This is a genomic window from Nonomuraea sp. K271 (assembly GCF_009908215.1).
Lineage (GTDB): Bacteria > Actinomycetota > Actinomycetes > Streptosporangiales > Streptosporangiaceae > Nonomuraea > Nonomuraea longispora.
On the sequence record NZ_JAAAHR010000028.1, the window covers coordinates 1 to 57,671 of the forward strand.

48 protein-coding genes and 2 pseudogenes (1 of these 50 running past the window's edge) are annotated in these 57,671 nt (G+C 68.2%); 29 read left to right on the plus strand and 21 right to left on the minus strand.

Features of this window, described 5'->3' with window-relative positions; translation table 11 throughout:
* Window positions 1-696 (plus strand): hypothetical protein (locus GUY59_RS12795; RefSeq protein WP_442938978.1); only part of this gene is annotated, 696 nt, incomplete at its 5' end.
* A gap of 78 nt (window positions 697-774) precedes the next feature.
* Window positions 775-1,197 (plus strand): VOC family protein, encoded by a 423-nt coding sequence (locus tag GUY59_RS12800; RefSeq protein ID WP_138203183.1) that lies wholly within the window; start codon window positions 775-777, stop codon window positions 1,195-1,197.
* 42 nt (window positions 1,198-1,239) lie between these two features.
* On the opposite strand, the gene GUY59_RS12805 is transcribed toward GUY59_RS12800, so the two are convergent.
* From GUY59_RS12805 to GUY59_RS12820, 4 genes are read right to left on the minus strand one after another with little or no spacing between them, the layout of a single operon-like run.
* Entirely contained in the window at window positions 1,240-2,184 is a 945-nt protein-coding gene (locus GUY59_RS12805; protein ID WP_138203181.1) for a hypothetical protein, read from the minus strand.
* Complete coding sequence (locus GUY59_RS12810; RefSeq protein ID WP_138203179.1) at window positions 2,181-4,601, minus strand: AAA family ATPase; 2,421 nt, start codon at window positions 4,599-4,601, stop codon at window positions 2,181-2,183. Before GUY59_RS12810 ends, GUY59_RS12805 begins: the two co-directional genes overlap by 4 nt.
* Window positions 4,601-5,740 (minus strand): exonuclease SbcCD subunit D, encoded by a 1,140-nt coding sequence (locus GUY59_RS12815; protein ID WP_132340739.1) that lies wholly within the window; start codon window positions 5,738-5,740, stop codon window positions 4,601-4,603. Before GUY59_RS12815 ends, GUY59_RS12810 begins: the two co-directional genes overlap by 1 nt.
* Window positions 5,741-5,754: 14 nt before the next feature.
* Window positions 5,755-7,518 (minus strand): ATP-binding protein, encoded by a 1,764-nt coding sequence (locus tag GUY59_RS12820; protein ID WP_289514101.1) that lies wholly within the window; start codon window positions 7,516-7,518, stop codon window positions 5,755-5,757.
* Between the two features lie 123 nt (window positions 7,519-7,641).
* Here GUY59_RS12820 and GUY59_RS12825 point away from each other — a divergent pair, with 123 nt between their 5' ends.
* The 4 genes from GUY59_RS12825 (at window position 7,642) to GUY59_RS12835 (ending at window position 10,155) form a co-directional block, all read left to right on the plus strand.
* Entirely contained in the window at window positions 7,642-9,102 is a 1,461-nt protein-coding gene (locus GUY59_RS12825) for a sulfatase family protein (RefSeq protein WP_138203177.1), read from the plus strand.
* 28 nt (window positions 9,103-9,130) lie between these two features.
* Window positions 9,131-9,571, plus strand: a complete 441-nt coding sequence (locus GUY59_RS12830; protein ID WP_201760798.1) for an SDR family oxidoreductase — start codon at window positions 9,131-9,133, stop codon at window positions 9,569-9,571.
* Window positions 9,572-9,573: 2 nt separating this feature from the next.
* Window positions 9,574-9,714, plus strand: a complete 141-nt coding sequence (locus GUY59_RS47445) for a hypothetical protein (RefSeq protein ID WP_201760799.1) — start codon at window positions 9,574-9,576, stop codon at window positions 9,712-9,714.
* A gap of 225 nt (window positions 9,715-9,939) precedes the next feature.
* Window positions 9,940-10,155: an ATP-binding protein gene (locus tag GUY59_RS12835; protein ID WP_138203175.1), complete on the plus strand. Its 216-nt coding sequence runs from the start codon at window positions 9,940-9,942 to the stop codon at window positions 10,153-10,155.
* Between the two features lie 30 nt (window positions 10,156-10,185).
* Here GUY59_RS12835 and GUY59_RS12840 read toward each other — a convergent pair whose 3' ends face one another.
* Window positions 10,186-11,661, minus strand: coding sequence for an MFS transporter (locus GUY59_RS12840; RefSeq protein WP_138203173.1), 1,476 nt, complete (start codon window positions 11,659-11,661; stop codon window positions 10,186-10,188).
* Between the two features lie 62 nt (window positions 11,662-11,723).
* Here GUY59_RS12840 and GUY59_RS12845 point away from each other — a divergent pair, with 62 nt between their 5' ends.
* A complete protein-coding gene (locus GUY59_RS12845) occupies window positions 11,724-12,695 on the plus strand; it encodes a helix-turn-helix transcriptional regulator (protein ID WP_138203171.1) in 972 nt (323 codons plus the stop codon).
* A 33-nt stretch (window positions 12,696-12,728) separates the two neighbouring features.
* Here the strand turns inward: GUY59_RS12845 and GUY59_RS12850 are convergent, their stop codons facing one another.
* The gene (locus tag GUY59_RS12850; RefSeq protein ID WP_236667107.1) at window positions 12,729-13,049 is read right to left on the minus strand and encodes a hypothetical protein; all 321 of its coding nucleotides are present in this window, start codon (window positions 13,047-13,049) and stop codon (window positions 12,729-12,731) included.
* Between the two features lie 94 nt (window positions 13,050-13,143).
* Between GUY59_RS12850 and GUY59_RS12855 the strand changes: the two genes are divergently transcribed.
* Window positions 13,144-14,262 carry a phosphotransferase gene (locus GUY59_RS12855; RefSeq protein ID WP_201760800.1) on the plus strand — a complete coding sequence of 373 codons (1,119 nt, stop codon included), beginning with the start codon at window positions 13,144-13,146 and terminating at the stop codon, window positions 14,260-14,262.
* An 89-nt stretch (window positions 14,263-14,351) separates the two neighbouring features.
* Entirely contained in the window at window positions 14,352-14,678 is a 327-nt protein-coding gene (locus tag GUY59_RS12860; protein WP_138203167.1) for a hypothetical protein, read from the plus strand.
* Between the two features lie 42 nt (window positions 14,679-14,720).
* On the opposite strand, the gene GUY59_RS12865 is transcribed toward GUY59_RS12860, so the two are convergent.
* The 4 genes from GUY59_RS12865 to GUY59_RS12880 form a co-directional block, all read right to left on the minus strand.
* Window positions 14,721-15,896 (minus strand): serine hydrolase domain-containing protein, encoded by a 1,176-nt coding sequence (locus tag GUY59_RS12865; RefSeq protein ID WP_138203165.1) that lies wholly within the window; start codon window positions 15,894-15,896, stop codon window positions 14,721-14,723.
* A 37-nt stretch (window positions 15,897-15,933) separates the two neighbouring features.
* Window positions 15,934-16,194 (minus strand): hypothetical protein, encoded by a 261-nt coding sequence (locus GUY59_RS12870; protein ID WP_138203163.1) that lies wholly within the window; start codon window positions 16,192-16,194, stop codon window positions 15,934-15,936.
* Window positions 16,195-16,228: 34 nt separating this feature from the next.
* Entirely contained in the window at window positions 16,229-16,606 is a 378-nt protein-coding gene (locus tag GUY59_RS12875) for a hypothetical protein (RefSeq protein ID WP_132333311.1), read from the minus strand.
* Between the two features lie 150 nt (window positions 16,607-16,756).
* Window positions 16,757-20,461 carry a S8 family peptidase gene (locus tag GUY59_RS12880; RefSeq protein WP_138203161.1) on the minus strand — a complete coding sequence of 1,235 codons (3,705 nt, stop codon included), beginning with the start codon at window positions 20,459-20,461 and terminating at the stop codon, window positions 16,757-16,759.
* Window positions 20,462-20,679: 218 nt separating this feature from the next.
* Between GUY59_RS12880 and GUY59_RS12885 the strand changes: the two genes are divergently transcribed.
* The 9 genes from GUY59_RS12885 (at window position 20,680) to GUY59_RS12925 (ending at window position 31,143) form a co-directional block, all read left to right on the plus strand.
* Entirely contained in the window at window positions 20,680-21,474 is a 795-nt protein-coding gene (locus GUY59_RS12885) for a hypothetical protein (protein WP_138203159.1), read from the plus strand.
* Between the two features lie 54 nt (window positions 21,475-21,528).
* Window positions 21,529-22,347, plus strand: coding sequence for an ABC transporter ATP-binding protein (locus GUY59_RS12890; RefSeq protein WP_138203157.1), 819 nt, complete (start codon window positions 21,529-21,531; stop codon window positions 22,345-22,347).
* A gap of 11 nt (window positions 22,348-22,358) precedes the next feature.
* On the plus strand, window positions 22,359-23,345 hold the full coding sequence (locus tag GUY59_RS12895; RefSeq protein ID WP_138203155.1) for an ABC transporter substrate-binding protein: 987 nt from the start codon (window positions 22,359-22,361) through the stop codon (window positions 23,343-23,345).
* Window positions 23,342-25,444, plus strand: coding sequence for an iron ABC transporter permease (locus GUY59_RS12900; RefSeq protein ID WP_138203152.1), 2,103 nt, complete (start codon window positions 23,342-23,344; stop codon window positions 25,442-25,444). Before GUY59_RS12895 ends, GUY59_RS12900 begins: the two co-directional genes overlap by 4 nt.
* Before the next feature lie 612 nt (window positions 25,445-26,056).
* Window positions 26,057-27,898 (plus strand): DUF2264 domain-containing protein, encoded by a 1,842-nt coding sequence (locus GUY59_RS12905; RefSeq protein WP_138203150.1) that lies wholly within the window; start codon window positions 26,057-26,059, stop codon window positions 27,896-27,898.
* On the plus strand, window positions 27,882-28,931 hold the full coding sequence (locus GUY59_RS12910; RefSeq protein WP_201760801.1) for a LacI family DNA-binding transcriptional regulator: 1,050 nt from the start codon (window positions 27,882-27,884) through the stop codon (window positions 28,929-28,931). Before GUY59_RS12905 ends, GUY59_RS12910 begins: the two co-directional genes overlap by 17 nt.
* Before the next feature lie 43 nt (window positions 28,932-28,974).
* Window positions 28,975-29,439: a hypothetical protein gene (locus tag GUY59_RS12915; RefSeq protein WP_138203146.1), complete on the plus strand. Its 465-nt coding sequence runs from the start codon at window positions 28,975-28,977 to the stop codon at window positions 29,437-29,439.
* A gap of 163 nt (window positions 29,440-29,602) precedes the next feature.
* The gene (locus GUY59_RS12920) at window positions 29,603-30,127 is read left to right on the plus strand and encodes a phospholipase (protein WP_138203144.1); all 525 of its coding nucleotides are present in this window, start codon (window positions 29,603-29,605) and stop codon (window positions 30,125-30,127) included.
* A gap of 170 nt (window positions 30,128-30,297) precedes the next feature.
* Complete coding sequence (locus GUY59_RS12925; RefSeq protein WP_201760802.1) at window positions 30,298-31,143, plus strand: hypothetical protein; 846 nt, start codon at window positions 30,298-30,300, stop codon at window positions 31,141-31,143.
* A gap of 680 nt (window positions 31,144-31,823) precedes the next feature.
* On the opposite strand, the gene GUY59_RS12930 is transcribed toward GUY59_RS12925, so the two are convergent.
* The 3 genes and pseudogenes from GUY59_RS12930 to GUY59_RS12940 form a co-directional block, all read right to left on the minus strand.
* Window positions 31,824-32,393, minus strand: a complete 570-nt coding sequence (locus GUY59_RS12930) for a hypothetical protein (RefSeq protein WP_138203142.1) — start codon at window positions 32,391-32,393, stop codon at window positions 31,824-31,826.
* Window positions 32,394-32,428: 35 nt separating this feature from the next.
* A complete protein-coding gene (locus GUY59_RS12935) occupies window positions 32,429-33,316 on the minus strand; it encodes a DUF6731 family protein (RefSeq protein ID WP_138203140.1) in 888 nt (295 codons plus the stop codon).
* A 203-nt stretch (window positions 33,317-33,519) separates the two neighbouring features.
* Window positions 33,520-33,948, minus strand: a pseudogene (locus GUY59_RS12940) (RNaseH domain-containing protein); the annotation flags it as partial.
* A 167-nt stretch (window positions 33,949-34,115) separates the two neighbouring features.
* On the opposite strand from GUY59_RS12940, the gene GUY59_RS12945 reads away from it, so the two are divergent.
* Window positions 34,116-34,889 (plus strand): transposase family protein, encoded by a 774-nt coding sequence (locus GUY59_RS12945; RefSeq protein WP_161714519.1) that lies wholly within the window; start codon window positions 34,116-34,118, stop codon window positions 34,887-34,889.
* On the opposite strand, the pseudogene GUY59_RS12950 reads toward GUY59_RS12945, so the two are convergent.
* A pseudogene (locus tag GUY59_RS12950) lies at window positions 34,806-35,468 on the minus strand (hypothetical protein); the annotation flags it as partial. The gene GUY59_RS12945 and the pseudogene GUY59_RS12950 sit on opposite strands and share 84 nt — an antisense overlap.
* Before the next feature lie 149 nt (window positions 35,469-35,617).
* On the opposite strand from GUY59_RS12950, the gene GUY59_RS12955 reads away from it, so the two are divergent.
* Window positions 35,618-36,391, plus strand: coding sequence for a transposase family protein (locus tag GUY59_RS12955; RefSeq protein ID WP_161714519.1), 774 nt, complete (start codon window positions 35,618-35,620; stop codon window positions 36,389-36,391).
* Here GUY59_RS12955 and GUY59_RS12960 read toward each other — a convergent pair.
* Genes GUY59_RS12960 through GUY59_RS12970 form a run of 3 tightly spaced genes read right to left on the minus strand, consistent with a single transcriptional unit; the run spans window position 36,308 to window position 42,314 of the window.
* Window positions 36,308-37,957, minus strand: a complete 1,650-nt coding sequence (locus GUY59_RS12960) for a pPIWI_RE module domain-containing protein (RefSeq protein ID WP_161714521.1) — start codon at window positions 37,955-37,957, stop codon at window positions 36,308-36,310. The two genes, GUY59_RS12955 and GUY59_RS12960, sit on opposite strands and share 84 nt — an antisense overlap.
* Entirely contained in the window at window positions 37,957-41,229 is a 3,273-nt protein-coding gene (locus GUY59_RS12965) for a hypothetical protein (protein WP_138208549.1), read from the minus strand. The genes GUY59_RS12960 and GUY59_RS12965 overlap by 1 nt, the downstream gene beginning before the upstream one ends.
* Before the next feature lie 29 nt (window positions 41,230-41,258).
* Window positions 41,259-42,314, minus strand: a complete 1,056-nt coding sequence (locus tag GUY59_RS12970; RefSeq protein ID WP_138208548.1) for a restriction endonuclease-related protein — start codon at window positions 42,312-42,314, stop codon at window positions 41,259-41,261.
* Window positions 42,315-42,413: 99 nt separating this feature from the next.
* On the opposite strand from GUY59_RS12970, the gene GUY59_RS12975 reads away from it, so the two are divergent.
* Window positions 42,414-43,187 carry a transposase family protein gene (locus tag GUY59_RS12975; RefSeq protein ID WP_161714519.1) on the plus strand — a complete coding sequence of 258 codons (774 nt, stop codon included), beginning with the start codon at window positions 42,414-42,416 and terminating at the stop codon, window positions 43,185-43,187.
* A gap of 784 nt (window positions 43,188-43,971) precedes the next feature.
* Here the strand turns inward: GUY59_RS12975 and rmuC are convergent.
* Window positions 43,972-45,624, minus strand: a complete 1,653-nt coding sequence (gene rmuC, locus GUY59_RS12980; protein WP_138204158.1) for a DNA recombination protein RmuC — start codon at window positions 45,622-45,624, stop codon at window positions 43,972-43,974.
* A 1-nt stretch (window position 45,625) separates the two neighbouring features.
* Entirely contained in the window at window positions 45,626-45,910 is a 285-nt protein-coding gene (locus GUY59_RS12985) for a hypothetical protein (RefSeq protein WP_138204160.1), read from the minus strand.
* Between the two features lie 432 nt (window positions 45,911-46,342).
* Here GUY59_RS12985 and GUY59_RS12990 point away from each other — a divergent pair, with 432 nt between their 5' ends.
* The 7 genes from GUY59_RS12990 to GUY59_RS13010 all read left to right on the plus strand — a co-directional run bounded on the left by GUY59_RS12990 (window position 46,343) and on the right by GUY59_RS13010 (window position 55,196).
* Window positions 46,343-48,388 carry a hypothetical protein gene (locus GUY59_RS12990; protein ID WP_138204162.1) on the plus strand — a complete coding sequence of 682 codons (2,046 nt, stop codon included), beginning with the start codon at window positions 46,343-46,345 and terminating at the stop codon, window positions 48,386-48,388.
* A gap of 17 nt (window positions 48,389-48,405) precedes the next feature.
* Window positions 48,406-50,016 (plus strand): class I SAM-dependent DNA methyltransferase, encoded by a 1,611-nt coding sequence (locus GUY59_RS12995; RefSeq protein WP_138204164.1) that lies wholly within the window; start codon window positions 48,406-48,408, stop codon window positions 50,014-50,016.
* A gap of 95 nt (window positions 50,017-50,111) precedes the next feature.
* The gene (rhuM, locus tag GUY59_RS48605) at window positions 50,112-50,405 is read left to right on the plus strand and encodes a RhuM family protein (RefSeq protein ID WP_236667108.1); all 294 of its coding nucleotides are present in this window, start codon (window positions 50,112-50,114) and stop codon (window positions 50,403-50,405) included.
* A gap of 10 nt (window positions 50,406-50,415) precedes the next feature.
* Complete coding sequence (locus tag GUY59_RS48610) at window positions 50,416-50,526, plus strand: virulence RhuM family protein (protein WP_236667109.1); 111 nt, start codon at window positions 50,416-50,418, stop codon at window positions 50,524-50,526.
* Window positions 50,523-50,798, plus strand: a complete 276-nt coding sequence (locus tag GUY59_RS48615; RefSeq protein ID WP_236667110.1) for a hypothetical protein — start codon at window positions 50,523-50,525, stop codon at window positions 50,796-50,798. The genes GUY59_RS48610 and GUY59_RS48615 overlap by 4 nt, the downstream gene beginning before the upstream one ends.
* A gap of 157 nt (window positions 50,799-50,955) precedes the next feature.
* Window positions 50,956-51,978 (plus strand): restriction endonuclease subunit S, encoded by a 1,023-nt coding sequence (locus GUY59_RS50685; protein ID WP_289514150.1) that lies wholly within the window; start codon window positions 50,956-50,958, stop codon window positions 51,976-51,978.
* Entirely contained in the window at window positions 51,975-55,196 is a 3,222-nt protein-coding gene (locus GUY59_RS13010) for a type I restriction endonuclease subunit R (protein WP_138204168.1), read from the plus strand. Before GUY59_RS50685 ends, GUY59_RS13010 begins: the two co-directional genes overlap by 4 nt.
* Before the next feature lie 129 nt (window positions 55,197-55,325).
* Here GUY59_RS13010 and GUY59_RS13015 read toward each other — a convergent pair whose 3' ends face one another.
* Together GUY59_RS13015 and GUY59_RS47450 are read right to left on the minus strand one after the other, a co-directional pair.
* Complete coding sequence (locus tag GUY59_RS13015; protein WP_138204169.1) at window positions 55,326-55,805, minus strand: hypothetical protein; 480 nt, start codon at window positions 55,803-55,805, stop codon at window positions 55,326-55,328.
* Window positions 55,806-55,829: 24 nt separating this feature from the next.
* Entirely contained in the window at window positions 55,830-57,254 is a 1,425-nt protein-coding gene (locus GUY59_RS47450) for a hypothetical protein (protein WP_201760803.1), read from the minus strand.
* A 346-nt stretch (window positions 57,255-57,600) separates the two neighbouring features.
* On the opposite strand from GUY59_RS47450, the gene GUY59_RS13025 reads away from it, so the two are divergent.
* Window positions 57,601-57,671: the start of a hypothetical protein gene (locus GUY59_RS13025; protein ID WP_138204170.1), read on the plus strand. The gene runs 202 nt beyond the window's last position; the window shows 71 of its 273 coding nt (coding positions 1-71); the start codon lies at window positions 57,601-57,603; its stop codon lies beyond the right edge, outside the window.

The following is a 57,671-nucleotide window of genomic DNA, read 5'->3' on the forward strand; positions in this document are numbered from 1 at the left end:
GGGCACGGGTGGTCGTCGCCGGAGGGCCTGCATGGCCGGACCGGTCCCACCCGCCCGGTGTCCCGTAAGCGGCTCGGCGTCGCGGTGCTCGCCGGCGCGACCGCGGTGATCGTGACGGGCGGGCTGGCGGCCGCCCGTGTCTGGCTTCCCACGCCACCCGGCGACGCGGGCACCGCCACCGTCGCCGCTCCCTCCTCCCCCACCGCTTCGCGTACGGTCGCGGACAAGAAGCAGTCGCCCGCTGACCTGGACCCGTCGGCCGGCAGACGCCCCGGCAGGAAGACCTCGAAGCCCACCAGGACCAGGGCCAGGGCCACGCCGAAGCCTGTGAAGAGCACGGAGCCCACGTCGAAGCCGTCTGCCCGGCCCACCACCGCGAAACCCACCAGGACGACGAAGCCGGGCGGGGTGAAATCGGTGTCGTTCGACTACGAGGGCATCCGGATGGGGGGCTGCTGGCGCTATGACATGAACATCTGGGCGAAGGTGTCCGCCACCGGCTCCTACAGTTACCGGTGGCTGCTCGACGGACAGAGCCAGGGCGCGAAGGTGGGCAACGCGTCGTCGAAGCCGCTTCTGCCGTCGATCGTGTGGAAGAAGGAGGGCACGTACACCGTCGTCTTCGAGGTGATCGAGCCGACGCGCACCAGGCAGAGCGCCACGGTGAAGATCTGCGATTTCGACGAGGGCTGGTAGGCGGCGCTGGCGTCAGGGGGCGGCCGGCGGGCAGGGTGGGCGTGTGTTCGCTCGACTATCGAAAGGCAGGCGTTCCCGATGCCCATGATTCCCCGCTTCCACCTGGCCGTTCCCGTCGATGACCTGGACGCGGCCCGCCACTTCTACGGCGAGCTCATCGGCTGCGCCCAGGGCCGCAGCTCCGACACCTGGATCGACTGGAATCTGCACGGCCACCAGTTCGTCACGCACCTGGCGCCCGCGCGTACGGAGCGGGTGCACAACCCGGTGGACGGCCACGACGTGCCGGTCCCGCACTTCGGGCTGATCCTGACAATTCCGGAATTTCATGACCTCGCCGAGCGGTTCCGCGCCGCCGGCACCGGCTTCGTCATCGAGCCGTACCTGCGGTTCGAGGGCCTGCCCGGCGAGCAGTGGACGATGTTCCTGCTCGACCCGGCAGGCAACGCCCTGGAGTTCAAGGCGTTCGCCGACGACGCACAGGTGTTCGCAGCAGGCTGAGCGAGCGGCCGGGTTGAGCGGGCGGCCAGGCTGGGCGGCGCGCTAGTCGCGAGCCGCGTTGCGCAGCGCGCGGTAGAGCAGGCGCGAGTCCCCCAGGTGGTGGCGGAGCAGCTTCTCCAGCCCGCCGATCGGCACCAGGTTCTGGGGCGCGCGGGGGTCCTTGTAGTCGACCCCCGCCAGCGGGGGCAGGGCCAGGGTCAGCGCGTCGGCGAGCCGCACCACCTGCGCGGGGTCGAGGTCGGCGCCGGCCTCGCAGCGCGCCACACCCGCCCACGGGGCCGCGGACCTGACGGGCAGGCGTACGTACCAGGCGTGCCGCCGCCAGCTCGTGCCCATGAGGAACACCGGCGTACGCTGCCCAGGCGCGAGCGCGGCCACCACCCCCGACTGCGGCGACGGCAGGTAGGCGGTGTGGTGGGTCTTGATGTAGCCGACCGTGCGCGGCAGGTGGGTGCGTCCCCGCAGCGGCCCGTCCACCAGCAGCAGGTCGTCGCTCGCCGACCGGTGACGTACGGCGAGGTCGACCTCCAGCTGGGTGACCTGGCGCTGCAGCGCCAGCGACAGCTCCTCGAAGCTGGAGTCGGCGGCCTTGCTCGGGCGGTAGAGGGCGTGGCCGGTCTTCACCTCGGGCGTGTCCGGCGACGCGGAGATCAGCGTGCGGTTGACCTGGATCTCCGCCAGGTCGGCGCCGTCCCGGCCGCACCTGACGATGCCCGCCGCGTAGGAGGCGGCGATGCCGGGCACCGGCATCGCCGAGCCGGGGTCGTGCACCCACACGCGGGCGTCGATCCTGCGCACGCCGTCGGCGACCAGCAGGGTGCGCGGCGGGTCGGCGTCGGGCCCCGGCGTGACGGGTTTCCAGTCGGCGGCCGGGCGTTCGACGTCGAGCACCAGCTCGGCGCTGGTGGAGCCCAGCTCTGACAGGGCCTCGACGGCGAGGGCCGCGGCGTAGCCGGGATCCCACGGGTCGACGGTGAAACCGGTCACGTGGCCGCCTTCCGCACATGGGAGCCCTTGGCGTCGCGTCTGACCTCGAAGCGTACCGGCACCCGTTCGGCCAGGGCGGGTACGTGGGTGACGACGCCGATCATGCGGTCCTGGCCAGCCGCCAGGCGTTCGAGGGTGGTGGCCACGGTGTCGAGGGTGGCGGGGTCGAGCGTGCCGAAGCCCTCGTCGAGGAAGATCGAATCGAGCCCTTTCGCGACGGCCCCCGACAGCGCCAGGGCGAGCGCGAGGGCGGCCTGGAAGGTCTCGCCGCCGGACAGGGTGCGGGCGCTGCGCCGCATGCCCGCCTCGCCGTGGTCGACGACCTCGATGTCGCCGGTCCTGTCGCTGAGCGTCAGCTCGTACTGGCCGTCGGACAGCTCGCGCAGCGTCTCGGACGCGGACGCGACCAGCACCGCCAGGGCCTCGGCGCACAACCACCGCTCGAAGGCGTTGGCGCGCAGGCGCAAGGCCAGTTCGTGGGCGACCTTGGCCTCATGCTCCTTCCTGGTGACCTGCGCGTCCAGGTCGGCGGCGCGCCGGCGGTCGTCCCTGACGCGGTCGAGCGCGCTCTCCACACGGGCGGCGGCTCCGGCGACGGCCGCGCCGAGCTGGTCGGGCGAGGCGTCGCGCGGCGGGACGACGCCGTGCTCGGCCAGGCGTTCGCCCAGTCTGCGACGGTCGCGCGCCAGCGTCTCGCCCGCCTGGGCGAGCTGCTCGTCGCAGGCCGCGAGCGCGGTCCGGGCGGCCTGCCCCGCCCGGTCGCGCCAGGCGAGCAGGTCGGTCCAGGCGCGGTGCAGGTCGTCGCGGGTGAGCGGCGGCGGCGGGTCGTCGTGGCCGCCGGAGACGAGCAGCCGGTCGCGGGCGGATTCGAGGGTGCGCCAGGCGGACTCGGCCTGCCGCTCGATGCGTTCGGTCTCGGTGCGCGCCCGGTCCAGCCTGCCCCTGGCGGCGCGGAAGGCGGTGCGGGCCTGCCCCGCGATCTCCTCGGCCTTGGCGATCGCGGCCAGCCGGCCCTCCAGTCCGGCCCGGTCGCCGGGCTCGGGCAGCGCGGCGAGCTCGGCCTCCAGCCGGTCGGCCTGCCCGGCCAGCATCGACGCCGACGCCTCGGCCCGGGCATGGGCGGACCTGGCGCGCTCGGCCCTGTCGCGGGCTCCGGCGAGTGCGCGGTCGGCCGTGCGCATGTCGGCGGGCGGCTCGTGGCGGGGCAGCTCGGCCACCGACTGCCGGCAGACCGGGCAGGGTTCGCCCACGGCCAGCCGGGGGGCGAGGTGGGCGGCGGCGTGGGCGTCGCGCAGGCGCTCGCGCTGCGCCTCGGCGGCGGCCAGCGCCTGTTCGGCTGCCTCCCGCTCGGCTGCCAGGCCCGGCAGCGGCTCCGCGGCCGCCACCGCTTCCGCGCGGGCGCGGGCGGCCTGCGCGGCGTGCCGTTCGCGGGCGTCCAGGGCGGCCAGCGCCTCCCGTGGCGCGCCACGGTCGCCGAGCGCGGCCAGCGCTTCGTACGCCTCGTGCTCGTCGGCCTCCAGCGTCGCGACCTCGGCGGCCAGCGTCTCGACCGACTCGGCGGCGGCCCGGCGTGCCGAGGCGAGTGTCGGCACCGCCTCCGGCATGCGCAACGACGCCAGCACCGAGCGGCGTTCGGCCACGGCGGCGCGCTCCTGTTCGGCCCGCCGGATGCCGGCCTCGCGCGCCCGCAGCAGGTCCAGGTCGGCGCCGATGGTCTCGCCCAGTCCCCGCAGCGCCGCCAGCCGGTCGGCCAGCTCCCGCTCGGCCTCGGCCGTGGCGCCCGACAACTCGCCGAGCTGGTCGCGGGCGAAGGCGGCGTCGCGTTTGGCCTGCTCCTCCTCCTGCACGGCCCGCTGCCTGATGAGCTCGTAGACGTCGGCGTCGAGCAGCTGCACCAGCAGGTCCTGCCGCTCCCGGGGCGCGGCGTGCAGGAACTCCGCGAAACGGCCCTGGGGCAGCACCACGCACTGGGTGAAGAACCGGTACTCCAGGCCGGTCACCCGCTGCGCCTCGGGGGTGACGTTCTCGCCCTCGGCGAGCGGCCTGACCACCGCCTCGTACGCCTGTTCCAGCGGCGCGGACGGGTCGAGCTCGTCGATCCGCGCCTCCTTCGTCCGCACCGCGCCCTTGCTGTCGCGGACCATCGCCCTGACCACGCCGTAGCGCCGGCCGCCGCTGTCGAAGACCAGCGCCACCTTGCCCGAGGACACCGAGGGCGCCAGGGCGTGGGCGATGACGTTCTCCTTGCCCCAGCGCGGCACGGTGCCGTAGAGGGCGAAGCAGATGGCGTCGATGATCGTGCTCTTGCCCGCGCCGGTGGGGCCGACGAGCGCGAAGTACTCGGTGTCGGAGAAATCGACGCTCACCGGCTCGCGGAAGCTGCCGAAGTGGTCGAGCTGGAGCAGCAGCGGGCGCATCAGCCGGTCACCTCGTCGTGGAGCCGGTCGAACAGCGCGGCCACCTGGTCGTCGTGCCGTCCGGTGGCGGTGAGATATTCGCGGAACAGCTCGCGGGCGCCGCGCTCGGGCGAGCCGGCCCTGCGCGTGGCCGGCACCGGCCTGAACCGCTCGTCCAGCATGACGTCCACGGCGCCCGGCAGCAGCTCGCGCACGTCGTCGGCAAGACCCACGCGGGGTTTCTCCTCCACGATCACCTTGAGCCAGTCGTCGCCCTGCTCCAGGCCCTCCAGCTGCTCCAGCGTGCCGCGCACCGTACGCAGCCGCCGGGCCGAGCCGAACGCCAGCTCCCGCACCACGGCCGGGCGGCCGGGCGAGACCTCCACCAGCAGCGCGCCGGGGGTGTTGCCCTCCTCGCCGAAGTCGACGGCGAGGGGCGAGCCGCTGTACCAGATCGGGCACGGCCCCGGGATCTGCTGGCGGCGGTGCAGGTGGCCGAGCGCGGCGTACTGGGTGGACGGCGGGAAGGCGGTCGGCTCGAAGTAGTAGGAGAAGATCGATTGTGCCTGCCGTTCCCCGCCGCCGAACGCCCCTCCTGGCAGCGTGCCGTGCGTGGTGACCAGGTTGACGGTGTCGCCGTGGAAGCCGGCCGTCAGCGCGCCGATCAGCTCGGCGATGCGGGCGGCGTAGTCGCGGTTGTGCTCGGCGGCCGTGCCGGCCAGGACCTCGGCGGCGCGTACGACGTAGCGGTGCGACAGGAACGGCAGCACCGCCAGCCGCACCGGCTCGCCCGAGCGGGCGGTGAAGGCGAGTGTGCCGCCCGCGTCGGGGCGGCGGAAGGAGCCGATGACGTGCAGGCCGAGCTTGCCGAGCACCGGCCGGTAGACCTCCAGCAGCTGCGGGTTGTCGTGGTTGCCCGCCAGCACCACCACGTCGCGGCCGTCGCCGCGCAGGGCCATGAGCACGTTCAGCACCAGCGCCTGCGCCTCGGGCGTGGGCGCGGAGGTGTCGAAGAGGTCGCCCGCCACGATGACGGCGTCCACGTCGTGCTCGCGGGCGGCGGCGACCAGCTCGCGCAGCACGGCGCGGTGCTCGTCGACGCGGGGACGGCCCTTGAGCACCTTGCCCACGTGCCAGTCCGCGGTGTGCAGGATCTTCACGTCATCACCTGTGATCAGAAGGGCGGGATGTCTTCTTCGACGCCGGGCAGCCCCTGGAACGGATCGCCTGAGGAAGCCTTCGCGGCCGCCGGGGCCGCGGCCTCGGCCGGCCTGGTCGCCCACGCCGGGAAGGGGAAGGCGACGGCCAGCGGCACCGGGATCTCCGGCTGGGCGACGAACATGGTGCCCGGCTTGGCGATCGTGGCGCGCTCGCGCACGGCCGGGGGCAGCCAGCCGTACTCCGACCTCGCGGCCTCTGCCGGGTCGAGGCGGCCCGCGACGCGTACGGCGCTGTTGGAGACGATGCGGCGCTCCACCTCGGAGGCCGTCTGCTGGGCGCCGATGAGGATGACGCCGAGCGAGCGGCCGCGCTCGGCGACGTCCAGCAGGATCTCCTTGATCGGGGAGTCGCCCTCGCGCGGCGCGTATTTGTTCAGCTCGTCGAGCACCACGAACAGCAGGGGCCGCGCGGTGCCCGACGACTCCTTGCGGTGGAACTCGCCGCGCAGCACCACGCCCACCACGAACCGCTGCGCCCGCTCCGGCAGGTTGTGCAGGTCGACGATCGAAACCTGGGCGTCGGAGGTGCTGACGGTGTGGTTGCGGTAGAACGGCAGGTCGCCGCGGACGATCGGCGACAGCGGGCGCACCGCGCTGCGCAGCCGGCGCAGGAAGGCGTTGACGGTGCCGAGCGGGGTCTGCGCGCCGGTCCACTGCTGGCGCGTGCTCTCGTCCTGCAGCTGGTCGGACAGCAGCTCGACCAGGTCGGCGAACGTGCGCGCGGCGGTGCCCTGCACCATGACGGCGCCGCCGTCGCCCACCGGCTCCGCCCACGCCTTCAGCCGGGCCGCGACCTGCCCCACCAGCAGCGAGTAGCCGGCCCGCTCGTCGTCGGCGTCGGCGAAGACGAACCGCAGCAGCTCCTCCTCGCAGAACTCGACCAGCGTCCAGTAGAAGGAGCTCACGCCCTGGGTGCGGGCCGAGACGTGGGGCACGCCGTTGGCGTCGCCGGGGCGCGGCGGCGCGAAGACGTGCACGCTGCCGAACGGCCGCGCGGGCAGCCCCAGCCGGGCGTAGACGGCGCGCGCGCCCTCGTCGAGCCGGAGGTTGTCGTGGTCGAGGAAGAGCAGGTCCTCCCCCTTGACGGAGAAGATCAGCGCCTTGGTGTTGGCCGACTCGGCGTCGAGGACGCCCGAATTGAAGATCGAATAGAGCAGGAACGTCGCGAAGGAGGTCTTGGTGGCCACGCCGGACACGCCGGAGATCGACACGTGGGCGCCGCGGGTGCCGTCGAGGAAGTCGAAGTTGGCGTACATCGGCCGGCCGTCACGGCCCATCCCGATCGGGATGCGCCGGTCCATCACGTCGAAGTAGAGCGCCTGCTCGCGGTCGTCGGACCCCGCGAGATGCACCTTGGCGCCGGGCAGCGGCGGCACGAACACCTCCGGCTCGACCCTGGTCACCCGCACCTCGGCCACCTCGACCACGGCCGCGGGCAGCGCGCCGTCGGCGATGAGAAAGACGTCGGAGTCGTACGCGGCGCCCTCGTGCCGGGCCTCGACGGTCGTCACCACGCCCGCGACCAGCACCGGGCCGTAGCCGGGCACGTCGCGCCTGGTCACCACCACGTCGTCGAGCTGCACGACCTTGCCCGGCTCCAGGCCGACCCAGAACGAGAGCGGCGAGGCCGCCTGGGTGCCGAGCACCCGCCCGACCGCCTCTCCCGCCGCAGGTGCGGCCTCCTCCACCGCCTGGCTCGCCGCCCCGTTGACCGTCACGAATCCCTCCGCCCCCAATGGTGCCCTTCCATGGAGCGTAGTAGGGCCCGACCAGTGCGTCCCGCTCATCGGGCGTACCGGCCGGAAACGGAGACGTAACGCGCCGGCCGGTACACCACACCTATGAACACACCCCTTACACGGCGTACGTTGCTGGCCGGGGCGGGCGTGGGGGCCGTCGCGGCGGGCCTCGGCGTACGGCCCGCGTCGAGTGACACGCCCCGGCCCCGCGACACGAGGCCGCCCAACATCCTGCTCTTCACCGTCGACGACATGCACGGCGGCTCGCCCGGCTGCTTCGGCGGCCGGGCCGATCTCACGCCGAACATCGACCGGCTGGCCGGCGAGGGCGTCGCCTTCCACCGCGCGCACGTGCCGATCGCCCTCTGCCAGCCGAGCCGGTCCGCGCTGATGACCGGCCGCTTCCCCCACCGCAACGGCGCCGAGGGCTTCGAGGACATCGCTCCCGGCGTGCCGATCCTGAACGAGCTGCTCCGCCCGCTGAACTACCTGACGGGCATCTTGGGCAAGGTCGGCCACCTCGGCCCGGCGGATCGGTTCGCCTGGGATCTGAGCGTCCTTCCGGACGAGCAGCTGGGCATGGGGCGCAACCCCGCCGACTACGCGCGGCACGCGACGGAGCTGTTCGTCCGGGCGAAGTCCGAAGATCGGCCGTTCTTCCTGATGGCCAACTCCGAGGATCCCCACCGGCCCTTCAGCGGCAGCGCCGCCGAGCAGAACAGGTTCGACGAAGACGAGCTGGCCAGCATCGCCGCGCCGTCCAAGGTGTACGGCCCCGACGACGCCGAGGTGCCCGGGTACCTGCCCGACCTGCCGGAAATCCGCCAGGAGGTCGCGCAGTACATGAGCAGCGCCCGGCGCGCCGACGACACGCTGGCCGCGGTCCTGGCGGCGCTCGACGCGTCCGGGCTGGCCGGCGACACCATCGTGATCTTCATGTCGGACAACGGCATGGCGGTGCCGTTCGGCAAGGCGAACGTGTACGAGCAGTGCACGCGTACCCCGCTGATCGTCCGGTGGCCCGGCGTGACCGGCGCGGGCCGCGTCGACGACCAGCACTTCGTGTCCACGATGGACCTCTTCCCCACCCTGTGCCTGGCCGCGGGCGCCACCGTCCCCGAGGGGCCGGACGGTCGCGATCTCACCCCGTTGCTGCAGGGCGGCAGCCAGTCAGGGCGCGACCGCATCAACACCGTCTTCCACGAGTCCAGCTCCGATCAGCGCTACGACATGCGCGGCGTCCACGACGAGCGCTGGAGCTACATCTGGAACGCCTGGTCCGACGGCAGCCTGAACTACCGGGCGGAGAACATGCAGGGCCTCACCTGGCCCGCGATGCGCGACTCGACCGACCCCGCGATCGCCGCGCGTGCGCAGTTCTACCTGCTCCGCGTGCGGGAGGAGCTGTACGACCTCGCGAACGACCCCCACGCACTGAACAACCTCGCCGACGGGGGCGCGCCCGAGGCGCTGGCGGGCGGGCGCGCCGCCATGGACGCCTGGATGGGCTCCACCGGTGACCCGCTGCACGACCAGTACAGGGAGGAGATCATCAACGCGTGACGACGATCCATGCGCAATCATGGATCGCATGAAAGTGATCGTGATCGGAGCGTCGGGAACCGTGGGACGGGCCGTCGAGGCCGCCCTGAGCCCCCGCCACGAGGTCGTCGCGGCCTCGCGGCGGGGGCCGGTCCAGGTGGATCTCGAAGACGGGACGTCACTGGACGCGCTGTTCCAGACGGTTCCCGACGCCGACGCGGTGGTGTGCTGCGCGGCTTCTGGGCCGCTGGTGGGGCTGGAGACGGTGACGGACGAGAAGTTCACCGCCGGGGTCGCGGCAAAGCTGCTGGGACAGGTCGCGCTGGCCAGGCGGGCGCTGCGTCACCTGCGCGACGGCGGGTCCATCACCCTCACGGGAGGCACGTTCGCCGCCCCGCTCCCCGACGGCTCGCTGGGCGCGCTGGTCAACGCCGGGCTTGAGGGGTTCGTACGGAACGCGGCGAGCGAGTGTTCCGCAGGCTGCGCCTGAACGTGATCGCCCCGGGCTGGATCAAGGAGACCCTGGAAGGCATGGGCCTCGACGGCACGGGCGGGACGCCGGTCGCCGAGGTGGCCCGCGCCTACGTCTCGGCCGTGGAGGGCACCGCGCAGGGCCGGACGATCGTTCCGTGACGAGCGGCCCCCGCCGTACGTCGATGGGCCTCCGCGATCACACGTAGGTGATCAGCGTGGGGATCGACGACATCGGCAGGACGGCCGACCCGGCTCAGGAGGCGAGATCTCCACGGGAGGGCGAACGCCGACACGCAGGTCCCGAGCATGTCGTCGCGACGATCGCCCTGCAACCCGGCGGCCTGACCTGGCGACGCGCGCGGCCATGCGCGAGGCACCTTCATCGTGGAGATCATCCAGGCCGTCACGGCCACCACCCTCGCCGTCTATGACTGCGGATGGGGTGGCTGTCCCGACTTCACCTCCCGGCGCCGAGGCGACGCCGCCCACGGCCGCGGCCTGGCCATCGTGGCCGCCCTCGCCGACGAGAACGGCTATGAGGGCGATGACACGCTCGGGCACAGGGTGTGGGCGACCCTCCACGTCCGCTCCGCGCCGTAAGGCACGCACTGAGCGGTGCGGTTTCTTGCCTCACCCGGGTTCACCGGCGGTCTTCGGGAGCGCGAGCGTCACGAGTGCCGCCACGACGTAGAGCGCCGCGGAGACGACGAGGACGATCCCGAGGGCGTGACCGTAGTCCGCCGATCCGGGTGTGCCGGTGGTCGATCCCGTGACGGCGGCGAAGAAGACCGTGCCGAGAACGGCGATGCCGATGGCGCCGCCGACCTGGTTGACGGTGGAGAGCACGCCGCCGGCGGCGCCTGCGTTGCGTCCGGGGATGCCGGCGAGGACGACGTTGACGAGGATGGGGGCCGCCAAACCGAGCCCGAGGCCGCCGACGAAGAGTGCGAGGGCAAGGAGCGGGTATCCGGGATCGCCGCCGTCCCTGGTGATCGCCCACAGGACGAGCTGGGATGCCGCGATGGTGAGTGAGCCGGTGATCAGCAGCGCTTTCCCGGACTTGGCGGCGAGAGCGACGCCGAGGCCAGAGGTGATGATCGAGCCGAGCGCGTACGGCAGGATCACCAGGCCGGTCTCCCACGCGGTGCGGCCGGTGCCGTTCTGCAGGTAGATCGACATGGTGAGGAAGAACGGCCCGATGCCGCCGAAGAAGAGCACGGACACGCTCAGGCCGATCGCGAAGGCGCGGATGCGGAGCAGAGCCGGGTCGAAGACGGGTTCGTGCCCGCGTGCGGTGAGGCGGCGCTCGTAGGCGAGGAAAATCGTCAGCACGACGATTCCGGCGGCGAGAAGCGCGGAGCTGTTCCAGGTCCATCCCCGGCTCTCGGTCTGGATGATCGGCAGCAGCAGGAGCAGGATGCCCAGGGCCGCGAGCAGCGCGCCCAGGAGGTCCAGCCGCGCGGTCGAGGTGGAGCGGGACTCCGGCAGCACCTTCGCGCCGATGACGAGCGCCAGGATCGAGACGGGCACGTTGACCCAGAAGATCGTGCGCCATCCGAGATCGAACAGGTCAGAGTCGACGAGCAACCCGCCGAGCAGCGGGCCGGCGACCGACGCGAGACCCTGGACCGCCCCGTAGGCGCCGAACGCCCTGGCGCGCTCGGCCGGAGCGAACGACGCCCGGATGATCCCGAACACCTGCGGGACCATGACGCCGGCGGTCAGTCCCTGCGCGGCGCGCGTGCCGATGAGCGTTTCCGGATCGGCGGCCAGCGCGCAGAGCGCGGAGGTGAGCATGAACCCCGCCAGCCCGGTCATGAACAGGCGTTTGCGGCCGTACTGGTCACCGAGCCGTCCGCCGGTGACCAGGCCCGCACCCAGGGAGAGGACGTAGGCTGCGATCATCCACTGGATCTGAGCGTCGCCGGCCTCCAGGTCCTGGGCCATCGCCGGGGCCGCGACGGTGACGATCGTCGCGTCGAGAAGGTCCATGAAGGAGCCGAAGAGCACCACCAGCAGCGCCGCGCCCGCGCCCGCGCCGGAGATGAGCGCCGGGGAAGCGGAGCTATGCGTGCCCTCGTCAGGAGGGCTCTGTGAAGCGGTCATGGCGGCGAGACTGGCAGCTAATGTTGCCATCGAGTGACCGCTTCAGGTGAGGGGATTGAGCGATGGCTGCCACCTCCGCGCGCACGCTCAAACTGCTGTCGATCTTCGGCATCGGCGCGACCCTGACCGCCGAGGAGCTCGCGGGCAGGCTCGGGACGTCCGTACGGACCGTGCGACGCGACATCGACACGCTCAGAGAGCTCGGGTACGACATCGAGGCCGTGCGCGGGGTGGCAGGAGGTTACCGGCTCGGCCGCGCCGGCAGGTTGGCCCCGGTCGTCTTCGACGAGGACCAGGCCGTCGCGGCGGCCGTCGCGCTCCAGACCGTCCCCATGCTCCTGTCCGGCATCCGCGAGAACTCGGCCCGCGCCCTGGCCACGCTGCGGCAGTCGATGCCCGCCCGCAGCCGTGTCCACGCCGAGGCGTTCACCGTCTCCGCGGCGCGCAACTACTGGGAGTTCCCCGCAGCGCCCATCGACGCCGAGATCGTCCGGGTCATCGGTGGCGCGATCAGCCGGGGGCACACCGTTCGTGTCGACTACACCGGCGAGGACGAACCGACGACGCTCACGCTGGAACCGCACGACCTCGTCGTGTGGGCGGCACGGTGGTACCTCGTCGCGTTCGAACCGGAAGCGGACCGATGGCGCGCGATGCGCGTCGACCGCCTCGTACCACGCATGCCGACGGGGAGAACCTTCGACCGCCGCGACGTCCCGCAGAGCGATCCGATCGCCTTCGTCATGAGCACGCACGACCGCGGCGACACCCCGGCGGAATGGCCATGCCGCGGGTCGGCGCTCGTCGCACTGCCCGCGCCCGTCGTCGCCCGGTTCGCCCCCGGCGGATCGACGGTCGAGCACGACACCGACTCCAGCTGCCGGCTCACGCTCGGTGCGTGGTCCTGGGCAGGGCTGGCCGGACTGCTCCTGACGTTCGACGCCGACCTCACCGACATCGAACCGGCGGAGCTCAGGCAGGCGCTGAGATGCTTGCGCACCCGCATCGACGAAGGACTCAGGCACGCCAGGTGACGCACTGTGCGGGTCGGCAGGGGCGCGTCCGTGTCAGCGTGGGCGGCTGAGGGCGACCTCGGCCAGATCCGTCCACTTCTCGGCCGCGGAGTGGGGCACGACCACCCAGTCCTTCACCTCCCTGCCCTGTCCCGAGGGGTCGAACAGGGACGCACCGGCCAGCTGGAGCGCGGCTTTGTGTTCGGGGGTGTCCCTGACCAGCCGGAACACCATCGCGCCGTCGCGCTGCAGGCTCGCGAACACCTTGCCCGCCCGATCTTTGAGCGAGGGGTTCCCCATCATGCTGGAGATGCGTACGCCCAGGTCGGCCAGCTCGGCGCCGACCCGCTGGAAATCCTGTTCCGCGCTCATCATCAGTCGGTCTCCGGCTCCATGGCGGCGTGTCGGGCAGTTCGTCCCGGCAAGCGTATCTTCCGGCGGCCGGGCAGGGCCCCGTACGCTGGCACCGGTGAGCGAGCACGCGATCGCCGCCCGGGTGGAGTCCCTGTTGTCCCGCTGCCGTTCCGCGCCCGTCACCGTGGCCGGGTGGCGGCGGCTGGAGCCCTATGCCATCGCGCGAGCGCGCCTTGAGGACGACGAGCGGGTGATCGTGAAGTGGATGCGCCCGCATCCGGGCGCCGTCCGTCTCGCCGCGTCGCAGCGGCTGCGCACCGAGGTGGCCGCGCTGCGGTTCCTCTCCGACGACCTGGAGTCGGGCCTGGCACCGCGGGTGATCGCCGCCGACCTCGACGCGGAGCTCGTCGTGCTGGAGGATCTGGCTCCGCGTACGGCGCTCGACGGGCTGCTGCGTGCGCAGGGCGCCACCGCCCACGCCGAGCGGCTGGTCGCCTTCGCCCGCGTCCGCGGCGAGCTCAGCGCGGCGACGGCGGGCAGGGCCGGACTGTACGGCGTGCGCAGGCGCGCTCTCGGGCCGGCCCGCGACGCGGAACGGCTGGCCGGGTTCCGCGAGGAGGGACGCAGGCAGGCGGCCCTCCTGGGCGCGCCGATCGAGGGCGGAGCGGAACGTGAGCTCGCCGCCGCGCTGGAGGAGCTGGAGCACCCGGGGCCTTTTCTGGCGTTGAGCAACGGCGACCCCGAGGCCAACAACGTTCTCGTGCACACGGACGGCGACCCGGACGCCCGCCTCATCGACTTCGAGTTCGCCGGTTGCACGCACGCGCTGCACGACGCGGTCTGCCTGCACGTCCCCGGTCCGGGCTGGCTGTCGGTGGACGCCGCGCACGCGGAGCACCACCGCCGCGCCCTGGCCGCCGGCGTGCCGGAGGCGGAGGACGACCGGCGCTACGGCTTCGGCCTGGCCGCCGCCTGCTTCTCGTACGTCCTGATCCGGCTGGAGCGCGCCGCCAAGGTCGGGACCCGCCCGCCGGGCGACGGGAGCCGCGTCCAGCTCGTCGCCACCCTGGAGGCCGCCGCCCGCACCGCCGAGGAGCACCGCAGCCTGCCGCGCCTGGCCGGCTGGGCCCGCCGGGTGGCCGGCCTGCTGCGCCGCCGCTGGCCCGACGCGGACGTCGACCTCGACGACCGGACGGCGTTCCCGCCCTACACGCCCCGCCACCGATGCTCATGATGGCTCGAGCTGGACCGGCGACATACCTGGAACATACCGGCACTTGTTAGACAGAGCCGCGACATCCTCATCCGAGCGGAGGACGAGACATGAGAAAAGTAGCGATAGCGCTCGCCGTGGCCGCCGGGATGGTCGTGGTGACGAACCCTGGACCGGCGTCCGCGACGCCCACCGGGTGCTCGGCCTTTCCCTACAACCCCAGCCCGGGCACCGAGGGCGCCGCCGCGAGGTGCCTGGGCGGAAGCGGGCAGTTCAGGGCCGTGGCGCTGTGCACCGACGAGCCGCACGGCGTCCCGAGGGGCACCTACCCCAGCGACTGGGAGACAGCGGGTGCGGGGAGCCGGGCCATCGTGCTCTGCCCTCCGGGCGCGAAGTACGTCAAGTCCGCGAAGTTCGAGCTCAAGCCCGCGTGGTAGATCCGCCTCCTCGGCCGCGGGACCGGCCGGCCACCCGAGCCCTCAGCCGCTGATCGCGCTCCGGACCGCCTCCGCCAGGGTGGCGGCGCGCCGGTTCTCGCCGTCCTCCTTGACGTGGTTCATCACGTACCCGAACGCGAGCCCGCTCTGCGGGTCGGCGAAGCCGAGGGAGCCGCCGAGCCCGGGGAACCCGAAGGTCGTGGGGCTGTAGAAGAACGCGTCGGGGGTCGGCAGGCCGAAGCCGAGGCCTATCCTGACGGGCATGCGCAGGATGCGGTCGAGGCCGGCGACCTGTTCGGCGGTCGCCGCCGCCAGGGTGGCGGGGGTGAGGATGCGGTGGCCGTCGACTTCGCCGATGAGGGCGGCGTAGAAGCGGGCCAGCGAGCGGGCCGTGCAGATGCCGTTGGTCGAGGGCATCTCGGCCCGCTGCTCGCGGGGGTCGTTGTGGTCGAGCGGGGGCGAGACCACGGACATCGAGCGCATGGTCAGGGACGTCGGGTCGGTGTAGGCCCGCATCATCTCGCGGACGGCTTCGGGCAGGGCGTCCAGGTCCGTCCCTGCCAGGTCCGCCGTGCCGGGCATGGACGTGACGATCCGGCTGACCCGGTGCAACTCGCTTTCCGGCAATCCGATCCACAGGTCCAGGCCGAGCGGGCCGGCGATCTCCTCAGCGAGGAAGGCTCCGATGCTGCGGCCGCTCACCCGGCGGACGACCTCGCCGACGAGCCATCCGTACGTGAGCCCGTGATAGCCGTGCTCCGTGCCCGGCTCCCAGGAGGGCCGCTGGGCGGCCAGCGCCTCCACCATGGGCTCCCAGGAGATCGCCTCGGCCGGGGTGATCGGCCGGTCGATGACGGGCAGCCCCGCCTGGTGGGTGAGCAGCCAGCGCACCGGTATGCGCTCCTTGCCCTGCGCCGCGAACTCCGGCCAGTAACGAGCGACGGGCGCGTCGAGGTCCAGTTCGCCCCGCTGCGCCAGCAGGAGCGCGCAGGCGGCGGTGACGGCCTTCGTGGTGGAGTAGACGATCTGGAGGGTGTCGCGCTGCCAGCGGCGGCCCTCATCGGGGTCGGCCAGGCCGCCCCACAGGTCGACGACCTTCCTGCCGTGCAGGTAGACGGCGACCGCGGCGCCGATCTCGTCGTGGTCGGCCAGGTTGCGGGCGAAGGCCGTACGTACTGCTTCGAATCCCGGTGCGGTCTCCCCGCTGATGTCGGGCATGCGTCATCGCCTTCCGTCGGTATGGATTGGGTGGTGCTTACTCTTGAGGGCCGAAGCCGATCACGATGTAGCGGCCGTTGGCGTAGCTGACCACCGGCCGTCCGAGCAGTTCGCCCACCCGGCGGGCGACCCCCTGGAACAACTCGATCGACTCGGGGGTGTCGGCGCTGACCCTGAACCGGCCTTCGGTGGCGAGGTGCTCGGCGACGAGGGGGACGAAGTTCCTCTCGGCCCGGACCTTCTCCTCCGCGGTGAGGGGTGAGAGGGGGGTGCGTCTGGGACGGGGAGGATGGGCCATCGTGCGTCTCCTTGATCGCTGGGGATCCGGCAGGCTAGCGGCGCCACTTCTCCATGAGCCAGGCGCAGACCTGCGGCTCGGTCATCTCGGGGAACTCCGCGACGAACGCGGCGAGCGCGCGCAGGGCCTCGTCGCGGTCGAGACCCTGTGCCAGGGCGGCGTTCAGGTAGTCCTGGCGGGCCGCGGACGGACGGCCGCCGCCCGCGCCCCTGCCGGGCAGGCCGTCGCGCCATCGCACGATCTCCTGCACCCGGTCGGGACGCCAGCCGGGCGCGCCGTCGATCTCGACGTCGGGCTCGGGGAACGGGTGATCGGAGTCTCCCGGATAGCGGGAGCGCCATTTGTGCACCGCGTGCCGGGTCACTCCCAGCGCCTCGGCGATGCCGAGAACGCCCAGGTAGTGCTCGGTCATGGTGCCAACTCGGTCTTTCCTGCCTCCTCCGCGGATCTCATTACTACCACGCCGGGCAGAAGCACCCGCGCGGCAAAAACATCGTCTCTGACGGAGACAGACTTTATCCGGCTCCGTAATCGTCGTCAACGCCGGAGACGATGTTTCGGGTCAGCGGGTCCCGTACGCCCGGATCACCTCCTGCGTGACCGTCGAGCCCGCGGCGTCCGAGGCGGTCACCCGCAGCGACACCGCGCCCGGCGCGGGCCGCTCGATGGTGGCCGCGTATGTGCCGTGGCCCGTGTCGCGCAGCCGGCGGGCGGGACGCCAGGTCCTGCCGTCGTCCGACGACGTCTCAAGGCTCACCTTCCTGATCGGGTGGCCCTGCGCGCCCGCCTGGTGGGACACGGTCAGGCCGAGCCTGGTCGAGGCGGTGCGGTTGCGCAGGTCGACGGGCGCGTCGTACGCCACGGCCAGCAGCGGCAGCCTGACCGGACCGCCCTCGGCATGCTCCGAGTCGAACGTCCACACCGTCCTCGTCCTGGTGGACAGGCGAGCCCAGGAGGAGCGGTTCTCCACGGTGTACTCCACGCGGTAGCCGGCCCGCTCCGGCGGCAGCACGATCCGGCCTGAACCACCCGTTTGTGTCCTGCCGATCAGTTCGTCACCCTTGTAGATACGCCAGTCCGAGACGTATCCGTGCGGGAACGGGTCGGTCGGCCGGCTGCCGGTGTTCCCCTCGGCGTCGACGAAGGCGCGCATGTCCACGGTCAGCACGTCGCCCTGCCGCTGCGTGGGCGAGTCCGCCGCGAACCCCGGCGCCACCGGATGCCTCAGCCACGTGCGCTCGATCCGCTCGCCCGCCCGGTAGCCGCGCGTGGCGTCCCTGACGGTCATCACGCCCTGCTTGTCCTCAGGGAAGATCGCGTTGTACGACCGCTCCGGCATGTCGGCCGCGCTGTGCCACCGGACGCCGGGGGCCGGGCTCAGGTAGTCGGTCCGTACGCGCGGCGCCCTGGCCACTGTCCTGGACGAGTCCCACGAGAAGTTCTCCCACGGCATCCAGCCGTACTTGACCTCGGAGAGCGTGACGTCGTCGGTCAGCTGAGCGTGGAAGGCCGTGTCCACGCGGGCCAGCGAACGTTGCGCCGCCACGTACGACGGCCGCTTCCTGACCCGGCCCTCCTCGCTCAGGTACAGGTCGTAGACGTAAGGGCTGGCCACGACGCCCTTGGCGACGACCTGGACGCGCCGGCGGCTCGCCCGCTCGGCCAGCCGTTCGCCCTCCGGCTCCGCGAGCGTCACCGTCGGCACGGTGAGCAGGCTCTCGTTCCCTGTCACGTGCGTGTCGCCGTAGATCGCCACCATGCGGGCGCCGGCCGCGCCCGCCGCGTTGGCGAGGGCCGAGACGGAGGCGCCGGGCGTGCGGCGGATCAGCGCCAGCCGGCCGCGCAGGTCAAGGCCCTTGAGCGCGCCGTCACCGGCGTCGGCGACCGTCAGCACCGCGGTCCCGTCGAGCCGCGGGTACTGCGTGGACCGGTTGCTGAAGTAGACCGGATCGACGTATCTGGGATGGAGGTCGACGCCGGGCGTCCGCATGGTGATCGCCGGGGCCTCCAGCCGCCACCGCGTGGCCACGGCGAACTCACCCTTGCTCACCGTGCCGGTGGGCTGCAGGTAGTAGTTCTCCTCCAGGCGGCCATCCAGGAGGAAGCTCTCCGTGTGCCTGGGGCCCTTCACCGGCAGCCTCGTGTGGACGAGCTTGGTGGCCGCGCCGCGGTTGCGCGCGGTGCGGTGGCCAGGCGTGTCGATCCTCACCGCGACCGCCTTGCGCGCGTCGAGCACGACGTGGGTGTCGCGGGTGAGCTTCATCTCCGGATAACCGGTGAAGCTCTGGTCGACGACGTCTCCGCGGCCTTCCCTGGTGGCTCCCGGGCGCAGGGTGTTGATGATGCCGAGGATCGAGTACGTGCCCGGCGGGACGAGCCAGCAGAACCCGTCGTCCGACTCGCACGGCCTGTCCGGGTCGCTCGGCAGGCCGCGGCCGAAGAGGGCGCCGTCGTCCACGTCGACCACGCTGGGCAGTACGCGGCTGGGCCGACCGTCCCGCGCGACGGCGGACACCCGGAGCTCGACCCGCCGCTCCTCGACGTTGCCGGTCAGCAGCGTCCGCAGTGCGGCGCCGCCGGCGGGTGTCGCGACCAGTTCTGCGCGGGCCCAGCCCGCCGGCGTCCTGGCGGGGTCGAGCGTGACGTCCACTTGGCCCTTGCCGCCCGCGGGCAGGGTGAGCTCGGTCGCGGAGAGGGTGAACGGGGCGGCGGCGTCGAGGGCGACCGTGGCGGGTTCCGCGCCGAAGTTGCGGTAGGAGACCGTACGCGTCACCGGCTCGCCGGCGCCGGCCGTCGTGAGCCCGAAGTCGAGCACTGCGTCGCCGGCCAGCACCGTGCGCGCGAGCGCCCCTGCCACGTCGAGCCGGCCCGCGCCGCCCTCGTCCACGGGCACGCCGGGCAGCGCTTCCGAGCCGCCCACGAGCGCGGACCTGATCTCGGGAGCGGTGATGCCCGGCCTGGCCTGGCGCAGCAGCGCGGCGGCGCCCGCGGCGTACGACGCCGACAAGGCGGTCCCGGAGAAGCGGCCGTAGTGGTCGCCGACGGGCTCAGCGGGCTGGAGATTCGCCGCGCTGGTCGAGACGACGCCTACGCCGGGCGCGCTCAGTTCGGGCTTGACCGCGCGGTGCAGGCCCACCGGCCCGTGGCCGGAGAACTCCGCCGGCTCGCCGTTGGCGTCCACGGCGCCGACCGTGAGCGCGGCCGGGGCGTCCGCAGGACTGTCGACGCAGGCCTCGCAGCCCCGGTCGCCCGTGCTCATGACGAAGAGCGTGCCGTTCCTGGCGGTCAGCTCGTTGACGGCGTCGGTGAGCGGGCCGCCCTGGCCGGGGACGCTCACCGCCATCGTCACGACGTCGGCGCCCGCCTCCCCCGAGGCCCACTCCATGCCGGCGATGGCCCAGGAGGCGAGCCCGCCGCCGGAGCCGTCGATGACCTTGCCGTTGAGCAGCCGCGCGCCGGGAGCGACGCCCGTGTACGTGCCTCCGGACGACGCGCCGCTGCCCGCGATGACGCCCGCCATGGCCGTGCCGCTGCCGTACCGGTCGACCCCGTCGCCGTCGTAGGTGAAGTCGCGCGCGCCCGCGACCTTGCCCGCCAGGTCGGGGTGGCCTGCGTCGATCCCGCTGTCGAGGACGGCGACGGTGGTGCCGGCGCCGGCGCCGTCGGCCGCCGCCCTCGCCGCCGCCCCGGCGGTGGACGCGCTGGTGACCGGCCGTACGGTGATCTTTCGGTCCAGCCAGATCTTGTCCACGCCCGCGGCCAGGCCGGCCGCGAACGTGGCGGCGTCCTTCTTGGCGAGCTTGACCGCGGTCGCGCCGATGCTCTCCAGCCGGGTGACGGCCGTCAGCCCGGTCGGAGGCGCGGCGCCCGCGCCCTGCCGCACGATCAGCGGGATGGAGCCGGTCTGCTGGTCGGTGTAGCCCTGGGCGGCCAGCGAGGTCACGTTGAACAGCGCGGGGTCGAGCTTCTCCGGCACGAGGGCCGCCACGTCGGCGGGCACCACGGACAACTCGCCGCCGTGGTCCACCATCCGGAAGCCGGAACGTGCCGGGTCTCGCGGGGTCACGCTCGCCCGCTGCCTGCCGTCCTCGCCGACGGTGATGTGCACCTTGTCACCGGTGATCAGCGTGACGTCGTAGTCGCGCGGGGGCTCGGCCGGTAAGAGCGCGGGCACGGCGTCGGCCCGCGCTCCCGGCACCGGTGTCACGCCCATCGCCAGCGCGGCCGCGACCGCGGCCCCTCGCCGGACCCATCGACCAGGCCACATCACATTCCTCCATATGTACGTCATTTCAGCCGGTCCAATGTGACACAACCTTGCTGGTCATGGGGCTTCAAGGCTTGGCGAGGTTCGGTCATGTCAGGAACCAGCCACGGAACAGCCGAGGGTGAAAAGCTGGTGTTGTCCCGATGCGGACACAACTGTCAACCAAATGCCGTCGTGCGCCGTCTCCTCTTGCGCACCATCTGCCTCAAGGAGCCGCCTTGCGCGTACAACTGGCCGTCCCGGCCTTAGCCCTGGCCCTCGCGTACGCCGCGCTGCCCTCGGCGGCGCACGCCGACACGGTGGCCTACACGTGCGAAACCACCGCGACGGGCATGCGACAGCAGATCAGCCTCGACATCGAGCTGACGGTGCCCACGGACGCCACGGTGGGCACGCAGATGACGATCGGCTGGCGCGGCTCCTACGTCGGTTCCGCCCGCCTGCTCGCCCCCACGACCGGTCTGGACGGGCTCAAGATGTACGCCTACGCCGGCATCAGCGGCATCGACCGGCTGACCTCCGCGACGGGAGTCGGCGAGCTCGGCACCGTCACTCCGGGCCAGGCGATCACGCTGCCCGCGACCACCGTCGAGATGAGGACCACCGCGACCTCCCCGGGCACGGGCACGGTGCACGCGGCCGCCGTCAACTTCGGCCCCACTCCCCAGCAGCGGGTGATCGAGTGCGAGGTCACCGACAAGGACTCGCTCCAGGAATATCCCCTCACCGTCCCGGGAACCGGGGAGTCCACCAGCCCCAGCCCTGACGAGACCACCGACTCGCCGACGCCCGACCCGGACACCTCCACCCCGGAGGACACGACCACCAGCCCGGCCCCCACCACGACGAAAACCGTGACGGAGACCCCCGAGGGCGGCGTGGCGACCGGAGGCGGCGGCATGGCGGGGCCCGACGGCCGGTTGCTGGTGGCGACGGGGTTGCTGGCGGTCTTCGCCGCCACCGGCGGTCTGTGGTTGCGCCGGCCCGCCCGGCGAACGCCAAATAGCCCGTAAAGTGCGCAACCGCGACATAGTGATTATTTGGCAAGGTTAGCCTAACCTATCCTCATGACCGAGGAGATCTCTCTGCGCGGGGCGGAGCTATGCCTCAGCTACCACGGAACCACCGTGGTCGAGGACGGCCGCATCGCGCTGCGGCCCGGCCGCGTCACCGCGCTGGTGGGGCCGAACGGCAGCGGCAAGTCCACGCTGCTGCGCGCTCTGGCCCGCCTGCACCGCCCTGACCGCGGCACGGTGACGCTGGCCGACGGCGCCTCCGCGCTCGACCTGTCGGCCCGCGACTTCGCGCGGCGCGTGACGCTCCTGGCGCAGAGCCGCCCCACTCCCGGCGGCGTGCAGGTCCGCGACGTCGTCGGGTACGGCCGCCACCCCTACAGGGGGCGCTGGAGAGCCGGCGACCCCGGCGGCGCCAAGGCCGTCCGCCGGGCGATGGAGCTGACCGGCGTGACGACGATGGCCGGACGTCCCGTCGACGAGCTGTCCGGCGGCGAACTGCAGCGCGTGTGGCTGGCCACCTGCCTCGCGCAGGACACCGGCGTGCTGCTGCTCGACGAGCCCACCACGTTCCTCGACCTGCGCTACCAGGTCGAGCTGCTGGAACTCGTCCGCGACCTGGCCGACGAGCACGGCGTGGCGATAGGCGTCGTGCTGCACGACCTCAACCAGGCCGCCGAGATCGCCGACCACGTCGTGCTCCTGAGGGAGGGCCGGGTCCTCGCCGACGGCCCGCCCGCGCAGGTCCTCACCGAGGACCGGCTCAGCGACACGTACGGCATCCGCATCGAGGTCAGCCACGACCCCAGGACGGGGACCGTGATCACCCGGCCGATCGGCCGGCACACCCGAGACGTCCCCGCCACGACATGACAGGAAGCACCATGACCTCACTGCGCAGCGCGTTGACGGCGCTCGCCGCCATCGTGACCCTCGGCGCCTGCGGCACCACCGAGGCCCCCGTCTCCGAGCAGGCCCCCTCCCCCGGCGGCTCGACCGCCGCCGGCGTGACCGTCACCGACGACCGCGGCAAGCAGGTCACCCTCGACCGCCCGGCGACCAGGGTCGTCAGCCTGGAGTGGGGCGAGACCGAGATGCTGGCCTCCCTCGGCGTCATGCCCGTGGGCGTGGCCGACGTGAAGGGCTACGCCACCTGGAACACCTCCATCAAGCTCGACGCCTCGGTCAAGGACGTCGGCAGCCGGCAGGAGCCCAGCGTCGACTCCATCAGCGCGCTCCAGCCCGACCTCGTCGTCATGGAAGCCGAACGCGACACGGCACTGGTGAGCCAGCTGGAGAAGTTCGTGCCCGTGCTGGCGTTCAAGGGCAGCGACGCCAAGGACAACCTCAAGCGCATGCGCGACGACCTCGACAGGATCGCCGCCGCCGTCGGCAGAACCGCCGAGGCCGGCAAGCTCATGGCCGACTTCGACGCCGCGATGACCGCGGGAAGGGAGAAGATCGCCGCCGCCGGCGCCGCGGGCAAGCCCTTCGTCATGGCCGACGGGTGGAAGCAGGGCAGCACGATCTCGATCCGCCCCTTCGGCGAAGGCTCGCTCGTCTCCCAGGTCGCCATCCGCCTCGGGCTGAAGAACGCCTGGACCGGCAAGGTCGACGAGGTGTGGGGGCTCGGCGCCACCGACGTCGAGGGCCTGTCCGCGCTCAAGGACCCGGACATCCGCTTCTTCTACAACGCCTCCGACGGCGTCGACGTGTTCGCCGACGGCCTGGAGGACAACGCCATCTGGAAGTCGTTGCCGTTCGTGGCCAAGGGGCAGGTCACCAAGCTGCCCGACGGCATCTGGACCTTCGGCGGGCCGCTGTCGTGCCGGCAGTACGCCGAGGCGCTGGTGAAGGCGTACGCGGGTTGAGCGTCCCCGTCCTGACTCCGGCGCCCCCGGCCACGCCCCTGGGGCGGCTGGGGGCCGCCGGGGTCTTCCTGATCGCCGTGGCCGCCACCGTCCTGGTGGCGGCCGTGCACGTGACGCAGGGCACCTCGTCGGTGGGCGCGCTCGACCTCCTTGCCCTGCTCTTCGACGGAGCCTCCGGCGGCAGCGAGGAGGCCGCCCGTGTCCTGCTCGCCTCGCGGCTGCCCCGGCTGCTGGCAGGCGTCACCGTCGGCTGCGCGCTGGGCGTGGCCGGCTCGCTGCTGCAGTCGATCGCCCGCAACCCGATGGCCTCGCCGGACACCCTGGCCGTCAGCTCCGGCGCGCACCTCACCATCGTCACGGCCGCCGCGTTCGGCCTGACACTGCCCCTGCCGGTGTCCGGCGGCCTCGCCCTGTTCGGCGGGCTGGCCGCGGCCGCCCTGGTGATGGCCATGTCGGCGGGCGGGCGCAGCGGCACGACCCGGCTGATCCTGGCCGGCTCCGCCACGGCGATGGCGTTGCACTCGCTCACCAACCTCGTGATGATCCTCTTCGAGGAGGAGACCACCGGGTTGTACGCCTGGGGCAGCGGCTCTCTCGTGCAGGGCGACCTGCGCGCCGTCACCCAGTTCGGCCCTGTGATCGCGGTGGCGATGGCGGCGGCGATCCTGGCCGGGCCGCGGCTGGACATCCTCGGGCTCGGCGACGACACGGCCTCGGTGCTGGGCGTGCACGTACGGCGCCTGCGGTTGTGGCTGACGCTGCTGGCCATCGTGCTGGCGGCCGCGGCAGTGACCGTGGCCGGGCCGATCGGTTTCGTCGGCCTCTGCGCCCCCGTGATCGTCCGGCTGCTGCCGAGGTCCATCCCCGGGCTGCACCGGCACAGGTCCCTGCTCCCCCTTTCGGGGGTGGCCGGCGTGCTCATCGTGCTCGGCTCCGACATCGCGCTGCGTGCCGTGATGGGTGCGCAGGCCGGGGTGGAAGTGCCGCCGGGGGTCGTGACCACGCTGCTCGGCGCGGGCGCGATGGTGTGGCTGGCGCGCCGCTACCGGGACGCCGGGCCGACGCGCCGCCCGCCGGCCGCGCGCATCGGCTCCACCCGGTCGCGCGCGGCCTTCCTGGCCGTGGCCGGCACGTTGGCGGCGCTGCTGGCCGGGGCGCTGGTCCTCGGCCTGCTGGCCGGTGACCGGTGGCTGCTGACCGGTGACGTGCTCAACTGGCTGCAGGGCCGTACGAGCCGGGGCCTGACGTTCGTGCTCGACCAGCGTTACCCGCGTGTCCTGGCCGCCGTGCTGGCGGGGGCGGCCCTGGCCGTGGCGGGCACCGCCGTGCAGGCGGTGTGCCGCAATCCGCTCGCCGAGCCGGGCGTGCTGGGCGTCACGGCAGGGGCGGGCGTCGGCGCGATCTCACTGCTGACCATGGCCCCGGTGGCCGGTATCTGGGCCATGACCGGCGCGGCGGGCGCCGGCGCGCTGACCGCGTTCGGCCTGGTCTACGGGCTGGCCTGGCGCGGCGGCCTGAGCAGCGACCGACTCGTCCTCATCGGCATCGCCGTGCAGTACGCCTGTACGAGCCTCACCGTGCTGATCATCGTCAAGGCCGACCCGTGGAACACCGCCCTGGCCCTGACCTGGCTGTCCGGCTCCACGTACGGCCGCGTGCCGGCGCAGCTGATCCCGGTCGCGCTGGCTCTGCTGCTGGCCGTGCCGCTGCTGGCCTGGCTGCGCCGGGACCTCGACCTGCTCTCCCTCGACGAGGACAGCCCGCGCATCCTGGGCGTGTCCCTGGAGCCGGTGCGGCTGACCGCGCTCGCCGCCGCCGTGCTGCTCACCGCCACGGCGGTGTCGGCGGTCGGGGTGGTCGCCTTCGTCGGCCTGGTGGCCCCGCACGCCGCACGCGCCATGGTGGGCGCGCGCACCGCCAGGGTCCTGCCGGTGGCGGCGCTGCTCGGCGCGCTGCTGGTGAGCCTGGCCGACACACTGGGGCGTACGGTCATCGCCCCCGCGCAGGTGCCGGCTGGGCTCGTGACGGCGCTGATCGGCACGCCGTACTTCGTCTATCTCCTGTGGCGGGCCCGCGCCCACGCGGACGGATCATCGTGACGGCCTCGCCGGACGTCCGGGCGCCGCGACCGCGAGGGTGAGGTCGGCGGCGTGGTGGCAGGCCGCCGGCCGCCGCTCGCCGTACGCCCGCAGTTCGGGCTCGGCGGTGCGGCACGCCCCGGACCGGACGTGGGCGCACCTGGTGTGGAAGCGGCGTCCGGGCGGCGGCCTCGACCACCGACAGGTCGTGCGAGATGAACCTCCTCGTCGTGGGAGCGCCGCCCGTGGACCCGTCACCGGAACACGCCGACAGTGTCGCGGTGACGAGGAACACGCCGCCGCCGAGCCTGATCAGGTCGCGGCGGCTGAGTCCGGGAAGGTCGATCCGATCGGTCATGTCGAGGCTCCAAGGGCCGAGGGGGAGCAGGTGGCGTAGTAACCGGTTACTCGACAAGTTGCGCTGAACGTTAGGAGCCTTTTACACGATCGTCAGGACCCGATTTTCGAGGTTCGTGGCCGGCTGTGGCCGGGTTCGGCCTGGGAGTTCACCGTTCAGTTCCAGCGATTTGTTAGCAGGCCGTTACTCCGCGGCCACCCGGGCCATTGACGTACAACGGGACGGCTGCTTATCGTCAGGGCGGTCTTGATGTAACCCATTACTATGGAGGTGTCATGCGCGGTGACCATGCTCGCGAGCACTGGGTCGACGTCGCCGACGGACTGCTCGACGCGGTGACTCCCTACGCCACGCCTGGTCACGCGCAATACCGGCTGCCCGGCCGCACCAGCAGGTCGGGGCCCGAGTCCGACGGGCTCGAAGGGTTCGCGCGCACCTTTCTGCTCGCCGCGTTCCGCCTCGCCGGCGACCCGGCCGCCGCGCCCGCGGCCCTGCTGGAGCGCTACGCCGAGGGGCTCCGGCACGGCACCGACCCCGGCCACGAGTTCGCCTGGCTGCCCATCGCCGACGGCCACCAGACCATCGTCGAGGCCGCCTCCGTCGCGATCGCGCTGCACGAGACCCGGCCGATGCTCTTCGACCGGCTCGACCCCGGGGTCCAGGAGCGGGTGGTCGCCTGGCTGGGCGGCATCGTCGGCAAACACGCGTGGCCGTGCAATTGGGTGCTGTTCAAGGTGATCGTCGAGCAGTTCCTCGCCGGGGTCGGCGGTCCGTACGACCAGGACGAGATCGACCGGCACCTCGCCGACGTGGAACGCTGGTACGTCGGCGACGGCTGGTACACCGACGGCGCCGGCCAGAACTACGACTATTACTGCGGCTGGGCGATCCACCTCTACACACTGTTGTGGACCAGGATGTCGGGCGCCGACGCGACGGTCCACCGGGAACGGCTGCGCACGTTCCTCGACGGCTACCGGCACCTGTTCGCCCCCGACGGCGCCCCCATGCACCAGGGACGCTCGCTCACCTACCGGATGGCGAGCCTGGCCCCCCTCTGGCTCGGCACGCTCTTCGACGCCTCCCCGATCGAGCCGGGCGCCACCCGCCTGATGGCGGGCCGTACCCTCGACCACTTCGCCGCCCACGGCGTGCCCGACGAGCGGGGCCTGCTCAGCCTGGGCTGGCACCGCCCCTTCCTGCCCGTGACCCAGAACTACTCGGGACCGGCCTCCCCCTACTGGGCGAGCAAGGGTTTCCTGGGATTGCTGCTCGGCCCCGGCCACCCGGTGTGGGGCGCTCCTGCGGCCGAACCCGACGCCGGAGATCTCAGCCTGGCCCTCCCCGCGCCCGGCTGGCTGCTGCACCGGAGCGAGGGCGTCACCCGCCTGGTCAACCATGGCAGCGACGGCAACGATCCCGACACCGCCAGGGACGACCCCCACTACGCCAAGCTCGGCTACTCGACGCACACCGCGCCGGAGACCGGCCCCGGCGGCCGGGCCGAGAACATCGACAACCACCTCACCGTGCTGCTGCCCGACGGGCGGGCCACCCGCCGCCGCCGCATCGAGCGCATCGGCGTCGCCGACGGCTTCGCCGCCTCCCGCTACGCCGACGGGGAGGTGGTCGTGGAGACAGCGTCCGTGCTCGACGGCCCGTGGGAGGTCCGCGTGCACCGGGTGAGCGCCCCCGCGGGCAGCGTGGTCCGCGACGGCGGGCACGCCGTCGCCTCCGGCGAGCCGTGCGAGGTCACACCGGGCGGGCTCACCGCCTCGGTGACCGCCGCGGCCGGGAAGGAACTGGTCAGCGAGATCGCCGGGCTGCACGGCTGGCACACCGCCGCCGCCGCGCTCCGCCACGACGAGAACGCGTTCGGCACCTGCTCCGCGACCCCCTACCTCGTCGGCGTCCACCCGGGCGGCCGCGTGTCGATCTTCGTCTCGGCGGTGCGGCTGGGGCGGTCCCCGAACGCCGAGGGCCCGCAGATCTCGGTGCACGGCGAGCAGGTCTCGTGGAATGATTCCGGCGGCTCGCGGGTGGAAGTCCGGCTCGGACGCGAGCCCCACTACCGCCGGCATGGATCCGTGGGAGAACGCGTTGTCTGGACCGGCTAGACGTGTCACCATCCGCGACGTCGCCGCGCACGCGGGCGTCTCGGTGGCGACCGTCTCGCGCGCACTGGCCGGTGACTATCCGGTGCACCCGAGCACCAGGCGCAAGGTGCTGCGCGCGGTACGCGAGCTGGACTACGTGCCCAACGCGCAGGCCAGGGCGCTGTCCGTGGCCTCGCCCGGCGCGGTGGCCATCGTCATCCACTCGGTCGACTCGCCCTACTACGCCCTCATCGCCCAGGGGGTGGAGGAGCAGGCCGCCGCCGAGGGCCGCCTGTCCCTCATCTGCACCACGGGCAGCGACCCCGAACGTGAGCTGGCCTTCGTCCAGACCATGCGCGAGCAGCGGGCCGAGGCGGTGATCCTGGTGGGCGGCGTGGTGCTCGACGACGACTACCGAGAACGCATGTCGCGCTACGCGCACGGGCTGGCGGCCTCCGGCTCCCGTCTGGTGTTGTGCGGCCGGCCCCCGCTCGGTGACGGGGTGCCGGCCTTCACGGTCGACTTCGACAACACCGGCGGAGCCCGCGCGATCACCGCGCACCTGCTGTCCGCCGGGCACCGCCGCATCCTCTACCTGGGGATCCGCCCCGGCAACAGCACGTCGAACACCAGGGTCGCCGGTCATCGCGCGGCCCTCGCCGATCACGGGGTCACCGCGGACCCCGCGCTGGAGATGTGCTGCGACTTCGACCGGCGCAGCGGCTACGTGACGATGAAGCGGCGCCTGACCGAGGGACCGCGCGACTTCACCGCGGTCTTCGCCGCCACCGACCTCATCGCGGCCGGGGCCGTCAGGGCACTGCGCGAGCACGGGCTGCGCGTCCCCGATGACGTCTCGATCGTCGGCTACGACGACGTGCCCCCCGCCGAGGACATCGGGCTGACCACCGTTCACCTGCCGCACACCGAACTGGGCCGGGCCGCCGTACGCCTCGCGTTGTCGGGCAAGGATCCGCTGGCCGAACCGCCGATCACGCTCGGCACCCACACCGTGGTCAGGTGCTCGGTGAAGCCGCTGGGCAGCGGACGCTGAAGGGCGGGCGCATGCCCGCCCGCGTGGCGGTAAGACTTGTCTCATGGCAGACACGGCAGCTCCCTCAGGACGGGGCCTTCTCGCGGCCGCCGCGGGCTGCGCGCTGGCCGTACCGGTGGCCGTCTGGTGGCTGGTGGGCGACCTCAGCGCGGAGGTGCCGCCCGGCACGACCCTCGACCATCTGATCAGCCCGCCCGGCTTCGGCCCGTGGGCCGAGCGCGCCGTCGGCGTGGGCGCGCTGGTGGTGGCGGGCGTGACGGCGGCCCTGCTGGTGCGGGCGTCGCGGCGGCGCCGGTTCGACCGCCGGTGGTGGGCGGCGCTGATCCCGGTGCTGCTTGCGGGCGCCGTCGTGGGAGCCGGGTGGCGGGTCGTGACGGCGGGCACGGTCGGGGCCAACATCGGCGCCGGGCTGACGATCATGCTGGGCGGCGCGCTCGTGGTCCTGCTCCTGCTGTGGGCCGCCGGCTGGTCGGCGCGGCTGCTGCTGGCCCGGCGCACCGTCCGCTGACCGCACAGCTGACAGAACCGCGCCGCATTGTAAAGATCAATGCTGCGCGAAGCCTGCCCGGAAGTTTGGGCAAGATCTGCTTCGGATTTTCCCGGAATCGCGCGTCATCGTAAGGACATCAGGCGAACCCTGCCATCTCCCCGGGCCTCTGGAGCAGGTTTTCATGGTCAGACGTTCAATCGCCCTCGTCACCCCCGCCGTCGTCCTGCTGTTCACCTTATTCGGATTCGCGCTGCCGGCCCACGCGGTGACGCTGGAGCAGAAACTCGCCGCTCTCTCCTCGTTCAGCCAGCCCACCACCACGAGCGCCAACGCGTGGCGCAACGCGTGGGAGAACCAGTCCGCATGGGCCGACTACGCCTTCGACTGGTCCACCGACCTCTGTTCGAGCAGCCCCGACCAGCCGCTCGGCTTCGATTTCCGCATGTCGTGCAGACGGCACGACTTCGGTTACCGCAATTACAAGGACGTCAACCAATTCCCGGCCAACAAACCACGCATAGACGACGCCTTCCACTTCGATATGCGTCAGGTGTGCGCGCGTTACTCGGGAGTGTCCAAGGCCACCTGTGACGGGCTCGCCTGGACCTACTACCAGGCGGTCAAGGAATTCGGCAACCTGGTCGTCACCGACGAGCAGATCCAGAAAGTCAAGCGCGAGGCCGAACGGTCCGCCGCGCAGCGGTAAGCAGCGAAGGAGACTCCAGGTCACGGGCGTGACCTGGAGTCTTTCGTGTACGCCGGCCGACGGCAGGCAGCGCGGACGGATCTCCCTCTCTCTCGGCCATCCGGTGGACCGCCGCCACAAGGCTGGGGCAGGCTCGGTCCGGATCACCTACCAAGATCGAGGAGATAGTCATGCGGAGCGCACCGCCTGCTCTCGTGTCGGCCGTCGCGCTGGCGGCGAGCCTGGTCATCGTCGCTCCGGCGGAGGCCGCCGCGTCACGTCCGTGCCCGCTCATCTTCGGGCACGGCGGCTACCCGACCGGTGCCCGAGGCTCCGACACCTGGAACAGGGACCTGGTGCGCCAGCCCAACAACCCGGCCGCGATCCGCGCGTTCAAGTCCTGGGGAGCCTCGGGCGTTGAGGCGGATCTGCAGCTGACCAGGGACGGCACGAAGGCCGTGATGTGGCACAACACGTCGACCTGGGGGTTGAGCGGACGCAAGGCGAACGTCGGCCAGTTGTGGTGGGCCGCAGGCTCGGACAGGCTCAAGGGGCGCACGATCACCCGCGGCGCCTTCAAGGGCGAGACGGTCCACACCTTCCGCGGCTGGCTCGCCGCCATGCGCGCGAGCAGGATGATCGGCCTGGTCGAGATCAAACCGGAGGCACGGCAGTCTCTGCTCAGCCGGTCGGCCGCCATCCGGACGCGTGCCTGGCGCGAAGTCCTGGACCCGGTCAGGGAGACCTACCGTTCGCAGGAGGTGATCCTCTACTCACATGACTCGGCCGTGTCCGCCGAACTCGGGCGGCGCGTGCGCGCAGCGGGGATGGCGCGTGTGCTGACCGGACGGCCGATCTGGCCGGACGTCACCAAATGGGAGGAGCCGCCGCCGTCATGGCGCCAGAACGTCGGCGCTTGGAAACGTGCTCTGGACGGCGGCGCAGGCCGGATCGCCACCGATTACACGCCGCACCTCAGAAAGTGGCTGACGGGCAAATGCGGACGGGCGTCGAGCGCCGGTGACCGGGTGCGTTGAGCCGGCCGGATCGAAACCACAGCTGGATGGGGGGACCGTACGGTGGCACGCGGGAGGCACCGCGGATACGACCGAGAACCGAAAAACCCCGGGCCACACAAGTGACCTGAGGTTTCCTTCTGGTGCGCCGCCAGGGACTCGAACCCCGGACCCGCTGATTAAGAGTCACTAGGATTTGTGTCAGGCCATGCCCCAATGTGCCTCCTTGTACCGCTCCGTTCCTTTTCGTCGTTCGCGAAATGCCCAAAAATGTCACCGCGTGTTCATGGGTGCCGATGGCCGAAGAGTAACCACCGAGCAACCGGCGGGCGAATTACGCGGCCTTGAACATTGGCCCGCCGCTGGCAATGGACCCGTCTGCCCACTTGCGAACCTCGTAATCCCCTCTACTGGCTGCCGCAGATTTCGACATAAACAGCACGGCCGGACTTGCCGATGAGGATGAAATCCCCCCTATGGTGGCCTCGTGATCAGCGAGGTCCCCATCAGCTACTTTCGATTATCCGGTCTGACGGTCGCCACGCCCATGACCCGACCACGGCCATGAGGCGGTTTGGTTCATGCCTGCATGGTGGGGTACCTCTCGGCAAGACCCTCACCGATCAAGACCTATCTGGCGCTTGGGGAACGCCGTTCTTGAGGCTCTGTGGGGTTGACGCTCCATCGAGCGTGCCACTGAGTTAAACAGCTTGACTCACTCGATCATCAGGTTTGTCCCGCCAGCGCTGCCCTATTTGTGGGGCTGGTGCCCGGCCGACATCGACTCCGTCCAAGTCGGTTACATCGAGCATGGCCTGGAATAGATACATAGCGCGAACAAATTTAAGTATAGAAAGAATGACCACGGCCTCAAAAAGCCAGCGCGCCGCGCTTACGCCGCCGCTCTTGCTTCCATCTAGCGCCATGGCCAATAGGCACATGAACGCAGACAGGCCTGGGACGATAAGCGTGCCCAACCACTGGCGGCGGAGAACAGGGCCCACGCTCTTCTTGATCGTGCGAGCACGATTGCCAGACGCGCTCGCGTAGTGGGCGATGGCGGCAGCCGAGGCGGAGAAGATGATCGCGATGACGGCGCCGCCGATTCCGTACAAGTCCCGTCGATCGTCTTGCGGGATCCAACCGATGATGTCGCCGTGACCAAGGACCAGAACGAGCGCGAGGTGGGGACCAACGAGACAGGCCGTGGCCAGTAGATCCACCGTGGGGTGTTCGAGGATCAGGTCGGCGAGCCGGGATTCCCGCGACATGCGTGCCTCCTCGTATGTCTCCCTTGACCTTAGTCTCAGGTCGCGTCGACGGATAGACGCAGTTCGCGATCATGCTGAACTCCTACGTCCATGATGGCAGCCACGGCCGACGAATTTCGGATGGACTGGCCGCTGTCATCCAGGCTAGGGATGGTCCGCTTAGCAGTGATGCGCTCCTGCATGAGGTTCACATCCTCGGCGTGGGCATCTTCGCCGTTGTCCCAGTAGGTGAGCCTTGCCTTGGCCTTCTCGGTCACGTCGCTATGGGCGGCGAGTTCCATGACGTCGTCAAGCAGTTCGTGCTGAGCGCGCCGGTGAGCCTTGTCGGCAGCGACCTCTACCGTGATGGTGACCTTGATGTCTCCATACTCCTCACGCAAGGTCCTCATGGTTCGGCCTAGCCGGTTGCCTGACTCGGCCATCACAGCTGCCCTGCTTGTGCCCACTCGCAACTCCATCATGCGAGCGCCGTTAGCCTTCCTGATCTTCTCCATGGCGCTGCTGTTGACGATCGCCCGAACCTTGATCTCCCGGTCCAGCAGAGACAGGCCGTTGATCCACTCCTCTAGGGCTGAACACCCTGGGGCTGAGGTCGAGCCGCGGATCATGCCGACAACGTTGCCGAAGGAGAGGAAGCAAACGACGGATGTCTCCAGCAGCCCCTGGTTCTCGGCGGAGGTGAACTGCTCGATCGAACCGTCCTCAAAGTTGATACGTTCCACCCATTCGGTCTCGTCCTTGACCTTGCCCAAGAGCAGGTGATCTTGTTCGTTGTACGTGATCACGTGACCAACCAGCGTGCGCAGCTTGCCCAGGTGGGTCCTTTCCTTGATGGAGGCGTGGAAGACCTTACCCAAGATCTGAGGCCAGTCGATCTGTTCGATCCTCTGATTCTCCTTGTCGACGATCTCGAAGAACGCCACTGTGCGTTCCTTATCACGTCTGATCGTCACGGCAGTGCCACCCGCCTATCTAGGGGTCGAAGCAGAGGATTGTGCTGACTATCCCACAACTGCGGTGACAGAACCTCACGATCTGCCCGACTTGGGCCCCCGGCAGCATCAGCTATTTGAGAAGCCCGTTGCTTGATCAGAGTGCGTAGTGCGTCGAGACGTCGACACTCCCCTTAGATCAGGTACTCATCGGCCAAGGAGGGCAGATGGAGCGGCAGAGGAAGTGTTGAGGCGATGTCGGTGTGAAGGGCGGCCCGGCGAAGCGCTTGGGTGTACGTCGCCCAGGCCCAGTGGTCGTCTCCGGGCTGGAGGAAGGCCGTAACGATCTCGATGGGGTTGGGGTTGCTGCCTTGTTTGAGGGCATTCCTGGTCTGGTCAGGATCGAGCTTAGTGACCGTTAGAGGGGTCTGCATCTGGTCTGATCTGGGGTTCACGGCGTAGAAGACGTGGTCGTTGAAGGGGTACACGCCACTGGTCCGGCCGTACGCTTCTTCCTTGACGCCGAGCCCTCGCGGGACCTCTTCCTGAGCGTCACGTTCGCGGATGCGGATGACGCGAAGGCCGGGGCATTTCGCGGGCAGGAGATGCTCAACGCCGTCTTCCGCGGGGTCGCGGCCGGGTAGTACAAGACTGAACCTATTTCAGGCTCCGCATCGAGTGCCCTGGTCACAGCATGATCGCAAGTCCGAGGTTAGCCCCATGACGCAGCAGAGCTCCTGGTAGATGGGTTGATCACCACAACCACGCCCATCACAACCAGGAGCTCTGGGTGCTGTTCTATCGTGCCGCCGTCGATTTGTCGCATCAGCGCCTGAACTACGTCGCCGGGGTGATCCGGCGCCACCGTAAGTCCATGAGGTCGATCTGGCGGCGGCTCAACCCTGGCCGACAGGCCCTGCTGGTGCTGGTCTACCTGCGTAAGGGCGAGACCTACGCCGAACTCGCGGCTGGCTTCGGGGTGTCGGCGGCAACCGCATGGCGGTACGTGGAAGAGACGGTGGCGCTGTTGTCAGCCCGCTCGCCCAAGCTCGTCCAGGCGCTGCGCAAGGCCAAGCGGGACGGGCTGCACTACCTGGTGCTGGACGGCACGCTAATCCATACCGACCGGATCGCCGCTGACCGGCCGTACTTCTCCGGCAAGCACCGTGTGCACGGGATGAACGTGCAGGTCATCGCCTCACCAGATGGGACGATCCTGTGGACCTCGGGCGCCCTGCCCGGCAAGGCCCACGATCTGACCGCTGCCCGCATCTGGGGCATCCTGCGCGCACTGGAGCAGGCGGGGATCATCACCCTGGCGGACAAGGCGTATCAGGGAGCCGAAGGCCCGGTCCGCACCCCGTACAAGGGCAAGCACAAGCCCGAATCCCAGAAACACGCCAACCGCGCCCACGCCAGGCTCCGCGGCCCCGGCGAACGCGCAAACGCCCAGCTCAAAGGCTGGAGAATCTTGCGCAAGCTACGCTGCAGCCCGTCCAAGGCCGGCCACCTCTGCAAGGCCATCGCCGTCCTTCAAAACCATCGCGTCACCCAAGCCGGGTGAGCCTGAAATAGGTTCACTGTTGGGGGTGAGGTGCTGGTCTTGGAGCCAGTCCCAGCCACGGGTGCGGAAGGTGCTGGTCCGGATGAAGACGGCACGGTCGTGGGTGGCCTGGTCGATGCCGAGTGCCGCGATGAGGAACTCGGCGATTCGGATCCGGAAGTTGCCGTCCTTCGGCCGGGGCAGCCTTCCCTGGCCGGCGGTCAAGGCGAGAGGCAGGTCAGCGTAGGGCAGTTCCTCGGTACCGTCGCTGGTGGCGAGTTGGGCGGTCGCAGTGCCGTCGCTGGTGATGCGGACGACGATGGGAATGTCGGCGCCGTTGTGGGTCTCGAGCCAGATGCCGATCAGTTCGAAGTCACCCGTGATTCCAGGCGGGGCAGGGAGCACGCCCACGCGCCCCAGGGATCGTAGAGCGTCCTGAACCGCTGCGGTGGCGCGGTGAATGTCGCCCAGCGTGAACTGCGTCCCGGGGAGAGTCTTCTTAACCACCTTGGCATCGGGCTTCGGCACATAGTGGTTGATGGGATGGATGCACTGCAGGCGCCGGTTCAACGGCGGAAACACCTGCTTCAGGACACTATAAGGATCATCCTTGAACCTATTTCAGGCTCCGCATCGAGTGCCCTGGTCACAGCATGATCGCAAGTCCGAGGTTAGCCCCATGACGCAGCAGAGCTCCTGGTAGATGGGTTGATCACCACAACCACGCCCATCACAACCAGGAGCTCTGGGTGCTGTTCTATCGTGCCGCCGTCGATTTGTCGCATCAGCGCCTGAACTACGTCGCCGGGGTGATCCGGCGCCACCGTAAGTCCATGAGGTCGATCTGGCGGCGGCTCAACCCTGGCCGACAGGCCCTGCTGGTGCTGGTCTACCTGCGTAAGGGCGAGACCTACGCCGAACTCGCGGCTGGCTTCGGGGTGTCGGCGGCAACCGCATGGCGGTACGTGGAAGAGACGGTGGCGCTGTTGTCAGCCCGCTCGCCCAAGCTCGTCCAGGCGCTGCGCAAGGCCAAGCGGGACGGGCTGCACTACCTGGTGCTGGACGGCACGCTAATCCATACCGACCGGATCGCCGCTGACCGGCCGTACTTCTCCGGCAAGCACCGTGTGCACGGGATGAACGTGCAGGTCATCGCCTCACCAGATGGGACGATCCTGTGGACCTCGGGCGCCCTGCCCGGCAAGGCCCACGATCTGACCGCTGCCCGCATCTGGGGCATCCTGCGCGCACTGGAGCAGGCGGGGATCATCACCCTGGCGGACAAGGCGTATCAGGGAGCCGAAGGCCCGGTCCGCACCCCGTACAAGGGCAAGCACAAGCCCGAATCCCAGAAACACGCCAACCGCGCCCACGCCAGGCTCCGCGGCCCCGGCGAACGCGCAAACGCCCAGCTCAAAGGCTGGAGAATCTTGCGCAAGCTACGCTGCAGCCCGTCCAAGGCCGGCCACCTCTGCAAGGCCATCGCCGTCCTTCAAAACCATCGCGTCACCCAAGCCGGGTGAGCCTGAAATAGGTTCCTTGTTGATCGCCTCGAAGTAGGCCGGGGTTCGGATTTCGACGATGGCAGCACGACGATCGATACTTCTGCCAATCACTTGTTCGATGTGTTTGATCCGGCGGGCCGCCTGGGTTCCCTGTCTCTCGCCTTTAGCTGGCCGGGGGATGCCTGCGGCCATGTCGCGCTGGTGACGAAGTTCCACCGTGAGGTTGCACGGGCCGTTGAAGGCGCGGGTCTCGATGACCTCACCGTCATCTGCGGTCCGGGTAGTTGGAGTTGTTTCGTTGTAGCCGAGACCCTGCGTGATCGCGGCAAGGATGGCCTGCCGGGTAACTGGCGACTCAGTCCACAACTCGAGTGTGTAGGACGCATGGGTGTCCGCGTCGGGACGGAAGAGGCGAGGCACGGCGGTCTTGGCTTCTTGAAGGTCGGGCACCGCCACGATTCCCAGTGGCTCCAAGATCTTCCCCATGCTGACGTGAAGGTCATAGTGGTCGATCGGCAAAAAGCCGGTCTTGGCCGCGTGCAGCACTGACTTCGCTGTCTTGTCGTCAGCATCTTCATCACTCGGGGCGCTGAGCTTGGTGCCGGTGGAGTAGAGGGCGTAGGCGGACACCGGCTGGTTGACGTAGGCCGCCGGGGCGATGACGACGTCGTGTGGGTCGGGGAAGGCATGGTGGGTGAGGTTGGCCAGAGCGTGCGCGAGTCCAGGGTTCCAGGCCCACCGATAGCCATCATCGAAGCGGCGTCGCCCGATGCTGGCGCTCACGAGGGTGGGCTGCTCGGCCGCCCGCAGGTAACCGCTGCCTGCGAGGAGCCAGAGCGTCATGCTTGGCGACCCGCCTCCTCTCGCGGGCACGTATCGAACGGGTTGCAGGGGGAAGCGGACAGTGCTGAGCTCGGCATGGACACGGGCTCGGCCGTGAGTCGGCACGGTCTCCACATGAAAGTCGATCTTTGGTGCCCACAGGCCGGCTCCGAGCTTGGGGTCGTCGAGGCGCTCGGGCGGCCACCAGATGGCAGAACGGTGACCGGAGTTGTCTACTGGGCCGAGGATGAACGAGCGGTGTTCTCCACGGATCTGCATCCCGGCGGCTGCGACGAGGCCAGCGAGGTAGCCAGGCAGCATCCGAAAGACGGCCGGGTCCGGTTTGGCGGTGCCATTCGGGTGGGTCCGGCTTGCGAGAAGGTCCAGTTCGGTTGGCTGCCAGTCGAGTTCTTCGTCATCGAGCAGGTCGAACCAGTCCAGGTCCGGCCGCGCGGACGTGACGCGTGTCGAGGCCCAGACGGCGACGGCGGTGCGGATGACCTGCCGGTCGACGCGAGCGTGGCTGATGAGCCAGTACTCGTCGTCGACGTTGCTGGCCACGTGGATGATGTTGGGGTCGAGGGTGTTCAGGAGTTCGACGAGAGACCAGGTGGGCAGTTTGCGGTCATCCCCATAGGGGGCCTGGCTTTTGATCCGACGCAGCCACAGCCTCGGGAACCTTGCTGTCAGACACGTTACTGGCAGCGACGCTCCGGGCGTGATCTCATAAGCGATGAGTCGGAGATGGTCGTAACGCGGCATCAGTGCCCCATGTCTCGGTTGCGGAACAGGTCACCAAGCAGGCCCCAGACGGCCTCGGCGATGGCATGGTCGCGGATATCTTCCACGGACGCGCTGTTTGCGGGCTCTTTGAGCAGCCGGGACAGATGTTGGTCGGCCGCCACGATCAGGCTGGTGCGGGGCGTGTCTGGTGCCCGCTCGTCCGGATCGGCATGTCGAGGAGCGAAGGCCGCGTCGGTAAGGATTACGTGCGTGGGCTGGTGGCCGCGGATGCTGCGTCCGATGGTTTGGCCCATCGGGACGAGAGCGTTGGCGACAAAGGCGGGCCGCTCGGTCCGGTCGTCAAGGCGGCGGAAGAACACCGGGCGGCTCATCAGGTTGTACCAGTCGGCGCGCGCCTTGTTGCCCAGCTTCTTGGCCGCTTCCGCGATCGAGGATAGGGGCGTCGTGGACGAGCCGCCGGCGGGGTCCATGAGGTAGGCCATGGCACGCTGATTGATGAGGGAGAGCGGAAACTTGGGGTCGGTGGGCGGCGGGTGAATACGCGCCAAGTAGAACACCGCGCCGAGGGCAGCAGTGCGATTGGCGTTGAGTATGTTGTAGCCGCGTTGGATCGCCATCTCCGCAGCGACAAGAATGTCATCTCCGGACTCTGGAAATTTGGTGATCATGCGGCGGTGGAGGCCGTACTGGCCGGGATCGTTGGCGTCTGGGGTCACGTTGCGGGCGCGGTAGGGAGTTCTCAGGTTGATGTGCTCGGCCACCAACTTCGCTTCAGCTCCGCTGAGCACGACGAACAGGACCTGCTTGCGGTCGTCGTCAAGGTCAGCCCGTACTTGCTCCAGCAGGCTGACCACCGCTCCAGGCCGGGGCAGACAGATCCCGCTGACGAGCTGCCGGAGGGCGTCGTTGCGTTCCGTTCCCTGCCGCCCGGACACCGCGATGGGCTTCTTACCGTCCGGGCGCAGGCTCTTCCGGAACCACAGCTTGCTCTGTGCCAACGCGCGCCGGTCCTCCAGGGGCTCCCGCAGGACCGCCGATGGAGGAATCGGGATGTGGTAGAACGACGAGCCCGGCGCCCAACTGGTGGCCGAGGTGAGAATAACGTGCGGTCCCTGGATACCTTCGGGTTCCAAGACGTCATGCATGTGGTGCAGGAGCCACCGACCGACGCCGCGGATCCACAGGATCCTCAACGCGCCGGTGTTCCCCAGTCGGTTGGGCAGCCACTGCAGCGCAAGTAGGTTGCCCATGGGTGCTTCAGGGATCAGCGGCTGGTAATCGCGGGGAGGTTGCTGCCGCCAGAAAGTGTCCTCATCGTCCAGGGGCAGAGATTCGGCCACCGCCGGATAGAGCGTGGACATCTCGAAGAAAGAGGTGGTGATACGGCTAGCCCAGAACCCTGCTTGGAAGAGCATCGTAAGCATGGCAACGTTGGCACGGACATGAGCTTGTTGCCCCGGCGGTGCGTGTTCCATCAGCCAGTCATTGATCGCCTCGTCGATGGCGTCTTCGTTGGGGATGTCGGCCTGCAGAGCCGCGACCATTTGGGCGAGTTGCTCGGGGACTGCGGTCAGGATGCCTTCGGTGAAAATCTCCAGGTGTTGGCGGAAGAAGTCGTCGGCGGCGTCCTCGAGCGCGGCATTGTCATCCATGCGCTTCAGCGGCAGCCCATGCATCATTCGAGCGACCTGCAACAGCAGTGAGAATCCGGTGAACGGTGCCTTTCCTATCACCTCGTACAGGCCTTGGTCGTTCAGGACGAGTTCGTAGAGCTTGTCGATGGCGCGTTGGTGGATCCGGTCGTAGTCGTTGAACCGGATAACGTTGCGGTCCCGGAGTTGGAGCCGGCCAATCCGGTCGAAGCCGTTCACCTTGCTGATCGTGGTCCGGTCGGTCCAACCCTCGCCGGGGGCGACAAGGGTTTCGTACTGCACGAACCGGTCGTCGAGGTCCTGCTGTACGTTGTCCGCCTCGTCGATGATGATCAGGTCGCTGTGATGCTGACAGGCTTCGAGCCACCGCATCTTCCCCTCAGACGGCTCGGCCCGGCTGGCGACAAGACCGGGCGCGGTCGTCACCCACACCTGCGCGTGAGCGATGCGCCTCTCGGTCTCCTGATGGGGACAGACGGCTAGCAGCGGGCAATCGTGAATCTTGTTCTCGCCATCGGTGGAGCGCAGAGCGTTCCGGCAGGGAAAGTTCTCCGGCGAGAGTGGCGCCCACTCGGGATGGTTTGTCTCGCGCACTGGGTCGAGCAGGCAGATCGTGTTGACGAAGTCAGCCGCGGGATCATCGTCAGTGGGGAAGACACTGGGCGAGGTTGCCAGCGTCGACCGCCAGTACCGTGCGGCGTGTTCAGTGCGGCTGTTCTTACCGACCAGCGGCACGGCGTCGATCCCGACGCTGCGCAGGAACGACACTTTGGCATAGACATCGGTGACCGACCCGACTACCAGGGTGACGTGGTAACCCTTTCTGACTCGGTCCCCGGTCATCAGGTCGGCTAGCGTGGACTTGCCGCTGTTCATCAGTCCGACGATGTGCTCGACCCCGTCGATGTCGAAGGTCTCGGGCATCTCGATGAGTTTGCCTGTCTCGTCGTCGACAGCGCAGAAGACGATCTTGTCGAGGCGGTCGACCCAGTTCCGGTTCGTGATCTCAGGCTTGCCCGCGAGCGCGCTATCGAAGCGCACGGCAACTGGTGCCAGATCCTCCTCGAAAATGATTCGCCAAGCGTCGCGCTCCCGATCCTGCCGTAGCGTCAGGGCGGGAGGAGGCGGCAGTACCTTGATGTCCTTCGGGATGCGAACGCGTTCCTCGACCTTGTCGCGCCTCAAGAAGGTGTAGAGCTTGCCCGGCTCAGCCTGAGGTCGCACGGGTTCGAGGGCGTAGGACACCGGATCGGTCAGCGCCGCCTCGTAGTAGTCGAATCGCTGGGGGCACACCGACGAGCGATGTGGAACGAAACCGGTCTGATCGTTGATCTTCCGGGTCGCGTCATCCGTACGGGTGAAACCACGGACCTCGACAGGCAGTCGCCGGTAGTGATCGAGGGACAGTCGCCAGTAACCCCGCCGGCCCATGTCGCCCATCCGGTGCCTGAGCCTGCGCACCACTGGTTGGAGCTCCGGCTCCACGATCACGTAGCCGGACAGGATCGGCCACAGCGCACCAATCGGTTCGCCTTCGAAGTGGCGGTGCAAGAAGTGCAGGCCGAGTTCGAGCGCGACCAGGTCACGTGCCGACAGGCGCCCCACCGGGAGGACATCGCTGTCCTTCAGCTCGTTCACCAGCTCCTGGCACCACGAGGAATGATCCCTCATTGCTTCACTACCTCCTCAGCCCTGGCGACAACACCGGCGACAAAAGCGTCCTCGCTAACGACGGAGACACCGGACACCCTCCCCTGCAACTCGGCCCGCAGGTCGGCGACATATCCTGGTTGGTCAGCACGATGTTTCGGCAATACCAGGAAGCGCCTGTCGCATGGCGGGTCGGGTCGCCACGTGAATCCAAGCCCCAAAAGACCCGGACTCACCTGGTCCTTGGCGTCCGCACCCCACACCTCGACCACGTCGCGTCCGGACAGGAACGACACCCGGATGTCGTAGGCGTCCAGGCCCGGCCAGGCCTCGACGCTGATCGTTCTCTCCGCCGACATCTCGGCGAGACGGTCCAGGACTCTGGCCTCGACCAGTCCGGGATCGTGGAAAAATCTCCTGGTCGCGCGGTGCTGAACGTAGTAGCCGCCCACTGTGTCAATGACGAGATCAGTTGTGCGTCCAGTGCAGCCCGTGGTGCCGCAGCCGTCGGTGCCCCGCTGCGTAGGGTTACCGCATACGTCGCAGACATCGATCTTCACCTGTCCTTGGGAAGCCCGATGCACGTAAGCCGCCTGGATGAAACGCTGTATCATCGGCTGTCCGTTGCGCCCACGCTTGGGAAATCGGCCGGTGAGCCGGCGTACTTTGGCTTCGGTCAGGATTGGGTTGTCAATGAGGAGCCGACGTAGTTCGCAGTAATGGGTTTGGACTTCGGCCTCGTCTTTCGCGTTCAATTCCGCGACGAGCATGAGCTCCCGGAACACCAGGTTCTCAACCAGTTCGGCTTCGACATCACGGATCGACAGCCGCGCTGCCTGCTCTGCCATCGGCGTCAGTTCGTCGCCGTCCAGCAAGCTCTCCTCGATGTCGGCTACCGATAGGCGTAGAGCGATCGGCCACTCCCTGAACGGCCTTCGGCACAGCTCGAAAAGCTTGAGATCGTTTTGCGGCGGGATCTCTCCCGCGGTATGGAATCGCCACCACAATCGCGTCATCCCCGATCGCCACGGCACTGAACCTATTTCAGGCTCCGCATCGAGTGCCCTGGTCACAGCATGATCGCAAGTCCGAGGTTAGCCCCATGACGCAGCAGAGCTCCTGGTAGATGGGTTGATCACCACAACCACGCCCATCACAACCAGGAGCTCTGGGTGCTGTTCTATCGTGCCGCCGTCGATTTGTCGCATCAGCGCCTGAACTACGTCGCCGGGGTGATCCGGCGCCACCGTAAGTCCATGAGGTCGATCTGGCGGCGGCTCAACCCTGGCCGACAGGCCCTGCTGGTGCTGGTCTACCTGCGTAAGGGCGAGACCTACGCCGAACTCGCGGCTGGCTTCGGGGTGTCGGCGGCAACCGCATGGCGGTACGTGGAAGAGACGGTGGCGCTGTTGTCAGCCCGCTCGCCCAAGCTCGTCCAGGCGCTGCGCAAGGCCAAGCGGGACGGGCTGCACTACCTGGTGCTGGACGGCACGCTAATCCATACCGACCGGATCGCCGCTGACCGGCCGTACTTCTCCGGCAAGCACCGTGTGCACGGGATGAACGTGCAGGTCATCGCCTCACCAGATGGGACGATCCTGTGGACCTCGGGCGCCCTGCCCGGCAAGGCCCACGATCTGACCGCTGCCCGCATCTGGGGCATCCTGCGCGCACTGGAGCAGGCGGGGATCATCACCCTGGCGGACAAGGCGTATCAGGGAGCCGAAGGCCCGGTCCGCACCCCGTACAAGGGCAAGCACAAGCCCGAATCCCAGAAACACGCCAACCGCGCCCACGCCAGGCTCCGCGGCCCCGGCGAACGCGCAAACGCCCAGCTCAAAGGCTGGAGAATCTTGCGCAAGCTACGCTGCAGCCCGTCCAAGGCCGGCCACCTCTGCAAGGCCATCGCCGTCCTTCAAAACCATCGCGTCACCCAAGCCGGGTGAGCCTGAAATAGGTTCACTGGCAGCAATCCCTGCTCCGCCGACGTGCGGGTCAGGTACTCGCCTGCGTCCATTCGACGTCGATCGTCCCTAATCCTTGCGAGCCCTGCCGCCAACAGCATTACGGTGACGTAGTCACCGTCTTCCTCCCGGAACGACAGCCCCTCAGCCCAGCCAGCCGCATCCAATGCAGCCAACTGGACGTCGGCGTTCTTCGACCCTGACGGCGTCACCGCGACACCTCCGTCACGAAAAACATCAAATGGGACATTGCTCGATTGCCATGCGGAGGGGCACGACGGTTTGTGATTAGCAGTTCATCCATGGCTGTGAAACCTTGGTGGTGAGCCGCCTTCTTAGGCGGACGGTCCGAACTGGTCCAACCTGCCCTCGGACACCCGATGTCGCTCTCGGTGTGCCATCGGCTGGGCTGCGTGACCAAGGTACGCTCATCTGCAGACAATTTCTCAGGCGTCGGGGATCTAAGAGCTAGCGTCTTAGGGCTCGCAGCGCCCGTACGAGTTCCGGGCCCTGACCAAGCGGATCGCGGACCTGCTGCGCAAACGCCCGGAGCCACGCGGTATCTTCGGCGACCTGGTCTGGGCCTTCCTCAGCGAGGTACCGCGCAAGAACTCCTGGCAGTGTCGGTCCACATCGGCCATCCCAACATCAACCGGTTCGAGCACCTGCTGGCCGGCGCCAAAAGGGACGCCGACCTGTTGGGGGACGAGGTCCGTGGCTACGTGGTGGAGCATCGGGGGCGGCCCGACGCCACGACGATCCGTCATCAACCGGCGATCCCGTTTTCCGTGCCAGGTGTTGGTGAGATCGCTCGGACGCCTGCCGCGGCGTTAGCCGATTCCACGAGCTCTGGACTACCGAGCGGTCGAGTACCCTGCTCGGCCGCCTTGAGCTCGACCAGTTGGTTTTCCACGACCCTGAGTGTGTGAAACTTGCGCGCGGTCACCATGACCCGCCCCTCCATCGACCCGACCGTGTCGTTGTATGCCTTGACTGACCGGTCGAGGGACTTACCCAGGGTGTTCAGATGCCCGCCCATGACCGAAAGCCGCTCGTACAGTTCGCGGCCGAGTTCGTAGACCTGCTTGAGGTTGTCCTGTAGCGCCGCCTGTGTCCACGCGAACGCCACGGTGCGGAGCAGGGCGATGAGCGAGGTCGGCGTGGCGATCAGGACGTTCTTGGCGATCGCGTACTCGTGCAGGGTTGGTTCCTTCACCAGCGCCGGCTGGAGGAAGGCGTCGCTAGGCACGAAGAGCACGACGAACTCCGGCGAAGCGGCGACCTTCCGGAAGTACTCCTTGCTTCCGAGCGCATCTACGTGCTGGCGCAACTGCCGGGCGTGGTCGGCCCAGTGCCTGTCCGCGTCAGTCTCATCGACGGCCTCGATCGCGGACATGAATGCGGACATCGGAACCTTGGCGTCCACGACGACATGTTTGCCACCCGACAGGTGAATCACCATGTCAGGCCGGAGCGAACCCTCGTTGTCGGCGAAGTGCACCTGAGTGTCGAAGTCGCACCGCTCGACCAAGCCTGCCTGTTCCACGGCCCTCTTGAGATGCATCTCGCCCCAAGACCCGCGCACTTGCGGCTTCTTGAGCGCCTCGACGAGCGCCCGGGTTTCCTTCCTGGTCCGCTGTCCCTCCTCGGTCAGGGTGATCAGTCGCTGGTTCAGCGTGGCCTCGGCCGCGATGCGGGTGGTGGAGAACTCCTTGAGCTGCCGGTCCATCTCCGACAACTGATCATGGACCGGCTTGCTGGCCGCGTTCAGGGTCGTTTCGGCCATGGTCACCAGCTCGGCCTGGGACTTCTTCAGCATCTCGTTGGTCGCTGCGCGCAGCGTCTCCTCCAGGAGTCGATTGTTGTCCGAGCGGGTCTGATCGAGCTCTTGGCGGACAGCTTGCACTGTCGCGGCCTGCTCCAGCAGCGCCTGCTTCTGCATGACCAGCTCCGCCAGCTGCGTCTTCAGGTCCTGGATCTCCGAGCGAAGGACTGACTCCTTCGCCTTCAGCTCGGTGATTGAGAGCTCGGTCTCACGGAGACGACGACCGACTTCCGCTCCCCGCGTCTGCTCCGACTGAAGTTCCAGTTGCAGACGCTGTGCGTCAGCTTCCTCCCGCTTGAGGCTGCTCCGAGTCGCCTCCAACTCGGCGCTGAACCGACCGAGCTGCTCGTCCAGTGTCCTGCGCTCGGTCAGGGCGGTGGTGTGTGCCTGACTCAAATCGGCCAGTTGCCTCTGGGCCTTGTCTCGTTCGGCACGCAGCGCATTCGCCTGCTCGGCGGCCTGGGTTCGCTGTTCCTCGGCGAGCTTCAACGCAACACGTTCGTCCGCCGCGCGGCCACGGGCGATCAGATAGGCGATCATGGCGCTGACCAGCGTGAGCACGATCGCCAGCACGACAAGGTAGAAGGAGGTCATCTCAGCCCACCCGCTTCCAGCCCTGACACCCGCTGGTCTCGAAGAACTCGCCCCTCTTGAGGGACACCCTGGTCTGGCCCTGGGTGTCGTCGTTGGCGATGAGGGCGTCGAACTCGCCGAAGGCGTTCTCAGGCGGGCCCAGCCGTACTTCGAGGCTGTCGGCCCCAGCCGTCTTGTAGGTGCCGGGCTCGATGTCCTCGCCGAGGAGGTGCTGACCGTCACCGGAGAAGGCGGTCTGCGGGCCGCCTTTTCCCTCCAGATTCGCCATGGGCTCAGCGGTGATCATCTGGGTTGCGGTAGGCACCGACTCGGTCTGCATGGTCTCGGTCACCGTAACGATAGGGCGCGGGGAGGCTGTGGTCCCAACGTCTCTACCCACGCCGATGATCGACGAGACGATCACGGTCAGGCTGTCACCGGGACGGGCCGAGCGCACTACGGGGGCGGCAGGCTGCCGGCCGGGCTGGGTGAAGGGCTGCTGATCCAGCGGCTGTGGATAGGAGACCGTGCCTGGAATCTGGTTGGTCATATCGAGTCCTCTCGCGGTCGGACTTCGAGCCCGAAGGGGTTGATGAGAGAACTGTGTCGCAGGGTACTTGACGAGCGCTGAATTCATGGCGATAACCCCCCTTATCACCATTTTGTTAGAGATGGAACAAGGAGGTGCATGTACAGTGATGATCGCGACCACAGACGCTCAGGGAGAAGGGGGATCGCCATGGTCGAGCGGCGACGCTCCCTGATCTCCTTCGCCGAGATCGCAAGCTTGGCTAAAGTCGAGCGCCCCGTCGCCACGACCTGGGCCCGCCGCTACATCGACTTCCCCGAGCCCATCTCCCGCGACCGCGGCCAACCTCTGTTCGACAGCGAACAGGTGGTGTCGTGGCTACTAGAAACGGGGCGCGGCAACGCCGACCCAGGCACGCTACGGGCCGAGTTGGCCCTCCACAGCCTAAGTGCCTGGCGTGACCACCTGCCCGCCTCTGCCCTGGTCGCGACGCTTACCTCCCTGATCTGCCTACGCCATCACCTGGACGAACCGTTGCGCATCACCTCCTGGGATGCGCTGGTACCGCACGCCGCCCGCGTCGACTTCGACGACGCTCATCTCCTGGCCGAGCTCAGCACGCTTCCCACAGATACCGGCGTCGAACTCGCTGGCTTGGCCGATGACTTGATCGACGCCGCCTACACAGCCAGCGAGGCGTTCGAGTGGGTGCTGGACAGGTGCCACCAACTGGGCGCCGGGCAAATGGCCCTCGATGAACCGGTGCCGCTGGTTTCACAGATGCTCGCCCAGCTCTCCGGAGCCGCGACCCTCGCCGAGGGGAGCATCGTCGTCATACCGTATGCCCGGACCGGTGGACTGCTGGCATCAGTGCACGAGCAAGCGCCCGAACACTCTCTTCTCGCCGCCGATCCGGATCCGGCCATGGCCCGCCTGATTCGTCGCCGAATGTTCGTGCACGGGCTCACTGATCTGCAGTTCGACGTGGCCGACGGCCACGAGCCGAACATCGACGGCTGGGGGAACCCTGACCTCGTGGTCTGCGCCTTGCCCTACGAGCCCGCGGAGACCCGCCGGGCTCACTCGATACTGACACGCATCGCCGATCTCATCGACTGGCTCGACCAAGACCGGGTCGCCGTCGTACTCGGACCAGCCGATGCCCTGGCCCAGCCGCTTGCACCGCATGAAGACGCTGATTTGCTCCGCCGCTGGTTCCTCACCGAAGGCCTGCTCAAGGCGGTGGTCACTCTTCCCGAGGGTGTGTTCCGTCATCGCCCCGGTTACCGGACGGCCGTGTGGGTGCTGTCCCGGACTCCGGAGAAGCGGCGTACCGGCCTGGTGATGCTGGCGGACCTGTCCTCCATCCCGATCAGTGAGCAGTCGGTCGACACGTTGGTGGCCGACGTCGACATCTTCCGGGCCGCCGGCTGGAACGAGGATCGCAGGCACGCCGTACGGCACGGCGTGATTCTTCCCATTCAGGTCCTCAACGACCGACCCGGCACCGCTCTCACCCCGCGGCACCGGCCGCGCGAGACCCGGCACACCGAGACAGTGCGGGAGCGACCGGCTCGTATCTCGGAACTGGAGATCGAATTCGCCAAGCTGATGCACCAGGAGCCAGCCGAGCTTCGTGTCCGGGCTATCGAACGGCAGGGCGACCAGGTCGTGCGGACCAGCGTCGCCCGGATGCTCAAGGAGCGCCGGATACGGAAGATTCCCGGTCATCGGGTCAAGGACGAGCATCTCAGCGCCGATGGCGAACTGGTCGTCATCACACCTGAGGAGGTGCTCGGTCGGGTGCCGCTGGGCGGACACCGCATCGATCTTCTGGCCTTCACCGAAGCCTTTGAGCGCGGGGCACTTACTCGACCTGGCGACATCGTGATCACCGCCAACCCAGAGCTGGGTGCTCTGGTCGATTTGGAGGGCTCTTCCGTAGTGGCATTCCCGGCCCGTATCCTGCGTGCCCGACTAGATGCCGAGCGCCCGGTGCGGCCGCGGGTACTGGCCGCCCTGCTGCGCTCCGCCGCGGCGGAGCATCGCAGGGTCGAGGGCGCGCTGCGAGTGCCGCGGCGGCTGGAGGAGCTTCTTATTCCAGAACTCGCCTCCGACGAGGCCGGAAGGTACGACACTCTTCTGGCCGAGATCGACCGACTGGGGTCGCTCCTGCGGAAGCAGGCCGCGACTCTAGCCGCCCTTGACCAGCTCACCGCCGCCGGGATGGCCGACGGCACGCTCACGATCATCTAGAAGGAGACAACCGTCCCATGCCCCCTTCCAAGCGCGCCGACCAGGCGGAGCTGTTCACCGCATCCTCGGCCAAGGAGATCCGCGACCTGCTGTGGAAAGCTGCCGACAAGCTGCGCGGCTCCTTGGACGCCGCGCAGTACAAGGAGTTCGTCCTTGAGTTGATCTTCCTGAAGTATGTCTCTGACGCTTTCGACGAGCGGCGTACGGCTCTGGCCAAGGAGTTGGCCGACGAGGGCATGCCCGAGGAGCGGCAGGCGGACTTCCTGGAGGACAAGGACGAATACACCGGGCACAACGTCTTCTGGGTACCCGAGGAGGCCCGCTGGTCGTGGATCTCGGGCAAGGTCAAGACGCAAGGCGTGGGCGAGCTACTCAACAACGCGCTGGACGCCATCATGCGCGAGAACACCGCACTGACCGGCACCCTCTCCAAAATCTTCAACGAAGACCGGGTTGACCAGAAGATCGTCGCGGGGCTGGTTGACCTCATCAACAACGCCAAGTTCTCCGGGTACGGCAACCGCCGGGCGCAGGACGTGCTGGGCGAGGTCTACGAGTACTTCTTGGGCAACTTCGCGAGGGCTGAGGGCAAGAAGGCTGGCGAGTTCTACACCCCTGGCAGTGTGGTCAGGTTGCTGGTGGAGATTCTGGAGCCGTACGAGGGTCGGGTCTATGACCCATGCTGTGGCTCAGGCGGAATGTTCGTCCAGGCGGGCAAGTTCATTGAGGCGCACGCGGGCCAGAAGTCGAATATCTCGGTCTTCGGGCAGGAGAACAACGAGCGGACCTGGCGGCTGGCCAAGATGAACCTGGCCATTCATGGTATCGACGGCAACCTTGGGCCGCGCTGGGGCAACACATTTGATGACGACAAGCACCCCGACCTCAAGGCCGACTTCGTCATGGCCAATCCACCCTTCAATCAAAAGGTGTGGCCACGCTATATCGAGGACCCTCGCTGGAAGTACGGCGTGCCACCGCACAACAGCGCCAACTACGCCTGGCTCCAGCACATAATCAGCAAACTGGGTGAGCGTGGTACGGCCGGAATTGTCCTGGCCAACGGGTCGATGGGCTCGCAGCAGAACGGCGAGGGCGAGATCCGCAAGCAGTTTATCGAGCATGACCTAGTGGCCTGCATGGTCGCGCTGCCGCCGCAACTCTTCCGGACGACGCAGATCCCGGCCTGCCTGTGGTTCCTGACCCGCGACAAGACCCCGCAGGGCAGCCGGCGACTGGCCGAACGGCGCGGTGAGATCCTCTTCATCGACGCCCGGATCATGGGGACGATGATCGACCGAACCGAGCGGATCCTAACCGAGGACGACCTGGCCAAGATCGCCGGGGTGTATCACGCATGGAGGGGAACAGCTTCCGCCCGGTCAGCCGGACTGGAGTACGCGGACGAGCCCGGTTTCTGCTTCTCAGCCGATTTGGAGACCGTGCGGTCGCACGACTATGCGCTAACGCCCGGCCGGTATGTGGGGGCGGTCGAGGCTGAGGAGGAAGACTCCGAGGCACTGGCCGAGAAGATCGCCGGGTTGAAGAAGGAACTGTTCCACCTCTTCGACAAGTCGGACGAGCTGGCTCGGACCGTTCGAGAGCAGTTGGGGAGGCTCGATGGCTGAGCCCTCCGGGGAGCTAATCCTCTATCGGACCGAGGACGGACGCTCCCCGATCCAGATGCGCAGTCGATGGGACTGTCTGGCTGACGCAGGCCCAGATGGCTGAGCTGTTCGACACAGGCATTCCGAACGTCAACAAGCACATCGCGTCGACCCTGGAAGATGGCGAACTGACCGAGGCAACTATTTCCTCCCAGGAAATAGTTCCTCACGAGGGGACGAGACAGTTCCAACGAGAGGTGCTCGTCTACAACCTCGATATAATTCTCGCCATCAGCTACCGAGTCCGGTCTCCTTGCGGGATCCAGTTTCGACAGTCGGCGACCGCCACGCTAAGGGAGTACCTGGTAAAGGGCTTCGTGCTCAACGACGAACGACTCAAGGACCCGTAAGGCGGACGTCGTGATCGCCAAGAACTATCTGAGCTCTGATGAGATCGACATGCTGACCACCCAATTCTTCGCGGAGCTGTGCGCGCGACGGCGGCAGCAGATCACTATGACCGAGTGGTGACCGCCATTGACCAGTTCATCCTAGTCAACGACATGAAGGCTCTGCCGAACGCTGGGCGTGTGTCGCATCAAGCTACAGAGACCATCCGCCACGAACACTATGAGAACTTCGTCGCCCAGCGCCGAGCGCTGGAAGCTGCCCGAGCCGACGAGGAAGCGGACGGCGAGATCCGCGACCTTGCTCGCGCCGAGAAGCAACTCAACGCACTCGAACAAAATCAGATCTGCTGCCAAAAGACATGGAAGAATAACGATGACCGAACGCACAGTTAAACTCACCAGCCTGGTTAGCGAGAATTTGCTCGAAATTGGGGCTGGGCGTCCGCGCTCTGTCGACCCAGAGCTTCCTATTCTGAGGGTTGCGGATGTCCTCGATGGCAGAATCGGACCACTCATACAGAGTAGTCTGCCTGAAACCCACCAACAGGAGATGCGACCTAAGGTCTCCTATCCGGGAGACATTGTCCTCACTACGAAGGGTACTGTGGGGCGGGTTGCGATGATACCCGCCCAAGGCCCCCGATTCGCCTATAGTCCACAGTTGTGCTATTTCCGCCCAGCCATTGGCGGTCCGCTGCGCTCGCAATATTTGTACTACTGGTTCAAGAGCTCGGAGTTCTGGAATCAGGCTCGCGCACTCAAGAGCCAGACTGACATGGCCGACTTTCTCAGTCTCTCAGACATTCATTCGCTTTCAATTCGGATCCCCCCTCTTGGGCAACAGATAGGTATTGGCGATCTGCTCGGAACGCTGGACGACAAGATCGCCGTCAACGAGCATATCCTCTCCCATTCAATAAACCTTGCGAACGCTCTCTACGAAAGCTCAACGCCGGACGAAGAGTTCATCCTGGGGGACGTGGCAGAGATCTTCGACGGTCCACACGCTACACCCAAGAAGACTGAGAGCGGGCCTTGGTTCCTCAGTATTAGCAGCCTAAACCGGGGACTGCTCAATCTGAGCGAATCCGCCCACCTGAGCGAAGAGGACTTCCCGCGCTGGATTCGACGAGTCCAGCCGCAAGCCGGCGACGTACTGTTCTCATATGAGACTCGCCTTGGCGATGCGGCCCTGATGCTACCCGGAATACGCGCATGTCTGGGGCGACGCATGGGACTTCTCCGGACAAAGAGGCCGCAGCTTGCTGGCTCCATCCTACTCTGTGCCTACCTCAGTAAGGACTTTCAGAGTGTGATCGCCAAAAGGGCCATTCACGGGGCTACCGTGGAACGGATCCCTATCAACAACCTCGCTTCCTGGCCGATCAAGCTTCCTTCCCCTAGCCGTTGGGAGGAATTGTCTGGCATGCTCAGCTCCTTGAGCGACTGTATCGCCACACGAACCAGCGAAAATCGCGCATTGACGGAACTCCGCGACACCCTGCTCCCTCAACTCCTGTCCGGTCGTCTCCGAGTGCGGGATGCCGAGAAGATTGTCGAGGATATGACGTGATCCCTCCTCTCCCCTCAACACTAAACTTCCGCCCTCTCGAAGCCGACTGGGAGATCCTCGCTCACGACGAGCTGGCCGAGCTCGGCTGGGAGCCCGCGCACGGCAACGAGTTCACCCCCGGTTCGGGTCACCGCAAGTCCTGGGCCGACCTCATCCTCTACCCAGACCTGCGCGAGGCGATCGAGCGCCTCAACCCTGCCCTCCCCCCGGATGCAGTCCGTGACGCCATGGACCACGCCACCCGCGTCCATTCCAAGGACACCTACGAGGAGAACCGGGCCGCTCACCGAAACCTGGTCGAGGGCATCAGGAGTGTCACCTACACAGACCAATTCGGCGGGAGCCACAACCCGACCATCCGCCTGATCGACTTCACCACCCCGGACAACAACACCTACCGCGCCCACCGCCAGGTCACCGTCATCCTTGGCGAGCACAATCGCCGCTTCGACCTCGTCCTCTACGTCAACGGGCTGCCGCTCGCCGTACTGGAAATCAAGCGCGGCGGCGACGAGAACTCCACTCTGGATAACGCCCACGCCCAGATTGGCTGGTACGTCAGCGAGTTCCCCACCGCCTTCCGCTACAACGCGGTCGTACTCCTGTCGGACGGCATCACCGCCAAATACGGCACCCCGTTCACCCCGTTCGAGCACTACGCACCATGGAATCTAGACGAGGAGGGCAAGCGCGTCGACTCCTTCCGCGAGCCGGCTCAGAAGCTCGCCCTCCACGGTCTCTTCGCCCAAGCCCGATTTCTCCACATCGTGGAGCGTTTCATCAACTTCGTTCCCTCGAAGCGGATGAAGCGTATCGCCAAACCGCACCAGTTCTTCGCCGTCACCCGAGCCGTGCGAGCCGTACGAAAGGCCGCAGAGACCGACGGCCGGGCGGGGGTGGTCTGGCACACCCAGGGGTCGGGCAAGTCCGAAGAGATGGTGCTGGCCAGCAACCTGATCATGCGTGATCCGCTGCTGCTGAATCCGACGATCATCGTCATCACCGACCGGAACGACCTTGACGACCAGCTCTACTCCACCTTTCAGGAGAGCGAGATCCTCCCAGAGGAGCCTCAGCAGATCCTCTCCCGCGCCGAATTGCGCGAAGAGCTCACCACCAAGCGGACCGGCGGCATCCTCTTCACCACCTTGCAGAAGTTCGGCAAGACCAAGGAGGAGAGGGAATCAGGCACAGATCACCCGCTGCTCTCAGAGCGCCGCAACATCATCGTCGTCGTGGATGAGGCGCATCGCAGCCACTACGACGCCCTGGACGGCTACGCCCGGCACCTGCGCGACGCGCTCCCGCACGCCACCATGCTCGCTTTCACTGGTACTCCCATCTCGGAGGCCGACCGTGACACCCGTGCGGTCTTCGGCCCTGACATCGACGTCTACGACCTGAAGAGGGCTGCCGACGACGGCGCGACGGTCAAGGTCTACCACGAGAGCCGCGTCGTCGAGCTGATCCTGGACGGCAAGACCAACCCAGAGAGGATCGATGAAGAGGCCAACCGGATCACCGATGGCCTGGACGAGACAGAGCGGCAGCGAATCGAACAGCACGTCGCCACTATGAACGCGATGTACGGCGCGCCCGCCCGCATCCGCGACTTGGTCGCCGACCTGGTGGTGCACTGGGAGGTACGGCACGAGCGGATGCAACCGTTCGTCGGCGCCTCGGAGACCGGATCGCCCGGGAAGGCGATGATCGTCTGCGCCACCCGGGACATCTGCGTCCGCGTCTATGACGAGCTGCTCAAGCACCATCCCGAGTGGCACCACGACGACCCGGCCAAGGGCGTCATGAAGATCGTGTTCTCCTCGGACTCTAGGAAGGACCCCGAGCACCTGCGTACCCACGCCCTACACGACTCACAGCGCAAGGCGGTCATCAACCGGGCCAAGAATCCCGACGACGAGCTGCAGCTACTCATCGTCAACAACATGCTGCTGACCGGCTTCGACGCCCCGCCGATCCACACCATGTACCTAGATCGCCCACTCAAAGGCGCCAGCCTTATGCAGGCCCTGGCTCGGGTCAACCGCCGCTTTCGCGGCAAGGAAGATGGCCTGCTGGTCGGGTACGCCCCGCTGACCGAGAAACTTCAGGCGGCCATCGAAGAATACTCCGCAGCCGATCAGCAAGACCAGACCCTAGGTCAGGACCTGAACCGCGCATTGGACGAGCTGCGCAACGAGTACGACATCATCGACGCCATCCTGCGCGATGGCCCCGAATGGCGGGAACTGCTTGCCGTACCGAGCAAGACCGCCTTCATCGACGCGGCTCTCGCGGTCGCGGAATACCTGCTGAAGTCCAAGAAGGCCGAAGACGTCAAGCAGACCCCCTGGTATCGCTTCCGCGAGCACGCCCACCGGCTAGAGCGCTTCTTCGCGCTCACCGCCAACGCGGCCAACCTCGCCGAGCGCTTCCCAGGCAACCCGTACTGGCGGCGCGACATCCAGTTCTTCGTCGAGGTCCGCGCTTACATGGCCAAGCTGGACGCTATGGATCGCGAGGCCCGCGGCCTGCCCGTAGCCCGGGACGTGGAGCTTTACCTCGCCCAATTGACCTCCGCCGTGGTGGAGACGAAGGGCGTGACCGACCTGTTCGCAGAAGCGGGTTTGGAGACGGCTGACCTCACTCACCTCAATGACGCGCTGGTGGCCAAACTGGCGCAGAGCAAGACCCCGCACCTTGCCGCGGAAGCGCTGCGCCGCCTGATCGAAAAGAAGATGCGGGAGGTTACCAAGCTCAACATCGTGCGCAAGACCACCTTCTCTGAGCGGCTTCAGGACCTGATGTACCGCTACATGCGCGAACAGCTCACTAGCGCGGAGATCATCGCCAAGCTGGTGGAGCTGGCTAAGGAGATCGCCAGCGACCATCGGCGTGGTGAGCGCTTCAACCCAAAACTCGACTGGCGCGAACTCGCGTTCTACGACGCGGTAGCCGACCACGGCACTGCCCGAGAATTAATGGGCGACGAGGTACTCGCCACCATCGCACGAGATCTCGTCACGCAGGTGCAGGCCAACCTGAAGAAGGACTGGATCGCACGAGAATCAGTCCGCGCTCGTCTCCGTGCCACGATCAAACGACTCCTGGCGCGCTACAACTACCCGCCCGACCAGGAAGCGAAGGCCATCGACTTGGTCATCCGGCAGGTGGAGCACTTCGCCGATATCTGGTCCAAGGATGGCAGGGTCACGTGACCATTTCCCGGGCAGAGTCATAGTCGCTGCAGTTCTGCCTCAACTTAGTTTTTGTCCCGCTGCTGAATACCGTACCGCTGGCCTGGTCCGTACTCGAGAGCCACATCGCCTGAATGACCTGGTGGGACTTTATTCTCTCGCGGCGCCCTCGGGCCAGATGACGGTCACGGGGAGGCCGCGTTCCCGAGCCTCGACCACGACCTCGGCGGTCCCGCCCGTGCCGGTACCGGGCTGTCCGTCCCATACGGCCACTAGCTCATCGACCGTTGACAGTACGGCCTCGTTAGCGGCCTCGTACGCCTGCCGGTTGGCGTGGTCGAAGTCCATGAGACGGACGGTCTTCGCCGCCTCCATGAGCCGGTCGAACTGTTCGGCATGATCCGGCTTCACCTTGGCCTGCCGGTAATCACGCGATGGCAGGACCACCTCCAGTGATCCGCCGGCCGCGAGCACCGCGTCAGCGAACAGGCTGTCGGCCCCACGAGCGATGCAGGATACGCCCACGAGCTCTCCGGTGAACGAGGCAAGGTGCGCGCGGAGCGCGTCGGAGACGAGGCGGGCCGCCGCCGGCGTCAGGTTCATGTGGCCGGTCACGCCGATACGCATCATCGAGTCCTTCCTAGGTGCCGGTACCTAGCGTGCCAGCGTCTCGCGGATGTGCTGCTGAAGAGGAGCCACGACGGGATCTTTCCGGGTCTCGATCTCAAGATAGAACTCGCGTAGCTGCACTCTGACTCTGTCGGACTGGACTTGCCCGGCGGTGTCGGCTGCGGCGTTGCCCACGGTCACGGCCTCGTCAAGGTCGCCGCTGATGAGGTGAGCGTAGGCGAGTCCCACCTGATCGAGCGCGAGGCTGCGCATGCTTGAACGTTGCCGGAGCGCCACCGCTCGTCGAATGTGATCGAGGGCGTCGCCCGCGAACCGGCTGTCGCGGTGGGCCAGCTCCAGGTATCGCCCGCCGGTCACCCCGGCCAGCTCGGCGGCGTCGAAGTACGTGATCCAGTCCGGATCGGGGTCGCAGGAACCGATCGCGCTGAATGCTTCCTCGGCATTGCCCGTGGCGCGCTTGAAGGACTCGGCTCGGCCCATCTTGGCGTACGACCACGCCTCTCGGGTGTGCAGCATCGCGCGGAGTCGAGGCGTGGCCGTGGACCTGACTCCGTCCAGGGCGAGCCGGATCAGCTCCAGCGCGTCCTGCGGTTGATCGAGATACAGCAACTGCCGGGCCATGGACGCCAGGACGCTCGCGCCGAACGGCTTGTCCTCGCCGGGCGTGGATGCCTGCAGAGACATGACGTAGTACTTCTGCGCCGCGGTCTGCATCCCGCAGTCCCATGACATGGTGGCGGCGATCTTCGCAAGCTGCGCCATCACGTGGAACAGGCGCACGCTCACCTCGTGGGGGTGGCTGTCGCGCAGCAGGTCGGCCACCTCGTTGAGCTGACCGATCACGGCCTTGCGGGCGAGCCCGCCGCCGTGCTGGTCATCCCACGTGCGAAAGACGTTCGCCGCCTGCTCCAGCTGGGCGACCTCGTCCAATCCGATCCGTCCGCTGTACACCGACGGGGAGGGCACTGGAGGCGGGGGCGCGAGCCAGCGTTGTACTGGATCGACGAGCGGGAGCCCTGCCGTGATGGCCAGTGCCTTGACCGCTTCGCGACGGCTCAGCATGAGGTCGCTCTTGGTGATGTCGTAGATCGCATCGGCTGTCGGTCCTGCTTCCCAGAGCCAAGGGAGGGAGGGTGAGGAGACCGAGTTCGCGTCGTCGTCGGCGCTTTCATCGGTCATAACCTCCGGCAATGCCGGACGCTCAAACAGCTTAGCTTCTGAGATCTTGAATGCGCGGCAGTACAGAAGGGGATACGGATCACGAGGACGTCCCTTGCCCGCTTCGTGCCGTTTAACCCTCCGCAGGACCGACGCGAATTCTGCCAAAGCGATCTCGTCACCGGCGGCTTTGAACAGGTGGACGGCCACTTGCTTCTGAGACCAGCCGCGCTGCCGACGCTCGTGTCGGATGCGTTCGGCCCAGGCTGGCAGGCCAGTCTCGTCGGTCATGCCGTCGCACCTCATCAGGGGAAGGTGACACGCTCGCGTCCCCCAGTGTCCCCCAACGCCACCTGTTCGCGCTCTGTTACTCAGCGTTGTGATGAATCTGTGCACCCGGACACAGAAACTTCTTCCTCTTTGACGGCTCGGGACAGTCGAAGCCTCTCTCGATGCGGTCCAGCCTGCGGTGGTCTGCGCGCCACGGCGAGGCTCGTCCTCTCGCCCGTTGCGGTGGGGAAGGGTAGGCACGCGCGGTTCAGCCACGCGAGTTCTGCTGCCTACCTGAGCTCGCGGCCGGTCATCCGCGACCAACGCAAGCCGAGCGGTCCGTTTCTGTTCGCCGACGGAGCGTGAGATGGCCTCGACCGTGATCGAGGCATGGCTTGAGCTGGACATGCGTGACCGTCAGCTCGCAGTACTCCGCCT

What these genes read in the sequence shown, in the direction of transcription:
- GUY59_RS12800 (WP_138203183.1), top strand. Translation starts at nt 775, where the DNA reads ATGCCCATGATTCCCCGCTTCCACCTGGCCGTTCCCGTCGATGACCTG.
- GUY59_RS12810 (WP_138203179.1), bottom strand. Translation starts at nt 4,601, where the DNA reads ATGCGCCCGCTGCTGCTCCAGCTCGACCACTTCGGCAGCTTCCGCGAG.
- GUY59_RS12825 (WP_138203177.1), top strand. Translation starts at nt 7,642, where the DNA reads ATGAACACACCCCTTACACGGCGTACGTTGCTGGCCGGGGCGGGCGTG.
- GUY59_RS12830 (WP_201760798.1), top strand. Translation starts at nt 9,131, where the DNA reads ATGAAAGTGATCGTGATCGGAGCGTCGGGAACCGTGGGACGGGCCGTC.
- GUY59_RS12840 (WP_138203173.1), bottom strand. Translation starts at nt 11,661, where the DNA reads ATGACCGCTTCACAGAGCCCTCCTGACGAGGGCACGCATAGCTCCGCT.
- GUY59_RS12845 (WP_138203171.1), top strand. Translation starts at nt 11,724, where the DNA reads ATGGCTGCCACCTCCGCGCGCACGCTCAAACTGCTGTCGATCTTCGGC.
- GUY59_RS12850 (WP_236667107.1), bottom strand. Translation starts at nt 13,049, where the DNA reads ATGATGAGCGCGGAACAGGATTTCCAGCGGGTCGGCGCCGAGCTGGCC.
- GUY59_RS12860 (WP_138203167.1), top strand. Translation starts at nt 14,352, where the DNA reads ATGAGAAAAGTAGCGATAGCGCTCGCCGTGGCCGCCGGGATGGTCGTG.
- GUY59_RS12865 (WP_138203165.1), bottom strand. Translation starts at nt 15,896, where the DNA reads ATGCCCGACATCAGCGGGGAGACCGCACCGGGATTCGAAGCAGTACGT.
- GUY59_RS12870 (WP_138203163.1), bottom strand. Translation starts at nt 16,194, where the DNA reads ATGGCCCATCCTCCCCGTCCCAGACGCACCCCCCTCTCACCCCTCACC.
- GUY59_RS12875 (WP_132333311.1), bottom strand. Translation starts at nt 16,606, where the DNA reads ATGACCGAGCACTACCTGGGCGTTCTCGGCATCGCCGAGGCGCTGGGA.
- GUY59_RS12880 (WP_138203161.1), bottom strand. Translation starts at nt 20,461, where the DNA reads ATGTGGCCTGGTCGATGGGTCCGGCGAGGGGCCGCGGTCGCGGCCGCG.
- GUY59_RS12890 (WP_138203157.1), top strand. Translation starts at nt 21,529, where the DNA reads ATGACCGAGGAGATCTCTCTGCGCGGGGCGGAGCTATGCCTCAGCTAC.
- GUY59_RS12895 (WP_138203155.1), top strand. Translation starts at nt 22,359, where the DNA reads ATGACCTCACTGCGCAGCGCGTTGACGGCGCTCGCCGCCATCGTGACC.
- GUY59_RS12905 (WP_138203150.1), top strand. Translation starts at nt 26,057, where the DNA reads ATGCGCGGTGACCATGCTCGCGAGCACTGGGTCGACGTCGCCGACGGA.
- GUY59_RS12915 (WP_138203146.1), top strand. Translation starts at nt 28,975, where the DNA reads ATGGCAGACACGGCAGCTCCCTCAGGACGGGGCCTTCTCGCGGCCGCC.
- GUY59_RS12920 (WP_138203144.1), top strand. Translation starts at nt 29,603, where the DNA reads ATGGTCAGACGTTCAATCGCCCTCGTCACCCCCGCCGTCGTCCTGCTG.
- GUY59_RS12925 (WP_201760802.1), top strand. Translation starts at nt 30,298, where the DNA reads ATGCGGAGCGCACCGCCTGCTCTCGTGTCGGCCGTCGCGCTGGCGGCG.
- GUY59_RS12930 (WP_138203142.1), bottom strand. Translation starts at nt 32,393, where the DNA reads ATGTCGCGGGAATCCCGGCTCGCCGACCTGATCCTCGAACACCCCACG.
- GUY59_RS12960 (WP_161714521.1), bottom strand. Translation starts at nt 37,957, where the DNA reads ATGCCGCGTTACGACCATCTCCGACTCATCGCTTATGAGATCACGCCC.
- rmuC (WP_138204158.1), bottom strand. Translation starts at nt 45,624, where the DNA reads ATGACCTCCTTCTACCTTGTCGTGCTGGCGATCGTGCTCACGCTGGTC.
- GUY59_RS12985 (WP_138204160.1), bottom strand. Translation starts at nt 45,910, where the DNA reads ATGATCACCGCTGAGCCCATGGCGAATCTGGAGGGAAAAGGCGGCCCG.
- GUY59_RS12990 (WP_138204162.1), top strand. Translation starts at nt 46,343, where the DNA reads ATGGTCGAGCGGCGACGCTCCCTGATCTCCTTCGCCGAGATCGCAAGC.
- GUY59_RS12995 (WP_138204164.1), top strand. Translation starts at nt 48,406, where the DNA reads ATGCCCCCTTCCAAGCGCGCCGACCAGGCGGAGCTGTTCACCGCATCC.
- rhuM (WP_236667108.1), top strand. Translation starts at nt 50,112, where the DNA reads ATGGCTGAGCTGTTCGACACAGGCATTCCGAACGTCAACAAGCACATC.
- GUY59_RS50685 (WP_289514150.1), top strand. Translation starts at nt 50,956, where the DNA reads ATGCGACCTAAGGTCTCCTATCCGGGAGACATTGTCCTCACTACGAAG.
- GUY59_RS13015 (WP_138204169.1), bottom strand. Translation starts at nt 55,805, where the DNA reads ATGATGCGTATCGGCGTGACCGGCCACATGAACCTGACGCCGGCGGCG.
- GUY59_RS47450 (WP_201760803.1), bottom strand. Translation starts at nt 57,254, where the DNA reads ATGACCGACGAGACTGGCCTGCCAGCCTGGGCCGAACGCATCCGACAC.